The organism is Nonomuraea angiospora (assembly GCF_014873145.1).
GTDB lineage: Bacteria > Actinomycetota > Actinomycetes > Streptosporangiales > Streptosporangiaceae > Nonomuraea > Nonomuraea angiospora.
In genome coordinates, this window is record NZ_JADBEK010000001.1 from 4,494,784 (window position 1) to 4,552,169 (window position 57,386).

The window sequence follows — 57,386 nt, forward strand, 5'->3', positions numbered from 1 at the left end:
AACCGGTTGCCCACCACCCAGCTCAGCAGCACCGACGGGACGATCAGCGCCAGCGTGTACGGCACCGCGGTCGTGATCACGGAGCTGACGGGGGAAGGGAACAGCCAGATGCTGATCCCGAAGTCGCCCCTGAACAGCGCGGCCCAGAAGTTGAGGTACTGCGTGATCAGCGGCTGGTCGAAGCCGAAGAGGTTGCTGTAGTAGACCCGCATCGCCTCCGCGGCGGCGGGCTGGGTGACGTTGGCCCTGGCCACCATGCTCGCCACCGGGTCGCCGGGCATGAAACGCGGGATCAGCCAGTTGACGGTGACAGCGACGAAGAAGGTCAGCCCGTATATGAGCAGTTTTCTGCCGAAATATCGACGCACGTGATGCTTTCTCCGTGAGAGCCGTGAAAGTCCCCCGCTCCTGCGGGAGCGGGGGACGATGGGGTCAGGAGCCGGACGGCTGGAGCTGCGTGAGGGTTTCGAAACCGCCGAGTTCGAGCCAGTTGTGCCACATCACGGCCGGGGTCTTGGGTGCGCTGCCCGCCGCGGCCGGCCAGTTCTTCCAGACCTGGTTGCTCGACTGCGCCCAGAGGCCGTTGTACCAGAGCGGGATCACCGGCAGGTCGTCCAGGTGGATCTGCTGGAGCTGGGAGATGATCTTCTTCATGCCCTCGGCGTCGTCGGTCTTGACCTGGTCGAGCTGCTTGGTCAGGTCCCAGGCCCGCTTGTTCTCGTAGCGGGCGAAGTTGACGGTGTTCTGCTGCTTCTGGACCGGGAGCTGGAAGAGGTACTCGTAGTAGGTGTACGGCGAGTTGGACAGCTGCCGCTCGTTGTTGATCAGCAGGTCGAAGTCGCCCTTGGCGCGCTTCTCCACCAGGGCGTTGAAGTCGGGGAAGTCCGGGGTGACCTGGATCCCGGCGGTCTTGGCGCTGGCGGCGATGGACCTGGCCGACTCCATCCAGTCCGTCCAGCCGGACGGGACGATGATGGACAGGCTGATCTTGGAGCCGTCCTTGTTCTCCACGTACCCGTCGCCGTCGGTGTCCTTGTAACCGGCGTCGGCCAGCGTCTTCTTCGCCTTGGCCGCGTCGAAGGCGAACCCCGATCTGGCCACCACGCCCTGGTCGACGTACTGCTCCCACTGCGGCAGCAGGCCGGTCGGGCTGGCGGCCTTGACGAGGTTGCCGTACACGCCTTCGACGATCTTCTTGACGTCGATCGAGGAGGCGAGCGCCTTGCGGAAGGCGGGGTCGTCCATCGGCTTCTTGGTGGTGTTGGGCACCAGCCACGCGGTGTTGGCCGACAGCATGTACGGCGGCTCGCTGTAGTAGGTCGTCAGGCCGAAGTTGCCCTTCACCAGGTTGGCCACGCCGGGCAGGAAGTTGTTGCTCAGGTCCATGCCCTTCTGCAGCAGCAGCCCCATCGCGACCTCGTTGCTCGGGGTGGCGATGTCGACGATGTAGCGCGGCTTGGGCTCCATGTTGAGCGCGGCCTTGCCCCACCAGTCGTCGCGCCGCCGCAGCACGACGCGGTCCTGGTCCTTGGCCATGAACGTGTACGCGCCCGTGCCCACCGGGTTCTCGTTGATCCCGTCGAGCACCTCGTTCTCCGAGCGGCCCTTCCAGATGTGCTCGGGGACGATCGACCGGCTGTACAGGTTGAAGTCCCACTGCTGGTAGTTGGCCGTGGAGAAGGTGAACTTGACCGTCTGGTCGTCGACCGCCTCGACGCTCTTCAGCCAGGTCCACAGGTTGTGGTACGGGATCGTCTCCATCTTGCCGAGCTCGAAGGAGAACGCCACGTCCTTGGCCGTCAACGGCTGCCCGTCGGCCCATTTGACGCCCTGGCGGAGCTTGACCTGGTACGTCTTGTCGTCGGCCCACGAGCCGCTCTCGGCCAGCCAGGGGGTCAGCTTGCCGGCGGTCGCGTCATAGTGGAACAGCGTCTCGTACACCAGGCCCTTGGTGCCCGTGGCGTGGTCCCATTCCCTGATGGGGTTGAAGTTGACGGGCGGCCCCCACTGGGTGCCGGTCGTGTAGAGCGTCTCGTTGCGCGGCAGCGAGTCGGGGTTGGCGCTGCCCGCCGCGCCCTGGCTCTGCGGCTGGGAGGCCGGTGGGGTCGGCGTGGCTCCGCCGCCGGTGCAGGCCGCGGCGAGCAGGCCCGCCGCCGCGAGCGGAATCATGATCCGAGCCCGGTTTCGCATCGCTTCTCTCCTTCCTCCGCGCGGGGCGCGAAGGTTCGCACGTCTTCCATCGACCCCCGATGGGCCGGCTTGCTCTCGAACGGGCGGCGGGGGCTCCCACCTGGGAGCGCTCCCAGGAAGGACGCGGAACGCGCTCCCGCCCTGGAGACCGGTGAGCGATCAATTGGGAGTAGTCGCAGGCCGCAGGAGCCTGCTGAACCGGATAAGTACCGCGAACGTAAGTTCACGATGTCCGTGCCGTCAATACCCGTGACGCTTTCGAGACGCGTCCTGCAAACGCTCTCATCGGTCCGATCCGGCACTCCCGTTGACCTCGACCGCGATTGAGGTTGCACTGTGGGACGCATGGAGAGCTTCACGATCGGCGTCATCCTGCCGGGGATCGCCGTGCAGCGGCGCGACGGCCTCGACCTGCCGGCCGCCGCCCGGCACGCCGAGGACGCCGGGCTGGACGGCGTCTGGCACGGCGACCACCTGGCCATCGGCGGGCCGACGCTGGACGGGCCCATCGCCCTGGCCGCCGCGGCGGCGGGCACCCGGAGGATCAAGGTCGGGATGAGCGTGTTCGTCCCCGCCATCCGGCCTCTCGCGTGGGCCGCCAAGCAGATCGCGACCCTGCAGCACGTCACCGGCGACCGCCTCGTCCTGGGAGTGGGCTCGGGCGGCGGTCCCGGGCAGTGGGCCGCGGCGGGCGCGCCCTACCGCTCGCGCGGGCGGCGTACCGACACGGCCCTGGAGCTGCTGCCCCGGCTGCTGGCGGGCGAGGAGACCCGGCTGCGGGACGAGCCCGGCGAGCCGCCCGTGCGGCTGTCGCCCGCCGCCACGATGCCGCCGGTGTGGGTCGGCAACGCGTCCGGCGCGGCGATCCGGCGGGCGGCGCTGCTCGGCGACGGGTGGTTCCCGTCCCTGGTCCCGCCCCGGGAGGTGGCCGAGGGCCGGGCCCGGCTCGCGGAGCTGGCCGCGGGCCGGGGCCGCCCCGCACCGGTCGTCGCGATCGGCGGCACGGCGGCCCTGGGGACCGGTGACGGCGTCCCGTCACGAGAGGAGATCGCGGCGGGCGTCGCCGCCGCCTACGGCCGCCCCTTGGAGGAGGTCCTGCCGATCCCGCTCACCGGCCCGCCGGAGCAGGCCGCCGAGGCGCTCGCCGCCTACCGTGACGCCGGGGCGGGCCACGCGGTCATCGGCGTGGCGGGCGGCGACTGGCGCACCCAGGTGGACCTGCTGGCGAAGGTGCGCGACCTGCTGCGGTGAGGCCTTCGCCCGTTCAGAGCCAGCCCATGCGCTGGGCCGTGCGGATGGCCTCCAGCCGGTTCTGGGCGTTGAGCTTGGTCATCGCGCTCGACAGGTAGTTGCGTACGGTGCCCTCGGTCAGGTGCAGCTCGGCCGCGATCCGCGAGATCGTGGCCCCGTCGCCGGCCAGCCGCAGCGCGTCGCGCTCGCGCTCGGTCAGCGGGCTGTCGCCGGCGGCCATCGCGGCGGCGGCCAGCTCGGCGTCGAGGTAGCGGCCGCCCGCCTGGACCTTCCTGATCGCCATGGCCAGCTCCTCCGCCGAGGCGTCCTTGCCGAGGAAGCCGCTCACCCCCGCCGCCATGGCCCTGCGCAGGTAGCCGGGGCGGCCCAGGCTCGTCAGGATGACGATCTTGCACTGCGCGCTGATCTGCTCGGCCGCGCTGAGGCCGTCCATGCCGGGCATCTCGATGTCGAGCACGGCCACGTCGGGCCGGTGCTCGGCCACGGCGGCCACCACCTCGTCGCCCCTGCCCACCTGGGCGACGACCTCGATGCCCTCCTCCAGGTCCAGCAGGGCCGCGATGGCGCCCCGGATCAGGTGCTCGTCGTCCGCCAGCAACACCCTGGTCGTCATGCCGGCACCGCCGCCCGCAGCAGGTAGCCGCCCTCGTGCGTCGGCGCGGCCTCCAGGGTGCCGCCGGCCGCGCGTACGCGCTGGGCCAGCCCCGCCAGGCCGTTCGGCGCGTGCGCGCCCGCCGGTCCGCTCACCCCGTCGTTGGACATCTCCAGCACTCCATCCTCGATCGTGATCGTGCAGCGTTCGGCCGTGCTGTGCTTGAGCACGTTGGTGGCGCCCTCGCGCACGACCGTGGCCAGCAGCGTGCGGGTCTCCGGCGACAGCGAGCCCGTCTCGGCGCGCACGGTGCATCGTACGTCCGCCGCCTCCAGCACGGCCCGCACGCTGGCGAGCAGCTCGTCCAGGTCGACGGCCCGGTAGCCCTGCACGACGGAGCGCACCTCGCGCAGCGAGCGCCGGGCCAGGTCGCGCACCGCGAACATCTCCTCGGCCGCCGCCGCCGGGTCGGCGGGCAGCGTGCGCGACGCGCCCTCGGTGCGGGCGGCGATGTCGGTCAGGCTCTGCCCGAGCAGGGCGTTGAGGTCGCGGGCGAAGCGCAGGCGCTCCTCCGAGACCGCCAGCCTGGCCTGCGCCTCCTGCCCTTCGTAGGCCTCCTTGGCCACCCGCCAGAGCCACAGGTTGGTCAGCACGCCGCCCACGCCCATGCCGGTGAACACCGACTGCACCAGGAGTGTGCCCCAGATGGGCGCGCCCAGCAGCCCCACGTAGAGGTTGAAGAGCACGACGGACAGGACCGACAGGATCACGACGGTGCGCCTGCGGACGAAGGGCCCCAGCATGCCCAGCCACGTCGGGATGGCCCACATGAGCCCGTTGACGGCCATGACCAGGGTGATCACGCCGGTCACCGAGAGGATCGCGGTGGGCCGCCTGCCGCCCCTCATGGCCACCCGGTGCGGCCGGGTCGCCAGCACGTTGAAGATCAGCAGCAGGACGACGCCGGTCAGGACCACCGGCCACGGCACCCCGAAGTCCTGCCACCGGACGTAGAGGTCGTAGTAGCCGAAGAGGGTGAGCAGATTGACGAGGTCGATCGAGTAGACGATCACCCAGCGGATCTTGTCCAGCTTCGTCGCACGGCGGATCACGCGGGCACCGCCGCTCGCAGCAGGAACTCGCCCGCCGGGGTCGGCCGGGCGGAGAAGGAGCCGCCCGCCGTGGCCAGCCGCTCCGACAGGCCCCGCAGGCCACTGCCGGAGGCGGAGGGGCGCCCGGCCACGCCGTCGTTGACCATTTCGAGCACGCCGCCGTCGATCGTGATCGCGCAGCGGGTGGCCGCGCTGTGCTTGAGCACGTTGGTGGTGCCCTCGCGGACCGCCCAGGCCAGCAGCGTCCTGGCGGCCGGTGACAGCCCGTCGGTCCTGGCGTCGATCAGGCAGCGCGCGCCGGCCGCCTCCAACGCCACCCGCGCGCCGGCCAGCTCCTCGTCGAGGTCGAGCGCCTGGTATCCGTGCACCGCCTGCTGGACCTCGGCCAGCGACTCGCCGGCCAGGCGGTGGACCTGGGCCATCTCGGCGGACGCCCGCCCGGCGTCCTTGGTCGCCAGCTTGGCGGCCAGCTCGCTCTTCAGCGTGATCACCGACAGGCTGTGCCCGAGCAGGTCGTGCAGGTCACGGGCGAAGCGCAGCCGCTCCTCCGACACCGCCAGCCGGGCCTTGGCCTCCTTGCCGTCGTGGGCGTCCCTGATCGTCCACCAGATCCAGCGCCAGACCAGCATGGCCGCCGTCAGCAGGACGGCGCTGATCGTCTCGGGGAGGAGCACCCCGAGCCACGGCTGGCCGGTCACGGCTATGACATAGCCGCTGACCAGGGCGACCACGGCCACGCCGAGACAGAGGGTCACGGCCAGGGGCAGGTAGAGGGCGGCGATCGACAGCCACAGGATGCCGATCTCCAGCCAGCTGGGCACGCCCTCCAACGGCTGGCGCGGCACCAGCGACACCGCGACCGCCGCGGACAGCCCCGCGGCCACCAGCTTCGGCGTGGGCCGCGGCCTGGCTTCGTAGGCGTCCCTGAGCAGGGAGGGGAAGAGGCTGAAGCACCCCACCAGGCAGACGAGGACGGCCGCGGCGTTGAGCGTGGAGATCCGGCCGGCCACCAGGTAGACGACGGTGATCGCCACGAACATGACGCCCAGGAGCATGATCGCGGCGTCCATCCAGTAGAGCAGGATCTTTCGCGCCGTCTCCGGACGCGCCGCCATCACGCCATCCCCCTGCCGCTGGAAACCTCGCCCGTCGCGGAAATCCTATAGTCAGGGAGAGGTCTGCCAAAGAATCCGTGACACGTCCGGCTTGGGGGCGACTCCGCGCAGCGACAGCCAGGCCAGGCCGTGGCGGGCGGCGTAGGCGGCCAGGGTCCGGGCGTCGACCTCGTTCAGGTCGCCCTCGCCCGCCAGCACCGGGGTGAGCGCGATGTGCGGCCAGGCCTCCTCCGGGTCGTCCAGGCCCTGGGCCTGCGCGATCTGGTCCCTGGCCGCCAGCACGGCCTCGGCCACCCGGCGCAGGCGGCCGTCCGGGGCGCCGCGCGGCTCGATGTCGGCCAGCAGGTTGACGGTGCCGATCTCGGCGCCCGCCCGGCGGGTGGCCCGCAGCATCGCCACGTCGCCGGAGCCCAGCCCGTCCGGCTTCAGCGGCAGCGTGAAACTGACCTGGAGCGGCCGCTCGCGCTGCATGGCGTAGATGGCCCGCGCCCTGCGCAGCACGGCGGCGTCGTCCTCGCTGTCGCTGACCTCGAAGTCGATGGCGTCGGCGTCGAACGCCCCGACCACCCTGCGGTAGGCGGCCGCGAGCCCGCCCGGCCTGGTGCAGGTGTCGGCCAGCTCCTGCCCCTCCGGGCCGCCGAACACGGGCGCGGCGTCGCCGCCCAGCGCCCTGAGCCGGCCGATCCGGTTGGCCACGGGGTTCTTGCCCGGATCGAGCGGGTCGGACTGGGACGGGCCGTTCCACTTGGGCGCGCAGCCGTCGTCGCCCGCGACGAGGTGGCCGAGCGCGTACCGGCGCACCCCGGTGCGCCGGGTCTCCTTGGGCAGGTCGAACTCGGGCTCGCGAGCGGTGTCGACGAACTCCACGAACGCCGCCTGCGGCTCTGTCGCCACCGGTGGCGAGACGGCAGGGGTGTGCCTCACCACCGGCGGCTTCGGCGCGAGCGTGGCGCCCGCGGGAAGCAGGCGCACGATCGCCCCGGTGGCGCCGGTGAGCGCGAGAGCCGCGAGGATCGCGAGCGGGCGCGGGAGCGTGCCCGGCTCCCTCTTGTGCCGCGGCATAGGCCACCCCACGTGGTCATTCGGCTACGTACCGGCGCTGACTCGAACGGTAGCAAGCGCGCGGGCCGCCGCGCGGTCCTTTTCCGGCACGCGTCCGTTGTGTGCGGATAATGTCGTCATGAAGCTGCGGATCTTCACCGAGCCCCAGCAGGGCGCGACATATGACGACCTGCTCACCGTCGCCCAGGCCACCGAGCGACTGGGTTTTGATGCTTTCTTCCGTTCCGACCATTACATGCGCATCGGCCCCGGCGACCCGGGTGTCGGCTCGACCGACGCGTGGATCACGCTGGCCGGCCTGGCCAGGGAGACCTCGAGGATCCGGCTGGGCACCCTGGTGACGCCGGCCACGTTCCGGCTGCCCGGGCCGCTGGCGATCAGCGTCGCGCAGATCGACCAGATGAGCGGCGGCCGGGTCGAGCTGGGCTTCGGCACGGGCTGGTTCGACACCGAGCACGCGGCGTACGGCATCCCGTTCCCGCCGCAGAACGAGCGGTTCGGGCGGTTCGAGGAGCAGCTCGAGATCATCACGGGGTTGTGGACCGCGGAGAAGAGCTTCTCGTTCGAGGGCAGCTACTACCGGGTGGCCGACTCGCCCGCGCTGCCCAAGCCGGTCCAGCGGCCCAGGCCGCCGATCATCATCGGCGGGTTCGGCGCCAAGCGCACGCCGAGGCTGGCGGCCACCTACGCCGACGAGTACAACCTCCCGTTCCACACCCTGGCCGACACCGAGCAGGCGTTCGCGCGGGTGCGGGCGGCCTGCGAGACGACCGGGCGCAGCCTGACGTACTCGGTGGCGCAGACCACCGTCGTGGGCGCGGATCGGGCGGAGGTCGAGCGGCGCGCGGCCGCCATCGGCGAGAACCCCGAGACCCTGCCCGCGGGCGGCCTGTGCGGCACCCCGGCCGAGATCGTGGAGAAGATCGGCAAGTTCGCCGAGCTGGGCGCCGAGACGGTCTACCTCCAGATCATGGACCTGAACGACCTCGAGCACCTGGAGCTGATCGCCGCGGAGGTGCTCCCGCACGTGTAAGTAATCATTGGCGGCGCTTCGTGGCGGTACGGCAGACTTGGGGCGTGCTGCTGACGATCACGACCACCGCGAGGCCGGCCACCGACCTGGGCTTCCTCCTGCACAAGCATCCCGGACGGGTGCAGGAGTTCGGCCGGTCGTTCGGCACGGCCACGGTGTTCTACCCCGAGGCGGAGGAGGAGCGCTGCACGGCGGCGCTCCTGCTCGAGGTCGATCCGATCGCGCTGGTCAGGTCGCGCGGCAAGAGCTCGCCCGACTTCAGCCTGTCGCAGTACGTCAACGACCGCCCCTACGCGGCCTCCTCGCTGCTGGCCGTGGCGCTGGCCGACGTGTTCCGCACGGCGCGGGCGGGCCGGTGCGCGGCCAGGCCCGAGCTGGCGGGCACGCCGCTGCCGCTGGAGCTGCGGCTGCCCGCGCTGCCCTGCCGGGGCGGCCCCGAGCTGGCCACCAGGCTCTTCGAGCCGCTCGGGTGGGAGGTGGACGCGCAGGCCGTGCCGCTCGACGAGGGCTTCCCCGAGTGGGGTGATTCGCGCTACGTCCGGCTCACCCTGCGGGGCACGGCGCGACTCGCCGACGCGCTCAACCACCTGTACGTGCTGCTGCCCGTGCTCGACGACGGCAAGCACTACTGGATCGCGCCCGACGAGGTCGACAAGCTGATCAGGGCGGGCGAGGGCTGGCTGTCCGGCCACCCGGAGCGCGGCCTGATCACCCGGCGCTACCTGGGGCGGCGCTGGGCACTGGCCCGCACCGCGCTGGCGCGCCTGGCCGAGCTGGGCGACGAGACCGAGGAGCAGCTGGAGCCCGCGGTCGAGGAGGACGCGCCCGCCGGGGAGAGCGCCGCCGACGAGGCGGCCGCCGCAGAGGCCGCGGCCCAGGGCGACGCTCCCCAGGAGGAGGCCGCCCAGGAGGAGGCCACTCAGGAGGCGCCCAAGGCGAAGCCGCTGAACCTGCGGCGGCGCGAGGCGGTGCTGGCCAAGCTGGAGGAGCTCGGCGCGGTCAGCGTGATCGACCTGGGCTGCGGCCAGGGCGAGCTGGTCGGCGCGCTGCTGGCCAGGCCCAGGTTCGCCAGGGTCGGCGGCATGGACGTCTCGTCGATGGCGCTCACCATCGCCGCCCGCAAGCTGCGCCTGGACCGCATGCCCGACAGCAGGCGTGCCAGGCTCACCCTGTTCCAGGGCGCGCTCACGTACACCGACAAGCGGCTGTCCGGCTACGACGCCGCGGTGCTCATGGAGGTGATCGAGCACGTCGACCCGCCGCGCCTGGCCGCGCTCGAACGCGTCGTGTTCGGCCGCGCCAGGCCACAGCACGTGCTCGTCACCACCCCCAACATCGAGCACAACGTCCGCTACGAGTTCCTGACCGGCCTGCGCCACCCCGACCACCGCTTCGAGTGGACCCGCGCCGAGTTCGCCGCCTGGGCCACCAGGGTCGCCGGCGAGTACGGCTACCAGGTCGCGTTCGAGCCGGTCGGCGACGACGACCCCGAGGTCGGCCCGCCGACCCAGATGGGAGTGTTCACCCGTGATCAGCGTTCCTGAGCTCTCGCTGGTGGTGCTCGTCGGCGTCTCGGGCAGCGGCAAGTCGACGTTCGCCAGGAAGCACTTCAAGCCCACGCAGGTCATCTCCTCCGACTTCTGCCGCGGCCTGGTCTCCGACGACGAGAACGACCAGTCGGCCACGCCCGCCGCGTTCGACCTGCTGCATCACATCGTCGGCGTGCGGCTGGCCAGGGGCCTGTTCACCGTGGTCGACGCCACCAACGTCCAGTACGCGGCCCGCAGGAGCCTCCTCGACCTGGCCAAGAAGCACGACGTGCTGTGCGACGCGATCGTGCTCGACGCGCCCGAGGAGGTGGCCATCGAGCGCAACGCCGCCCGGCCCGACCGCGACTTCGGCCCCGGCGTGGTGATCCGCCAGCGCAAGGAGCTGCGGCGCTCGCTGAGCAGGATCTCCAACGACGGGTTCCGGCGGGTCCACGTGCTGCGCGGCCTCGACGAGATCGACGGCGCGGAGATCACGTACGAGAGGGCCTGGTCCGACAGGACCGAGCTGACCGGCCCCTTCGACATCATCGGCGACGTCCACGGCTGCCGCTCCGAGCTGGAGACGCTGCTGCGCCGGCTCGGCTGGGAGGGGCTCACGCACCCGGAGGGCCGCACGGCCGTGTTCGTCGGCGACCTGGTCGACCGCGGGCCCGACACCCCCGGCGTGCTGCGCCTGGTGATGGACATGGTCGAGGCCGGCACCGCGATCTGCGTGGCCGGCAACCACGAGCAGAAGCTGGTGCGCGCGCTCAACGGCCGCAAGGTCACGGTCGCGCACGGCCTGCGCGAGTCGCTCGACCAGCTCGCGGCGCAGGAGCCGGAGTTCGTGGAGCGGGCCAGGACGTTCATGGACGGCCTGCTCAGCCACTACCGCCTCGACGGCGGCCGGCTCGTGGTCGCGCACGCGGGCCTGAAGGAGGCCTACCACGGCCGCGCCTCGGGCCGGGTGCGCGCGTTCGCCCTGTACGGCGACACGACCGGCGAGACCGACGAGTACGGCCTGCCCGTCCGCTACCCGTGGGCCGACGAATACCGCGGCCGGGCGATGGTCGTCTACGGCCACACCCCCACGGTCCGCCCCGAGTGGGTGAACAACACGATCTGCCTCGACACCGGCTGCGTCTTCGGCGGCCACCTGACCGCGCTGCGCTACCCGGAGCGGCAGATCGTCCAGGTCGCGGCCGAGAAGGTGTGGTACGAGCCGGCCAAGCCCCTCGGCGCCGGCTCGGCCCGCGATCCCGGCATGCTGGACATCAACGACGTGACCGGCACCCGGCACGTCGAGACCAGGTTCGGCACCAGGGTCAAGGTCCTGGAGGAGAACGCGGCCGCGGCCCTGGAGGTCATGAGCCGGTTCGCGGTGGACCCGCGCTGGCTGGTCTACCTGCCGCCCACCATGGCGCCGCCGGAGACGTCCCGGCTGGACGGCTACCTGGAGCACCCGCACGAGGCGTTCGAGGAGTTCGCCGCCGCCGGGGTGCGCGAGGTCGTGTGCGAGGAGAAGCACATGGGCTCGCGGGCCGTCGCCGTGCTGGCCAGGACGCCGGAGGTGGCAGCGGCCACGTTCGGCGTGACGGACGGCGGCACGGGCGCCGTCTACACGCGCACCGGGCGGCCGTTCTTCGACGACACGGCGCCGCTGGTGGCGCGGCTGCGCGAGGCGTGCGAGCCGCTCTGGGCGGAGCTGCGCTCCGACTGGGTGGTGCTCGACTGCGAGCTGCTGCCCTGGTCGGCGAAGGCCGGTGAGCTGATCCGGTCGCAGTACGCCTCCGTCGGCGCGGCCGCCCGCGCCGCGCTGCCCGAGGCGGTCGCGGCTTTGGAAGCGGCGGCCGGGCGGGGAATGGACGTGGGCGGACTGCTGACCCGCACCCGGCGCCGCTCCCACAACGCTGCCCTGTTCCGCGACGCTTATGCACGCTACTGCTGGCCGGTCGACGGTCTGGAGGGCATCCGGCTGGCGCCGTTCCAGATCCTCGCCTGCGAGGGGCGGGCCACGGCGCTGGAGCCGCACGCCTGGCACCTGTCCACGCTGGCGCTGCTCGACTCGCCGCTGATCGCCCCCACCCGGCACGTCTTCGTCACCCTCGACTCGCCCGGGTCGAGGGCCTCGGCGACCGAGTGGTGGGAGTCCCTGACGGCGGCGGGCGGAGAGGGCATGGTGGTCAAGCCCGCCGCGTACGCCCCCGGCCGGGTGCAGCCCGGCGTGAAGGTGCGCGGGCGCGAATACCTGCGCATCATCTACGGCCCCGACTACACCGAGTCGCTCGACGTGCTGCGCCGGCGCTTCCTGGGCAAGAAGCGCTCGATGGCGCTGCGCGAGTACGCGCTGGGGCTGGAGGCGCTGTCGCGGCTGGCGGAGGGCGAGGCGGCCTGGCGGGTGCACGAGCCGGTCTTCGCGGTGCTGGCCCTGGAGTCGGAGCCGGTGGACCCCCGGCTCTGACTAACGCCATGACCTGCGGGTAGGTCCCCCCACCACGGGGAAGGACCTGCATGGCAACGAAGTACGCGCACCACGAGCACCTCGGCCACGTCGTCTTCATCACCGCGGCCGCGGCCATCGGGGGGTTCCTGTTCGGCTACGACAGCGCCGTGATCAACGGCGCCGTCGTCGGCATCCGGAAGTACTTCCACGTGGGGCCGGTCGAGATCGGGTTCGTGGTGGCCATCGCGCTGCTCGGGTCCGCCGTGGGGGCGTGGGCGGGCGGCGGGCTGGCCGACCGGCTGGGGCGTACCAGGACGATGCAGGTGGCGGCGCTGCTGTTCGCGGTCAGCTCGATCGGTCAGATGCTGCCGTTCGCCATCTGGGACCTCGCGTTCTGGCGCGTGATCGCGGGCTTCGCGATCGGCATGGCGTCGGTGATCGGGCCCGCGTACATCGCCGAGGTGGCCCCGCCCGCCTACCGGGGGCGGCTGGGCTCGTTCCAGCAGCTGGCGATCGTGCTCGGCATCGCGGTCTCGCAGCTCGTCGACTTCCTGATCGTCCAGCTGGCCGGCGGCAACGTGAACAACCCCCTCTGGGGCCTGCAGGCGTGGCAGTGGATGCTGGGCGCCTGCGTCGTGCCCGCCCTGTTCTACCTGACGTTCGCGCTGATCATCCCCGAGTCGCCGCGCTACCTGATCATGTCGGGGCGCACCAGGAGGGCCCGCGAGGTGCTGGCCGAGATCGAGCCCGAGGACACCGACATCGAGGCCCACATCGCGGAGATCCAGCACGTGCTGCGCACCCAGCGGGTGCCGGGGCTGAAGGACCTGCGCGGGCCCGCGCTCGGGCTGCTGCCGATCGTCTGGATCGGGATCGGCCTGTCGGTCTTCCAGCAGTTGGTGGGCATCAACGTGATCTTCTACTACTCGTCCGTGCTGTGGCAGTCGGTCGGCATCAACCAGAGCGCCTCGCTGCTGATCAGCTTCTCCAGCTCGATGATCAACATCGTGGGCACGTTCATCGCGATCTCGCTGGTGGACAGGATCGGGCGCAAGCCGCTGCTGCTGATCGGCTCCGCGGGCATGGCGGTCTCGCTGGCCACCGCGGCGTGGGCGTTCAGCGCGGCCAGGACGGTGGGCAGGACGGTCACGCTGCCGGACCCGCAGGGGCTGATCGCGCTCGTGGCGGCCAACGTGTTCGTGCTGTTCTTCGCCCTGTCCTGGGGTGTGGTGGTCTGGGTGCTCCTGGGGGAGATGTTCCCGAACCGCATCCGCGCCGCCGCCCTGGGCATCTCCGCCGGGGCCCAGTGGATCGCGAACTGGGCGATCACGGTGACGTTCCCGGCGCTGGCGGCCTGGAACCTGCCGCTCACCTACGCCATGTACACGTTCTTCGCGGTGCTGTCGTTCCTGTTCGTCGTCAGGTGGGTGCGCGAGACCAAGGGCCGCAAACTCGAAGACATGGGCTAATCTCCGGCACGTGATCGACGACGTCCTGGCCCCCAAGCTCGACGTGCTGTTCTGCGGCATCAATCCCGGCCTCATGTCCGAGGCCACCGGCCACCACTTCGCCCGGCCCGGCAACCGCTTCTGGCCGGCGCTGCACCTGTCCGGCTTCACCCCGCGCCTGCTGGCCCCCGCCGAGCAGCACCTCCTCCCCTCGTACGGGCTGGGCATCACGAACATCGTCGCCCGCCCGAGCGCCAAGGCGTCGGAGCTGACCAAGGAGGAGCTGGTCGAGAGCGGCCAGGCCCTGGCCGCGAAGGTGGCGGCCGCTGAGCCGGCGATCCTCGCGGTGCTGGGGATCTCGGCGTACCGCGCGGCCTTCGCCCGTCCCAAGGCCCGCATCGGCCCCCAGGAGGAGCTCGTCGGTGGGGCCAGGGTGTGGGTGCTGCCCAACCCGAGCGGATTGAACGCCCACTGGACCCTGGCCACCATCGCCGACGAGATGGGCCGACTGCGCGGCTACCTGGCCTCCTAGCTCGACCTACTGGCTCGACCTACTGGCTCGACCTGCTTGGCCTACTTGGCCGCGAAGTCCTGGGTCCAGTAGATCCGGCCCTGGGAGTTCTTGGCCACACCGACGCCGATCAGGTTGTACCGGCAGTTCATGATGTTGGCCCGGTGGCCCGCGCTGTTCATCCAGCCCTCGACCACGGAGGCCGGGGAGGGCTGGCCGAAGGCGATGTTCTCGGCGAAGGCGTTGCCTCCGCTGAAGCCGGCGGCCCGGATGCGGTCCATGAAGCTGCGGCCGTCCTTGGAGGTGTGGTCGAAGTAGCCCTGCTTCGCCATGTCGTCGGAGTGGCCGAACGCGGCGGCGCGCAGCTGCGGGTCGTGCTTGAGCGGCTGGCAGCCGCCCTTGGCCCGCTCGGCATTGGTCAGCCTGAGGACTTCGTTCTCCTCGGCCGTGCCGACCGCCCCTCCGGACGCCGGGGGCGGCGCGGAGGGCGTCGGGGTCGACGTGCCGGTGGGAGTGGGGGTGGTGGGGGTGGGTGTCGGCGTGCTGTCAGGGGTGCAGGTCAGCCGGATGGCCCGGGACTTGGCGGTGCCGCCGCGATAGTCGGTCGCGACCGCGTAGTAGGTGCCCGGTTTGCAGGCGAGTGTCAGGGTGATGCGGCCGTCCTTGGAGGCCCCGCTCTTGACGACGGGGTCGGGGCCAGGGACGGCGCGCTTGATACGGATGCGCAAGAGTGCGGTGTCGTCGCAGTTACGCCGGGTGGCGAACGACTTGATCTTCAATGCGTTGGTGAGGCTGGGCTTGGCCACGTTCACGCGGCACGAAGCCTTCGCCTCAGCCGAGCTCTGCGCCGCGGCCTCGGCCGCACTGATCGGCGCGCAGAGCACCGCCAGGCCGATGAGCCCGGCAAATACCCCAATGGGTCTACGCATAGGGGATTCCCTCCAGTTGCCATAGACGCTGGATGGCAAGGCATTCTGTCGGGAACGAGACCGACTTGTCACTCAATTGCGACATAAATCTCGAAACTCAGGTAAACCAGAGTGCCACCTGAGGCGTCCGTGCCCCCGCCGCCGCGGGCCCGAAACCCCTGTCCCGCCGGGCTTTGCGCACCCCTGGCCCCCGTGGGAGCCACCTGGAGATACGCGGAGGATCGCTTGGGGGTTCACGAAGAAGCCCGGCGCATCCGGCACGACCGCCCCCGCATCCGACGGCCGCGATCTTCGACGGGCTGACGCGAGCAGTGATCAGGCCGCCCGCGCCCGCACCCGCGCCTGGCCGGCTATTCGGCGTTGATGCCGCGCACCGGCGGCGCGATCTGCGCGCAGAGCGGGACATCGTTCTGGGCGCAATCCGCGAAAGAAATCGCCCAGTTTAGGGGCATATGGCACACTTTCGCGGTGACCTCAGAGACGACACCACCTACTCATCGCCACGGCGATGAACCTCACCAGGCTCGGCGCCTGGCTGACCGGAACGCCTCTGACCCGACCCTCAGCTCTCACTTCGCCGCTCTGCGTCCAGCAGCATGATGCGTGGGGGTTTCGTCTTGTCTGCTCCCGGGAGGTGAAGGCCGCACGGCAAGCGCAGTGAGGACGGCTTCACTCTGCAGGCCGGCTTGTGGATAGCGGCGGCATCTGCGGAGGGGGAACCTGTTCGAAGGCGTTCGAGACCCCGGGCATGCTTTTCGCCTTTCTGATCACTGGACTGTTGTCCGCGCCGGGCTCCATGGTGACGAGAAACGACTCGCTCATGTCTTTGATCCCTACGCCCGTCATTTGAGGAGCGAATTTACGGAATCTGGCGAGTGCGGCGGCCTGGTCCTCGAAGGTGACGCTCACGACCCCTGGTAGTTTGCCCAGCGTTCGCTCGACGTCCGCCTTTTGCTGTTCGGTGATCGCTGTAGCCCTGCCCGGCGGATCGGCCATGATGCCTCCGCACGCGGGCCATGGATCGTCCTGCTTGCACAGAAAGACCCTGATTCCCGGCCCTTTCGAGCTCATCAGAACGAACTGGTGCAGGCTCGACGCCCTGACGTCGTGATCCGTTGCGGCACTGTGATCCGGTGACGGGGTACCGCTGGATGTCAGTGCGACCGCGGCCACGATGCCGGCGAGGGCGACAGGTGCGGCCACGGCCACAAACCGCACCCGGAGGGAGAAGCCGCGACGGCGACGGGTGGAGAAGGCGCGTGCGAGGTCGGCGTCGCGGCGGCGCTGGTAAGCGTCCTCGGTGTTGGGGCGCAAGGAGGTGATCAGGCCGTTGAGGTCGTTCATGACTGCTCCAGGAACGTGGGCTGGGTGAGGTCGAGCGCGTCGGTGAGACGGCGACGGGCGCGGTGCAGCCGTACGTTGAAGGTGCGAGCCGAGCAACCGGCGATCTTCGCGGCCTCGGCCGGGGTGAGGCCGTACCAGCTGGCCAGCAGCACGGCCTCGGCATCGAGTTCGGATAGTTCTGCCAGCGCTGCAAGCGCCGCCTGCCGCGCAGCCACCTGCTCGGCCACGTCGTCGGCAGGGGCAAGTTCGGCGAGCCGCGCGACCAGGTTGTGCCTGCGCGCACTGGTGCGACGTTGCGTCCGTACCAAGTTGCGAGCCACGCCGAGCAGCCACGGCAGCGGCGGCTCCGGCAGGCGGCTGAGTTTTCGCCACGCGATCACAAAGGTCTCGCTGGCGATGTCCTCGGCCGTCTCCTGATCGGCTCGCAGCAGCACGTAGCTGAGCACGCTGCGGTAGTGCTCCTCATACAGCGCGGTGAGTCGCGCTTGTGAATCGTCCACGCCTGGTAATGACCTCAACAGCCCCTTGATTACCTGTCCGGGGAGAAATGATCTCTATGATCCACTCCCAACGTTCTTCGTATGTGTGATCTCAGCGGTGAAACCGGGCCAGGCGCACGTCCCCCGACACGTGATACGCCCCGTGGTCACAGTGGTGATCACGGGCCGCTTCCGTCTTGTCTACTTCGCCAACAAGGCCGAGGAGCGGGGCCGTTTGCCCCGTGCCTGGATCGTGGCACAGCGCGTGCCGGCAGGAAGGACCACGCGCCCTCGGTAGTCGCCGATCTTGTTGACGAGAAGGCCCTTGGTCCGGCCGTGATTGCCGAGTGCCCAGACGATCAGGTTGGACTCGATGCTGACCACGTCGTCGCCCTCCCCTCTGTAGGTGGTGGCGGATGCCGTTGTTTGTGCGTTGGCGGGGGCCGGCGCTGAGGTGAGGAACGCTCCAGCGTTGTGTGGCTCCTGGGAGTAGGGATGTGGACGGGGTGAGACGCCCAGAAGGGAGCGATGGAGTACGACGACGGCGGCGGGGCTTACTTATGCCGGGTCCTCCTATTGCTTCCGGCCGGCGAGCAGGTCCGCCAGCGCTCTGACAACGAGGGCGAACCAGAGCGCGCCGTAGTCCGCGTCGCCCATCGCCGCCTCGCCTCAAGATCCGGTGCTGCTGGCGGTCATCGAGGAGTTCGGCGACGCGAAGGCCATCAAGGGCCTCAGAGACGAGGGGAAGATCTACGCCCGGCCCGACTTCGGCTCGTTCGTGGGCCCGGAGCCGGACGACGAGAATTGATCGACCGCCCTCGACGAACACGCCCCGTCACCGGTTTCGGTGGCGGGGCGTTTCATGATCTTGGAGTCAGGGACACCCTGAGACGCATTTCAGTTGTCCCGCTGCTGGTCAGAGCCGTGATCTACGCCTTGGCCAGCAGGGCCACGCACTCCACGTGGTGGGTCATCGGGAAGGCGTCGAAGGCCCGCAGGTCGGAGAGCGGGTAACCGAGCTCCGCCAGCCAGGCCAGGTCCCGCGCCAGCGTGGCCGGGTCGCAGGAGACGTACACGATCCGCTGCGCGTCCAGCGAGGCGATCCGCTCCACCACCTCGCGCCCCAGCCCCGAACGGGGCGGGTCGACGACCACGAGGTCGGCGCGTTCGATCTGGAAGCGGTCCAGCGCCTCCTCGACCCTTCCCCGCTCCACCCGGGCCTGCGGCAGGTCGCGGAGGTTGGCGCGGGCGTCGCGGACGGCGGCCGCCTCCGACTCCAGCCCGAACACCGCTCCCTCGGCCCCCACGGCCTCCGCCAGCCCGGCGGCGAACAGCCCCACCCCGCAGTAGAGGTCGAGCGCCCACTCCCCCGGCTCCGGGGCCGCGTAGGCCAGCACCGCGTCCAGCAGCGTCTCGGCGGCGCCCGGGTGGACCTGCCAGAATCCGCTGCCCGCCACCCGGAAGCCGCGGTCGCCGACCTGCTCGTGCAGCACCCCCGAGCCGCGGCGCGGCACCGTGCGGCCCTTGCCCTGGTCGAGGAGGATCGAGGCGGGCGCTTCCAGCTCGGGCACGGTGACGCTGCGGCGCGGCCTGGGCGAGACGACCACGGCCCGGTCGCCGGAGGAGGACGCGATGACCTCGACGCCGGCCGCGCCCGGCCAGGAATGCTGCTCCGCCCCGACCGCCTCCACCTCCGGGTGGGCGATCAGGCAGGCGTCCACGACCTCGATGTCGTGCGAACGATGCCGGCGGAAGCCCAGCTCACCACCGGGCCGGGCGGCGAACTGCACGCGGGTGCGCCAGCCGAGCCCGTCCTTGGCGCCCGGCACCTCCTCCACCACGACCTCGCGCGACAGGCCCGCGAGCCGCTTGAGCTGCTCGGCCACCACCTGCCCCTTGAGCCGCCGCTGCGCCTCGAGCGTGGCGTGCTGCCAGTCGCAGCCGCCGCACCGCCCAGGGCCGGCGTACGGGCACGGCGGGACGACGCGGTCGGGCGAGGGCTCCAGGATCTCCACGGCGTCGGCACGCAGGAACCTGGTGGTCTCCTCGGTGACGTCGGCGATCACCCGCTCACCTGGCAAGGCGTGGCGTACGAACACCACGCGCCCTTCGTGGCGCGCCACGCACCAGCCGCCGTGCGCGACCGGACCTACCGTCAGCTCGAGAGATGCCTGTTCCACAGGGACACCCTATGCCCGAGCCTGCTCTCCGTCTTTGACGGTCTGGTCCCAGGGGCGGCGCACCGAGCCCGGCGCGAACGGTTCCGGCCTGCCCTTGAGGCGGTCGGAGGAGTGCAGCTGCCAGGGCACGCTCGTCACCATGACCCCCGGCTTGAACAGCAGCCTCGCCTTCAGCCTGAGCGCGCTCTGGTTGTGCAGCGCGTGCTCCCACCAGTGGCCGACCACGTACTCGGGGATGAACACGGTCACCACATCGCGCGGCGAGCGCCGCCGCAGGGTCTTGACGTAGTCGAGGATGGGCTGCGTGATCTCGCGGTACGGCGAGTCGAGCATCTTGAGCGGCACCGGGATGCCCCGCCGCTCCCACTCCTCCTGCAGCTTGCGCGCGTCCTCGCCCTCGACGCCCACCGTGATGGCCTCCAGCGTGGACGGCCTGGTGGCGCGGGCGTAGGCCAGCGCGCGCATGGTCGGCTTGTGCAGCTTGGAGACGAGCACGATCGCGTGGTTGCGCGCGGGCAGCATGGTCGGCTCGTACTCCTCGCTGATCTCCAGCTCGGCCGCCACGTTGTCGTAGTGGCGCCTGATGCCCTTCATCATGAGGAACAGGATCGGCATCGCGATGCACACGATCCACGCCCCGACCAGGAACTTCGTCAGCAGCACGACCACCAGCACGAGCCCCGTCATGATCCCGCCGAAGAAGTTGATCACGCGGGAGCGGTGCATCTGGTGGCGCACCTTGGGGTCGGTCTCGGTCTTCAGGTGGCGGGTCCAGTGGATGACCATGCCGATCTGGCTGAGCGTGAACGAGACGAAGACGCCGACGATGTAGAGGTTCAGCAGGCGGCTGACGTCGGCCTGGAACCCCCACAGCAGCAGGCACGCGCCGAGCGCGAGGATGATGATGCCGTTGGAGAAGGCCAGCCGGTCGCCGCGGGTGTGGAGCTGGCGCGGCAGGTAACGGTCCTGCGCCAGGATGGAGCCGAGCACCGGGAAGCCGTTGAAGGCCGTGTTGGCGGCCAGGAAGAGGATCAGGGCGGTCACCGCCGAGATCACCACGAACGGCAGCGACCCCCCGCCGAACACCGCGTCGGCCACCTGGGAGATGATCGGCTGCTGGTAGTAGCCGGGGCCGACGGGGTTGCCGTTGGGCAGGTGCAGGTCGGTGGCGACCACGGACGGCTCGGCGATCTTCACGCCCGACGCGAGGCCGAGCGCGATGATGCCGCCGAACATGGTGATCGCGACCAGGCCCATCATCAGCAGCGTGGTGGCGGCGTTCTTGCTCTTGGGCTTTCTGAAGGCGGGCACGCCGTTGCTGATGGCCTCGACGCCCGTCAGGGCGGCGCAGCCGGAGGAGAACGCGCGCAGGATCAGGAACGCGGCGGCGAAGGCGGTCAGGTTGGTCTGCTCGGCCTCGATGGTGAAGTGGGCGCTCGGCGCCTGGAGCTGCTCACCGAGCACCAGCAGCCGGAACCCGCCCCAGCCGATGAGGAGCAGCACGGCGATCATGAACGCGTACGTGGGGACGGCGAAGGCGGCGCCGGACTCGCGGATGCCGCGCAGGTTGATCACCGTGAGCAGGATCACGATGGCGATGGCGATGGCGGGTTTGTGCTGCCCCACGAACGGGATCGTGGCGCCGACGTAGTCGACGCCGTTGGCGACGGACACCGCGACCGTGAGCACGTAGTCGACCATGAGCGCGCTGGCGACGGTGAGCCCGGCGTTCTTGCCGAGGTTGGTGGTCGCGACCTCGTAGTCCCCGCCGCCGCTCGGATAGGCGTGCACGTTCTGCCGGTACGACGCCACGACGGTGAGCATCACGACCACGACGGCGACCGCGACCCAGGGACTGTAGGTGTAGAAGGAGACTCCGGCCAACGACAGGATGACCAGAATCTCTTGTGGCGCATACGCCACAGAAGAGAGCGCGTCACTCGCGAAAACCGGCAGTGCTATCCGTTTTGGGAGGAGTTGCTCGTGAAGCTGCCCGCTACGCAGGGCGCGCCCCACGAGCAAGCGTTTGACAAGATCCGTTACCTTCGCCACGTAACGAGATGCTAGCCCCATGCGGAGGCCTTAAACGAGGCGCTCCCCCCTCGGGCCATACTGGTGTCCAGCAATGGGCCGACCGCGAAAGTGCGGGGGGAAATGCATATAGTGATCATGGGGTGTGGCCGGGTCGGTTCGACTCTCGCTCATATCCTCGAGGACAGCGGCCATTCCGTCGCCATCATCGACCGCGACCCGCAGGCGTTCCGGCGGCTTCGCGCCGGGTTCCGAGGGCGGCGGGTGACGGGCGTGGGCTTCGATCGCGACGTGCTCACCGAGGCCGGCATCGAGTCCGCCGCCGCGTACGTCGCGGTCTCCAGCGGCGACAACTCCAACATCATCTCCGCCCGAGTGGCCCGCGAGACGTTCGGCGTGGACAATGTGGTCGCCCGCATCTACGACCCTCGCCGCGCCGAGGTCTACCAGCGGCTCGGCATCCCCACGGTGGCGACCGTACGGTGGACGGCCGACCAGATCCTGCGCCGCATCCTCCCCGAGGGCGCCGAGCCGCTCTGGCGCGACCCGACGGGCACGATCATCCTGGCCGAGGTCACCGCCAACCCCGAGTGGATCGGCACCCGCGTCGTCGACCTCGAGCACCGCGCCAGGGCGCGCGTGGCCTTCATCAACCGCATGGGCGAGGCCCTGACCATCACGGAGGACACCGTGGTGCAGGAGGGCGACGTGCTCCACGTCATCGCCGCGGAGAACGACATGGACCGGATCAACAAGGTGCTCGCCGCGGCACCGGAAGAGGACGAGTGATGCGCGTCGCCATCGCCGGAGCGGGCGCCGTGGGCCGCTCCATCGCGGCCGAGCTCCTGGAGAACGGCCACGAGGTCCTGCTCATCGACGTGGACCCCCGGGCCATCAAGATCGACAGCGTGCCGCGCGCCGAATGGCTCCTCGCCGACGCCTGCGAGATCGCCTCCCTCGACGAGGCCGGGCTCAGCAACTGCCACGTCGTGGTCGCCTCCTCCGGCGACGACAAGGTCAACCTGGTGGTCTCGCTGCTGGCCAAGACCGAGTACGGCGTTCCGCGCGTGGTGGCCCGCATCAACCACCCCAACAACGAGTGGCTCTTCAACGAGTCCTGGGGCGTCGACGTGGCCGTCTCGACCCCGCGCCTGCTGAGCGCCCTGGTGGAGGAGGCGGTCAGCGTCGGCGACCTCGTCCGCCTGATGACCTTCCGCCAGGGCCAGGCCAACCTCGTGGAGCTCACGCTGGCCGAGGACGCCCCGGTCGTGGGCCAGCGGGCCGGCTCGGTGCCGTGGCCGGTGGACTCCGCCCTGGTCGCGATCCTGCGGGAGGGCCGGGTCCTGGTGCCGACGGCGGACGATCCGCTGGAGGCGGGCGACGAGCTGCTGTTCGTCGCGAACCAGGAGGTGGAGCAGGAGCTCGCCCACCTGCTCTCCCAGCACTAGCCCGCAAGGCGAGGCCCTCGCACCCGGAGCGCTTCGCGCCATGCGGGCGCTCAGGCCCTGCCTCCCAGGGCTCCGCCCCTTCGACCCCGCGACGGCGAGGCCCTCGCCTCAAGGCGCGCCACGCGCGACGAGAGCTCGGGCAGCGCCCTGCGGGGCGCAGGCCCACACCCCAGACCGGTCCCACTCACCATGGCGCACGCCCTCGGGGAGCCAGGGCTGCCGCGGCAAGTCGCCCCCGTCTCATCGACGCCGCCGAAGTTCTGGCCCTCGGACCGTGACCCATGAGCAAGAAACACGAAGACCCCTCGCCCCAACGAGCGAGAGGTCTTTCCGAGCGGAAGCGGCGCTCAGTCGAAGGTCAGCCGGAGACGCGGGTCGGACGGGTCGACGCAGTGTGCGGTGATCTTCATGGGCAGCACGATGAAGCCTTCGTCCAGCCACTCCAGGTACCGTTCGCACAGAGCCTCTTCCGGCCCCTTCCAGTCGTCGGCCACCGCAGGCCCGGCTGACAGGAGCATGGCGGCAGCGGCCGTGGCCAGAGCGGTGACGGCGCGTATGTACATGAGAGCCCCCGATTGGCTCGAAGTGATCGTTCGCCACACTTCGTACCCGCGCGCGTGGATCGGCTTGTCAAGGAAACGATCCGGAGATCTTTACCAGGGCGGCTCGGCCGGATGGCGGCCGAGCCGGGCCGATCGTCAGGCCGGGGCCACCGGGGGCTTGATCGGGGTGCGGCCGCGGCCGAGGACCCAGAGCATGGCGCCGAGGGCGGCCACCTGGAGCGGCCAGCCCATGGCGATCTTGGCCACGCCGAGGGCGGCGACCGCCTCGTTGCCGCCGCCGAACCAGTAGACCGGCCCCTGCACGGCCACCCGGACCGCGCACGGCAGCAGGAGCAGCCAGGTCAGCCGGGTGCACAGCTTCACGATGCCCGGGTCCTTGTGCCAGGCGGTCGGGTCGCCCGTGACCGAGCCGATCAGGAAGCCCACCACCGGCCACCGGGTGACGATGGACAGCAGCATCGCCACCATGTAGCCGGCGTTCCACAGGATGCCGGGCAGGAAGTAGTCCTTCGCGTCGCCGGTGCGGCTGGCGAAGAACGCGCCGATCGCGATGCCGATCAGGCTGTTGATCACGAACTGCGGCGTGGACCGCTGCACGATCCTGACCAGCAGCAGCACCACCGCGATCGAGACGCTCACGATGAGCGACAGCTTCAGCTCCTCGGTGGTGACCCAGCACACCGTGAAGGCGATCGTGGGGATCGCCGCCTCGATGATGCCGCGCACCCCGCCGAACGCCTTGGCGAGCTGGGCTCGCACCGCCGCCTCAACGGTGTCGTGGGCGACCTCTTCCGCCTCAGCACTCACGTGTCAACTCCCTGGGCGCAGCTCGTAACGCGGATTGAACATCACCTTGCGTCCGTCCTGCATGCTGACCAGGCCCTCGGCTTTGACCGTGCGGCCGGGCTCGATGCCCGCGATCTTGCGGCGGCCGAGCCAGACCAGGTCGATCACGTCGGACCCGTCGTAGAGCTCGGCCTCGAGGGCGGGGGCGCCGCCTCTCGGACGGAGTGTCACCGTACGTAGCGTACCCGCCACGCAGAAGCGCCGGCGGCCGCCACACGACACGATGGGGGTGGCACCCACCTCGTCGGCGTCTTCTCGCAGTTCCTGGGCCTCGATCTCGGACTGGGGTGAGGCCAGCCGACTGAAGAAGCCGCGCAATCCCCCGCGTTTCGGAGGCTCTGCCGTACTCATGATGAATCAGCCTATGTGATGTCGGCGCGATGTCAGCCCTCAGCGAATCTCGCTGATTTCGGGCCCCCGTTTGAACGGGTTGAGGCCGGGCCGCTCGTCCGCCTGCTCGCCTGGTTGTTCGTTGGGGCGGCGCAGCGGGATGGGCTCCTCGCGGGCCATCGGATCGCCGCCCCGGACCACCACGACGTCCTTGACGAAGTCGATGTACGCCGCCGCCACGGCCTCGTCGAGCGCCGCCTTGCCGGAGATCACCGCGAGCAGGAACCAGCGGGGCCCGTCGATGCCGAGATATCGGGCGGGACGGGAGCCGTCCTCGACCTTCATCTCGCCCCTCAGCTCACTGCCGAACGGGCCCTCCCGCTCCTCCAGATGCTGCGCCTGGGCCAGGATCTTGGTCTTGACCTCGTCCCACAGGCCCGAGCTGCGCGGTGCGGCCAGGGCCTGGAGCTGCAGCGAGCTCTCCTCGTAGAGCACGACGACACCGACGTGCTGGTCTCCGACGGAGGCCAGCCGCACGTCGAAGTCGGGGTTGTGCGGCAGCCGCAGGCCGCCCAGGTCGATCCTGTCGGTCTCCGGGTGGGGCTCGTCGGCGTCCCACGGGCCGGAATCTCGCGCAGGGGCGGCAGCATCCTGCTCGACGACCTGCTCCGACTGCTCACGACGACGACGTCGGAACACGTTCCTCACTCTCCTCGCTCGCGGGCCGTCAGCGCGGCCCGATGATCATCGTCCTGTCGATCCGAACCCGTTGGCGCCGCGCACCGAACCCGGCAGGCGCTCCACCTCGTGGAACGCCGCGCGCTCGACCCGCTGGACCACGAGCTGGGCCACCCGGTCGCCCCGCTGGAGGCGGAACGGCTCCTTGGCATCGGTGTTGATCAGCGTCACCCTGATCTCGCCGCGGTAGCCCGCGTCCACCGTGCCCGGCGCGTTGACCAGCGTGACGCCGTGCTTGGCGGCCAGCCCGGACCTCGGGTGGACGAACGCGGCATAGCCGTCGGGCAGCGCGATCGCGACGCCCGTCCCGACCACGGCCCGCTCGCCGGGCAGCAGCTCGACGTCCTCGGCCGCGTAGAGGTCGGCGCCCGCGTCTCCCGCGTGGGCGTAGGACGGCGTCGGCAGCCCGGCGTCGAGCCGCTGGATGAGGACCTCTACGTTGCTCAAGGGTTCACCTCGTAGTCCCGGTGTTCTGTACGGTGGCGTGCTTGGCGAAGTGTCCCATGCTCACCTCGACGAACAGCGCCGCCGCGCGGACGCCGGCCGGACCGTCGGGGGCCGTTTCGCCCCTCAGCCTCAAGGTACGCCTTCCCGCCCGCGATGCCGTCGCACCCGGCACGCAAGTGGAGTGTCGTGCCCACGGGAGCGGAGAGGAGACAGGGAGTCACGGCTGACGAGGTTACTCGGTGTCCACCCGCCGGCCGTTGTCGCCCTTGCTCCCGGGCTCGGCGCCTTCGCCGCCGGGCTCCGCGCCGCGCGGTCCGGGCGCGTCGTCGCGCGGAGCGGCAGCGTCGCCGCGCGGGCGGGGAACCTCGCCGGGCCCCGTGTCCTCATCAGGACTGTGGCTGGGCGGTGGCAGGGCGGGTGGTTGGTGTCTGAGCTCGGGCAGCGCCCGGTAGATCACCGCCGCCACCGGCACGGCGACGGCGGCCCCCGCGATGCCGGCCAGGATGCCGCCGATGGCCAGCACCAGGATGATCGCCAGCGGATGGAAGTTGAGCGCCCGGCCCACGATCAGCGGCTGGAGCACGTGGTTTTCCAGCTGCTGCTCGACGATGAGGATGCCGAGGAAGATCAGCGCGTAGACGAGCCCCTTGGCGCCCAGCGTGACGAGGGTGGCGATCGTGCCGGCGAAGAAGATGCCGACGATGGGGATGAAGCTGGCGAAGAAGATCAGCACGGCCAGCGGCGCCCACAGCGGCACGCCCATGCCCGCCAGCACGATGCCCATGATCAGTCCGTGCACGGCGGCCACGGCCACGGTGCCCTGCACGTAGTGGGAGAGCGTGGCCCAGGCGGCCCGCCCGGCCCGGTCCACGCGCGGCGCGACGTTGCCGAACCCCCGCAGGACCCACGCCCAGATGCGATCGCCGTCCTTGAGCAGGAAGAACGTCACGAACAGCAGCAGCACGATGGACGCGAGCACCTCGAAGGCGACCGCGCCGGCCGACAGCACGGTGCCGGTGATGGCCGTGCGCTGCGCGTTGACCATGGTGGCGATCTCGTCGACGTAGCTCGTGATCTGCGCCTCTTTGAGGTGCAGAGGGCCGGTGATCAGCCAGTCCTGCACCGATCGGGCCGTCGCCTGCACCTGCTGGACGAGGTTGGGGAACTCGTCGCTGGCCCGCGCCCCCACCAGCCACCCGGTGCCGGTGAGCACGGCCAGGGCCACCAGCATGGTGATCCAGGTGGCGTAGATGGGCCGCATCCCCGCCTGGCGCAGGCTGTTGGTCAGCGGGAACAGCAGCGCGGTCAGCAGCAGCGCGATCGCCACGGGCAGCGCCACGAACGTGAGCCGGGCGATGACGAGGGCGAAGAAGTAGACCACCACGCCGACGAGGATCAGGCACGCGCACCACGCGGCCATCTTGGCCAGCACGGGCGGCACGAGCTTGGTTGGGCGGTCGGGCAGCACGTGTTCTAGACTGGCACGTCCGCGGCCCGGATGCGCGCCCATAAACCATGGGGCGGCTCACACTAGAGCAACGCGAAGGCCTCGCGACCAGCACAAGCCCACCTCGCCGAGATCGGGCCTGTGCAAGGGATGGACGGCGTGTCACCGTCGTGGTCATGAAGGCTGTGGTGGTCCTCGCCGTGCTCGTGTCGCGAGGGGCCTGTACGGCTCCTGGCACCCGACCGAGGAGGAGCGGGGCCAGGCTGAAGCAGATCTTCCCTACCGGAGTGTGTGACTGCTGACGGGCAGCTCGCGCATCGAGCGCAGGGGCGAGGTGACCAGTGGCAGGAACGCCAGGCAGGCCCCGGCCGCCGCGACCAGGAGCGTGTGCCGCACCCCGATGGCCCCGCCCAGCGCGCCGCCGAGCAGCCCGCCCAGCGGCAGCGTGCCCCAGACGAGGAAGCGCATGGTGGCGTTCACCCGCCCGAGCAGCGGATCGGGCGTGATGGCCTGGCGGAAGCTGAGCTGGGTGACGTTGTAGATCACCACCCCCGCCCCGACGCAGAACTCGTAGATCACGAACAGCCCCAGCCGCCAGTCGGCCGCCATCCATGGCAGCACGAACGTCAGCGGCGCGGGCACGGCTATGCCCAGCCACATCGCCGGCCCCTGTCCGAGCCACCTGACGACCCGGGCGTTGACCAGCGCGCCGACGATCCCGCCGAGGCCGCCCGAGGCCATGAGCAGGCCGATGGCGCCCGCGTCCAGGCCGAGCTCCCTGGCCAGGAGGAGCAGGACCATGGGCTGCGCCACGGAGACGAAGAAGTTCGCGGTGGCGGTGCAGGCGGCGATGCGGCGCAGCAGCCGGTGCCCGAGCACGAGGCGCACGCCTTCGGCGATCTCCCGGCCCAGGCCGGCCCGGCTGGGCTCCTGGCGGGGCTCGTGCCGGCGGATCGTGCCCAGGCACAGCGCCGACCAGGCGAACCCGGCCGCCGTGGCGGCCAGCGCGAACGGCGCGGTGAGCAGGTGGATCAGGTAGCCGCCCCCGCTCGGCCCGCCGACCTGGGCCACCGTACGCACGATCTCCAGCGTGGAGTTGCCCTCCACGAGCCGCTCGCGCTCGACCAGGCTGGGCAGGTAGCTCTGGTACGCGACGTCGAAGAAGACGGTGAACACGCCCAGCGCCAGCGCCACCGCGTACAGCTGGTGGATCGTCAGCACGTCCAGCCACCACGCGACCGGCACGGACGCAAGCGCCAGCGCCCTCGCCCAATCACTGACCACCATGACCACGCGCTTGCGCAGCCGGTCGACGAGGGCGCCGGCGGGGAGCCCGATCACCACGAACGCCAGCGTCTGGCACGCCGCCAGCAGGCCCACCTCGAACGCGGAGGCCCGCAGCGCCGACACGGCCACCAGCGGCAGCGCCAGCACCAGGAGCTGGCTGCCCGCCTGGCTGGCGACGTCGGCGAGGAACAACCGGCGGAAGTCGTGATCGCGTAACAGGCTCACCCGTCAGAGGATCCCCGACCGATTGAGAAAAATCAACCGGTTATAGGGTGACGGTCCATGGGCACCCAACGCCGCCCCGCCACCGAGGCCGAGGCCCGCGCGCTCGCCTCGGCCGTACGGCTGCGCATCCTGCGGCTCTGTCTCGACCAGGCGCTCACCAACAAGGAGATCGCCGGCCGCCTCGACGCCAACCCGGCCACCACCCTCCACCACGTGCGCAAACTCGTGGAGACGGGCTTCCTGGCCGCCGAGCCCAGCCGGCCGGGGCCGCGCGGCTCCACGGAGATCCCCTACCGGGCCACCGGCAAGTCGTGGGAGATGGACGTCCGCGAGAGCGGCGTGAGCGGGGGCAGCGCGGCGATGCTCGACGCGTTCCTGGAGGAGAGCAGGCTCATCGACCTCGAGCGGGCCGACCTCGTCAGGCTGGGGCTCAGGCTCACCCCCGAGGGGCACGCGGAGCTGCGCGGGCGGCTGGAGGAGCTGTTGGAGGAGTTTCGCGGGCGGCAGCCGCCGGACGGGCAGGCGTACTCGATCTTCCTGGCCGTGCACCGCGACGTCACCCGGGACCCCTGAACGCACGGACGCCGGGCGCCCCGCGAAGGGGCGGCCCGGCGTCCTGCCATCCGGACGTCAGCCCAGGTGGACCTCGACTTTCAGCTCGTCACCATACTCCAAGACGAACTCCTCCACAGTGCCTGCGGCACAAAGGTCGTCCTGAGCTTGGCGGACAAGCCCGACTTCGGGCGCCCAAACGGTCAGCCTGGAGACCTCGGCCCGCATCGACAGCTTGGCCTCGGACTTGGCCTTGCGCACCTGACCGAGCACCTCGGACGCCACGGCCAGCACGGCCGGGTCGCCGGCCCCGCGCGGCAGAGCGGGCCACGGGGCCCGGTGGACCGACCCCTCGCGCCACCACGACCACACCTCTTCGGTCACGAAGGGCAGGAACGGCGCGAACAGCCGCAGCAGCACGTCGAGCGCCTGCCGCAGCGCCGCGTGGGCGGAGGCGGCGCCCGGACCGGACTCGTAGGCCCTGGCCTTGACCAGCTCCAGGTAGTCGTCGCAGAACGCCCAGAAGAAGCGCTCCACGGCCTCCAGCGCCCTGGTGTGGTCGTAGCCCTCGAACGCCTCCGTGGCCTCGCGCACGACGTCGGCCAGACCGGCGAGCATCGACAGGTCGAGCGGCTCCGTGACCGTGTTCGATCCTGGCCCGTCGCTCTCGGCCAGGCCGAGGACGAACTTGGACGCGTTGAGGATCTTGATCGCGAGCCGCCGCCCGATCTTGAGCTACCCGGCGTCGAACGCGGTGTCCACGCCGTAGCGGCCGTTGGCCGCCCAGTAGCGCACCGCGTCGGAGCCGTGCTGCTTGAGCAGGTCGAGCGGGGTGACCACGTTGCCCTTGGACTTGGACATCTTCTTGCGGTCGGGGTCGAGGATCCAGCCCGAGATCGCGACGTCGCTCCACGGCAACTGGCCGAACTCGTAGTGCGATCTGACCACGGTCGAGAACAGCCAGGTGCGGATGATCTCGTGGGCCTGCGGCCGCAGGTCGGCCGGGAAGACGCGCTTGAACAGGTCGTCGTCGCTCTCCCAGCGGCCCGCGATCTGCGGCGTCAGCGACGAGGTGGCCCAGGTGTCCATCACGTCGGGGTCGGCCATGAACCCGCCGGGCACGCCGCGCTGGTCCTCGGTGTAGCCGGGCGGCACGTCGGAGGACGGGTCGACCGGCAGCATGTCCTCCGTGGGCACGATCGGCGCGTCGTGGACGGGCTGCCCCGACTCGTCGATCGGATACCACACCGGGAACGGCACGCCGAAGAAGCGCTGGCGGGAGATCAGCCAGTCGCTGGTCAGCCCCTCGACCCAGTTGTCGTAGCGCACGCGCATGTGCGGCGGGTGCCACGTCAGCTCGCGCCCGCGCCCCAGCAGCCGCTCGCGCAGCTCCTCGTCGCGCCCGCCGTTGCGGATGTACCACTGGCGGGTGGTGACGATCTCGAGCGGCCGGTCGCCCTTCTCGTAGAACTTGACCGCGCGCGAGACGGGCCTCGGCTCGCCCTCCAGGTCGCCGGACTCCCGCAGCAGCTCCACGATCCGCTCGCGGGCGCTGTGCACGGTCTTGCCGGCCAGCTCCTTGTACGGCTCCCCCTCCACGCCCTCCGGCGCCTCGGCCAGCAGCCGCCCGTCCCAGCCGATGACCGGCCGGGTCGGCAGGTGCAGCTCCCGCCACCAGGTGACGTCGGTGATGTCGCCGAACGTGCAGATCATGGCGATGCCGGTGCCCTTGTCGGGCTCGGCCAGCCGGTGGGCCAGCACCGGCACCTCCACGCCGAACAGCGGCGTCAGCACCGACGTGCCGAACAGCGGCTGGTAGCGCTCGTCGTCGGGGTGGGCGACCAGCGCCACGCAGGCCGGGATCAGCTCGGGCCTGGTCGTCTCGATGAAGACCGGGCCCTTCTCGCCGTAGAACGAGATCTTGTGGAACGCGCCCGGCCACTCCCGGTCCTCAAGCTCGGCCTGGGCGACGGCGGTGCGGAAGGTGACGTCCCACAGCGTCGGCGCCTCGGCGAGGTAGGCCTCGCCGCGCAGCAGGTTGCGCAGGAAGGCGCGCTGGGAGACCGCCTGGGCCTCGTCGCTGATCGTGGTGTAGAGCAGCGACCAGTCGACCGACAGGCCGACCCGCCGCCAGACCTCCTCGAACGCCTGCTCGTCGAGGGCGGTCAACTGGTGGCACAGCTCCACGAAATTGCGTCGCGAGATGGCGATCTCACGTTTGCCGGGCTTGTCCGGTGGCACGAAGTCAGGGTCGTAGGGCAGCGACGGGTCGCAGCGCACGCCGTAGACGTTCTGCACCCGCCGCTCGGTGGGCAGCCCGTTGTCGTCCCAGCCGATCGGGTAGAACACCGACTTGCCGATCATCCGCTGGTAGCGGGCCATGATGTCGGTGTGGGTGAAGGAGAAGACATGACCGACGTGCAGGGAGCCGGACACGGTCGGCGGCGGCGTGTCGATGGTGTAGACCTGCTCGCGCGAGGCGGACCGGTCGAAACGGTAGGTGCCCTCGTCCTCCCAGCGAGCTACCCATACCTGCTCCAAGCCGTCGAGGGTCGGCTTTTCCGGCATGGATGCATGGCGTAGTCGCTGTTGAGTCATGCCTCCATATGGTACGGCTTCGCAGGCCCGGCAAGCGGTACAGACTAGTGTTCGTTACAGAGGGGAAGGGAGATCGACATGGCGGAGGACAAGCCCGATGTCGCCTGGCGTCTGATCGGCGGTCTGGTCGGTCTGGCGACCGGCTGGGCGGCGAGGAAGGTCCTCGGGTTCGTCTGGGTGAAGGCGACCGGGAAGGAGCCGCCGCTCGACACAGACTCGCCCGAGGTCAGCATGGGGGAGGCGATCGGCTACGCCGTGCTCATGGGTGTCGGCATGTCGGTGGCGCAGATCGTGGTCAACCGGACCGCCAAGAAGCGTTACGACGCGTGGAAGTCTGTGAAGCAGGTGACTCAAGGGCAGTGAGAAACTCGTTGGCCCAGCGGTCCACGTCGTAGGTGGCGACCCGGCGGCGCATCGTGCGCATCCGCCGGGCCAGCTCGTGCGGCGTGGCCCGCATCGCGGCCAGCATCTGCCGCTTGACGTCCTCCACGTCGTACGGATTGACCAGGTAGGCCTGGCGCAGCTCGTCGGCCGCCCCGGCGAACTCGCTGAGCACCAGCGCGCCGTGCAGGTCGTGGTGGCAGGAGACGTACTCCTTGGCGACCAGGTTCATCCCGTCGCGCAGCGGGGTCACGACCATGACGTCGGCGGCCAGGTAGAGGGCGGCCAGCTCCGCGTGGTCGTACGACTGGTGGAAATACTGGATCGGCTGGTAGCCGAGCTGGGCGTGCTCGCCGTTGATCCGGCCGACCTGCAGCTCGATATCGTCGCGCAGCCGCTTGTACTCCTCCACCCGCTCCCTGCTGGGCGTGGCGATCTGCACGAACACGGCCTCGTTCGTCTTCAGCCGCCCGTCCTTGAGCAGCTCGCCGAACGCCTCCAGCCGCTGCCCGATGCCCTTGGTGTAGTCGAGCCGGTCGACGCCGAGCAGCACGTGCTCGGGATCGCCCAGCTCAGCCCTGACCTCCTTGGCCCGCGCCATGATCTGCGGGTCGCGCACCAGCGAGTCGAGCTGCCCGAAGTCCACCGAGATCGGGAACGCCTGCGTCGTCACCACCCGGTCGTCGAGGAAGATCTCGTTCCCCTTGTACGGCAGCCCGAGCAGCCTGCGGCACAACCGCCGGAAGTTGGAGGCCCCGCCGGGCAGCTGGAAGCCCACCAGGTCGGCCCCGAGCAGCCCTTCGACGAGGTCCTTGCGCCACGGCAGCCGCCAGAACAGCTCGGTCGGCGGGAACGGGATGTGCAGGAAGAACCCGATCCGCAGGTCCGGCCTGAGCCTGCGCAGCATGGCCGGGACGAGCTGGAGCTGGTAGTCCTGCACCCAGACCACCGCGCCCTTCTCGGCGGCGTCGGCGGCGGCGTTGGCGAAGCGCTCGTTGACGGCGCGGTAGGTGTCCCACATCGCCCGGTCGAACACGGGCGGCGCCACCACGTCGTGATAGAGCGGCCAGAGCGTGGCGTTGGAGAAGCCCTCGTAGTACAGCTCCACCTCACCGGCCGACAGCGGGACCGGGATGAGGTTCATGCCGTCCTGCTCGAACGGCTCCAGCTTCTCGTCGGGGGCTCCGTGCCAGCCGAGCCAGGCTCCGTGGCGGCGCTTCATCACCGGTGCGATCGCGGTCACGAGCCCGCCAGGGCTCCTGCGCCACGAGGCCGTCCCGTCAGGCTCGAGCGTCCGATCCACCGGCAACCGGTTGGCGACGATCAGAAACGAGCTCCGGCCAGTCACGCAGTTCCTCCTATTGTTCACCGAGCACGCGGCGGACGGCGGCCGCCACCGAGTCGGGACCCGCATGGGGGATGATCGCGGCGATGTGGGAATCGGGCCGGATGAGCCATGCCTCATCCGGTCCGGCGCCGAGCCTTTCAGCGAGCGAGCCGGTCCCATCGATCTCCGCGAGCCCGCGCACGGCGAGCGGCGCCGTAATGACCTTGCCCAAGACCTGCGCAAACAAACTCGAATCGCACATATCACCCAACAACACGAGAAATCCGTCACGACAGAACTCCCGCAATCTGCCGCCCGGAACTCCCACGTCCGGAAGGATCACCCCGGGCGCCGGAACGCACAGCGCTCCCTTGGGCGGCCTGCCCCCGAACGGCCGCGTCGGCTCGGGGGTCGTCAGCGGCGAGTCCACGTACCAGAACGGCTCGGCGAACCGGCCCGAGTCCACCTCCGCCACCAGCCCGCCCTCCAGCACGGCCCGCCTGCGCATGCGCTCCGCCACGGTCCTGGGCGCGAGGAAGCGCATCGTGGCGGCGGTGACCTCGAGGTTCTCCCGCGCGGCCGCGTGCCGCTCGGCGTGGTACGACTCCAGCAGCCCCTCCCCCGCCCAGCCGTTGAGCACGAAGGCCAGCTTCCAGGCCGCGTTCTCGGCGTCGGGCACGCCGGAGTTGAGCCCTCTGGCGCCGAACGGGGCCACCAGGTGGGCGCTGTCGCCGGCCAGCAGGACCCGGCCGACGCGCATGCGGGAGGCGATGCGGGAGTGAAAGCGGTACGTGCTGTGCCAGAGCAGGTCATAGGGGCGGTCGCCGATGATCTGCCCGACTTTTCCCAAAATATCGGCTTTTGTTGGGATGAAGTCGGGCGCGATCTGCCAGTCGATCCGGAACGTGCCGCCCGGGCAGGGGTGGATCAGGACCTGGCGGCCCGGGTTCCACGGCGGGTCGAAGTAGAAGCGGCGCTCGTTCTCCCAGCCGGGCAGGTCGGCCTTGATGTCGCAGATGAGGAACTGGTCGTCGAACGTCTCCCCGTCGAACGAGACGCCGAGCGCCTGGCGTACCCGCTGGGCCCTGGCACCCGCGCAGACCAGCGCGTAGGAGGCACGCAGCGACCGCTGGCCGCAGCGGACCGTCACCCCCGAGGGGTCCTGGTCGAGGCCGGTGACCTCGTGGTCCCAGCGCACCTCGATGAGCGGCTGCGCCGCGATCGCCTCGTCCAGGATCTGCTCGGTGCGGGTCTGGGAGATGTTCACGCACGCCGGCAGCGGGCCCTCGCGCTCGAACGACCAGGACAGCAGCTCGCGGTCGCGGTAGTAGGTGCGGGCGGTGGTCCAGGCCAGGCCCTCCTCGGCGATCCGGCCCGCGCCGGCGGCGGCCCAGATGTCGAGCACGTCGCGCTGCTGGCAGATGGACTTCGACCCGGTGGAGTCGCGCCCGGCCCGCCGGTCGAGCACCAGCACCTGGATGCCCCAGCGGGCCAGCAGCAGCGCGGCGCTCTGCCCGACCGGCCCCGCCCCGACCACGATGACCTGCGCTTCGGCCGGGGCGTTCATGACTGGAGCTGGTCCCAGACTTCGCGGTCGCGCTCGGCGGTCCAGATGCGCGGGCGCTCGACGCCGTGCAGCTCGTCCCAGAGCCTGGAGACGTTGAACGGCAGGCAGTGCTCGAAGATCGGCCAGGACCCGTACTGGGGCTCCAGCGCCCGGTGCGTGCGCTCGAACGCCTCCTTGAGCGAGCCCGCCGCGCCGACCTCGCGCAGCATCACGGTGAGGAAGTCGCGCGTCTGCGCGATGGCCGCGTCCACCCCCTGCCGGCCGCGCGCCACCGCGCCCCGGCCCCCGACCAGCGTCTCCGCCCCGAACGACGCGATCTTGTCGAGCGTCGCGGCGGACCAGTCGAGGTGGAAGGCGTCGCCGGTGTAGAGGGCGGCCTGGGACTCGACGAGGTCGCCGGCGAACATGATCCGTCGCTTCGGCAGCCAGGCCACCAGGTCGCCCTCGGTGTGGCCGCGCCCGCAGTAGGCCAGCACCAGGTCGCCCCGGGCGCCGCCCAGGTCGATGGTGAACGTGTCGCTGAACGTCGCCGTCGGCCACGTCAGGCCCGGGATCGACCCGGGCTCCTTGAACAGTCGGGGCATCCTGGCGTACTCGCTGGCCCAGTCCTGCTCGCCGCGCTCGGCGATCAGCTCGCGGGTCTTGTCGTGCGTCACGATCACGTCCGCGCCGAACGCCGACGCGCCCAGCACCCGGACGGCGTGGTAGTGCGACAGCACCAGGTACCTGATCGGCTTGTCGGTGTGCTCCCGCAGCCTGGCCAGCCACTCGCGGGCGGCCACGGGTGTGGCGAGCGCCTCGAAGCAGACGAGGAAGTCCTCGGCCTCGATGGCGCCCACGTTCGGATCGCCTTCTGCCGTGAGCGCGTACACGCCCTCGGCCAGGACCTCCATGGACTGCTTCTTCTCGCCGAGATCGGCCGACGAGGCGAACGGCTTGGCCATCACCACTCCTCCCGCAACGCGGTCAGCACCCGCCACAACCCCTTCCCGCTCTCACGGCCCCTCTCCCCCCACCCGGGGGTCACGCCGGGCGGCGGGTCTGGACGATGTGGAAGCGGCCCGCCACGTAGCCCGGGTCCGTGAGGGAGGCCGTGGCGGCCGGGTTGGCGCCCGTGCCGTGGTAGTCGCTGAACGCCGCCGACTGGTTGACGAAGACGCCGCCCGTCAGGTTGCACGACAGGTTCACCCCCGCGTCGAGGGCGGCGCGTTCGGCCTGGTCGAGCACCTCGGCGGAGGTCGAGTAGACGGCGGCCGTGAGCGCCCCGCGGGCCTGGGGCGTGCGGCGCAGCACCTCCAGGCTCTCCTGCGCCGACCCCATCGGGATGACGAACGCGATCGGCCCGAAATGCTCCCGCCCGTAGACCTCGGAATCGTCAGGCGAGACCTTCACGATCACCGGCGTCCGCACCACCGCGTCCGGGAAGGCCGGGTGCTTCACCGCGCGCGACTCCAGCACCACCTCGCCCAGCGATGGCGCCGCCTCCACCCGGGCCAGCACGTCGGGGTTGACGATGGCCCCGGTCAGCTCCACCGCGCGGGCGTCGTCCCCGAGCAGCCTGCCGACGGCGCCGGCCAGCCCGGCGCAGACCTCCTCGAAGCTCTTGTGCCCCTCGTCGGTCTCGATCCCGCCGGCCGGCACGAGGAGGTTCTGCGGCGCCGTGCACATCTGGCCGCTGTAGAGCGACAGCGAGAACGCCAGGTTGCCCAGCATGCCGCGCCAGGAGTCGGTCGAGTCGACGACGATGGTGTTGACCCCCGCCTTCTCGGTGTGCACGAGCGCCTGCCGGGCGTTGCGCTCCAGCCAGTCGCCGAACTCCGTGGAGCCGGTGAAGTCGACGACGCGGACGGCGGGGTGGGTGGCGAGGGTCCTGGCCAGCCCCTGCCCCTCCTCCACCGCGAGCGAGACCAGCCCGGGGTCGAAGCCCGCCTCGGCCAGCACCTCGCGGGCGATCAGCACGGTGATGGCGAGCGGCAGCACGGCCCGCGGATGGGGCTTGACGATCACCGGGTTGCCGGTGACGAGCGAGGCGAACAGCCCCGGGTAGGCGTTCCAGGTCGGGAACGTGTTGCAGCCGATCACCAGCGCGACGCCCCGGGGCACGACCGTGAAGCGCTTGTCCATGACCAGCGGCTCGCCCTTGGCCGGCTTCTCCCAGCGGGCGCTCGCGGCCGAGGAGGTCATGGCCGCGTAGCCGTACGCGACGGCCTCGAGCGCGCGGTCCTGCGCGTGCGGCCCGCCCGCCTGGAAGGCCATCACGAACGCCTGCCCGGTCGTGTGCTGCACCGCGTTGGCCAGCTCGAAGCTGCGCCGGTTGATCCGGTCGACGATCTCGACGCAGGCCAGCGCGCGGGCCTCGGGCCCAGCGTCGCGCCAGGCGGGCAGCGCCGCCTCGGCCGCGGCGATCAGGTCGTCCACGAGCGGCTGCGGATAGGTGACGCCGAGATCGATGCCGTACGGGGAGCGCTCGGCGCCGATCCAGGACCCGGTGCCTGGCTGGTCGAGGGGGAACGGCTTGCCGAGGTAGGACTCGAACGCCTCCTTGCCCCGCTCGGCCGCCCCCTCGCCGTAGACGCGCGGGCTCGGCGACTCGGGATAGGCGCTCCAGTATCCCCGTTCGGCGATGGCCGACAGCGCCTTCTCGAGAGTCTCGCGGTGCTGCTCGAACATGGTGTTCACCCTCTTGACAGGGATGGACCGGACGGTGAAGTGTTTACCGAACATTCGGTCAGTTGACAAGGGAGACCTGCGTTGGAGACCGCGCGTCGCATGATGGACGCCGACACCGCCTCCGCCGCCCTGGGCATCGAGCTGACGGAGCTGGGCGAGGGCCGGGCGGTGTGCCGGATGACCGTGACCGGCCAGATGATCAACGGGCACGACCTGTGCCACGGCGGCTACGTGTTCCTGCTGGCCGACACCGCGTTCGCCTGCGCCTGCAACAGCCACGGCCCGGTGACGGTGGCGGCGGGCGCGGAGATCACGTTCGTCTCCCCGGCCCACGCGGGCGACGTGCTGGTGGCCGAGGCCGCCGAGCGCACCCGCTACGGCCGCAGCGGCATCTACGACATCACGGTGCGCGGGGCGGACGGCCGGGTGGTCGCCGAGTTCCGCGGCCGAAGCAGAGAGCTGAGACAGGTGGAGGGCTGATGAGACTCGGCGATCCCCCCGCGCCGGAAGATCTCGACCCCGTCGAACGGGTGTCCCGCGACGAACTCATGTCGATCCAGCTGGAACGGCTCCAGCAGACACTCACCCACGCTTACCAACATGTCCCGATTTATCGGCAAAAATTCGACCAGGCGGGGGTGCATCCGAGCGACTGCAAGGAGCTCGCGGACCTGGCCGCGTTCCCCTTCACCACCAAGCAGGACCTGCGCGACACCTACCCGTTCGGCATGTTCGCCGTCCCGCGCGAGCGGGTGGCCAGGATCCACGCCTCCAGCGGCACCACGGGCACGCCCACCGTGGTCGGCTACACCAGGCACGACCTCGACGTCTGGGCGGAGGTCGTGGCCCGCTCGATCCGCGCCTCCGGCGGCCGGCCCGGCGACCTCGTACACGTGGCCTACGGGTACGGCCTGTTCACCGGCGGGCTGGGCGCCCACTACGGGGCCGAGCGGCTGGGCTGCACGGTGGTGCCGGTCTCCGGCGGCATGACGCCCCGGCAGGTCCGGCTCATCACCGACCTGCGGCCCGACATCGTCATGGTCACGCCGTCGTACATGCTGGCCCTGCTGGACGAGTTCGAGCGGCAGGGCCTGGACCCCCGCGCGTCCTCCCTGCGGATCGGGATCTTCGGCGCCGAGCCCTGGACCGAGCGCATGCGCGCGGAGCTCGAGGACCGCTTCGACCTGCACGCCGTGGACATCTACGGCCTGTCGGAGGTGATCGGCCCCGGCGTCGCGAACGAGTGCGTCGAGACCAAGGACGGCCTGCACGTCTGGGAGGACCACTTCTACCCCGAGACCGTCGATCCCTTCACGGGAGAGCCCGCGCAGGCGGGCGAGCTGGTCTTCACCAGCCTCACCAAGGAGGCCATGCCGGTCATCCGCTACCGCACCGGCGACCTGACCAGGCTGCTGCCGGGCACCGCCAGGCCCGCGTTCCGGCGCATGGAGAAGGTGACGGGCCGCACCGACGACATGATCGTCCTGCGCGGCGTGAACGTGTTCCCGACCCAGATCGAGGAGCAGGTGCTGCGCGTGGAGGGCCTGTCACCGCACTTCCAGCTCCACCTGACCCGCCCGGGGCGGCTCGACGTGATGACGGTCAGGGTGGAGGCCCGCCCGGGCCTCGCTGCTCGTGGGGAGGCCGGGGAGGCGCTGCGCCGGGCCGTCAAGGACACCGTCGGCGTGAGCGTGGAGGTCGAGGTGGTGGATCCGGAGACGCTGGAGCGCTCGGTCGGCAAGCTCAAACGAGTCATCGACAAGCGGGATAATTAAGACATGGCCCCTCCGACCCCCACCCGTCAGCGCAGGCGCGGACACGATCCGGAGTCCGTGCTGTCCACCGCCGTCGGCGTCTTCAACGAGCGGGGCTACGACGGGACGAGCATGGAGGACCTGGCCAGGGCGCTCGGCGTGACCAAGTCGGCCATCTACTACCACGTGCCGGGCAAGGAGCAGCTGCTCGCGCGGGCGCTGGACCGGGCGCTCGACGGGCTGTTCGCGGTGGTGGCCGACGAGCGCGCCGCCTCGGGGCCGGCGATCGACCGCCTGGAGTGGGCGGTACGGCAGAGCGTGCGCATCCTCGTGGACCGGCTGCCGTACGTGACGCTGCTGCTGAGGGTGCGCGGCAACAGCGGCACCGAGCAGGCGGCGCTGGAGCGGCGGAGGGAGTTCGACAGGTTCATCAGCCGCCTGGTCAAGGAGGCGGCGGCGGAGGGCAGCATCCGGCCGGACGTGGATCCGGCGCTGGTGACGCGGCTGCTGTTCGGCGCGGTCAACTCGATCACCGAGTGGTACAAACCGGCGCGCGGGGCCTCGGCGGACGACCTGGCCGACGCGTTGCTCAAGATGACCTTCACCGGCCTACGGGTCTAACTCGTCCCGCCGCCGGGGGTCGACCTCGGGTGTCCCGCTCCCCGGGGGCAGCTTGACGCGCAGGTCGTTGCGTACGGCCTCGCCGAGTTTCTTGGTGGCGAGGCGGTTGAGCGCGCCGCCGGCGATGGCTCCCGTGAGGAACGGGCCGAGCGTGGTCAGGTGGCGGCCGAGCGTCCGCAGGAGACGGTTGCGCAGGGCGGTCTTGGTGGCCGCGCCGAGCGCCAGCGAGACGGACGTGGGCGTGAGGGGGTCGATGCCACGTTGTTTGGCCCATGCGGCCGTGAACGCGACCGCGCGCTGGGTGCCCGAGCCCTCGACGCGTACGCCGTAGACCTCGTGCAGCTCGGCCAGGAGCTTGACCTCGATGGCGGCGACGACGATGGTCTCGGCGACGAGCTGCGCGGGGGCGGAGAGCAGAAGGGGCGGTGCGGCGAACTCTGCCGCCGCGAGCGCTCCGCCGATGGCGCCGACCGTCATCGTGGCCTTCTGGGCGGTGCGCACCAGGTCGTCGGCGAGCTGCTCGCCGGTCAGGCCGTGATGGTGCTCGGACAGGGTGTGCAGATCCCGGATCGGGATGCGAGGCGCGATGTTGAGAAAGACGTCCGCCAGCCAGCGCCCCCGGCCCGCGCCCGTGGCGCGCGCCTTCTTGGCCCCGTCGGACAGTGCGCGGGCTAGTCGGCCGAGCAGCCTGCGCCGCTCGGCCGGCTCAAGCTCGCCGGGCGCGGTGAGCTTGCCCACGAGCTCGCCGACCTCGCGTTCGGGGTCGGCGACCTCGTTGTCTGGTTGCTTGTCCTGCTCAGGTACGGCCACGCGTTGCCTCCGTCCTCATGGTCGCGATCGCTCAAGGCCGGGCTTGGTCTCCCTACCCCGAGCATTTCGCTCCAGTCGATTAGGCGGCGCACTCCCGGCAGACCTGCTGGCCGTTCTTCTCGGAGGCCAGCTGGCTACGGTGGTGCACCAGGAAGCAGCGCGAGCAGGTGAACTCGTCGGCCTGGCGGGGGATCACCCGCAGGGAGAGCTCTTCGTTCGACAGATCCGCACCGGGCAGCTCCAGCGACTCGGCCAGGTCGGTCTCGTCGATGTCGATGCTGCCAGACGACTTGTCGGTACGCCGCGCCTGCAACTCCTGGAGGCTGTCCTCCCCCAGGTCGTCGTCTGTCTTGCGTGGGCTGTCGTAGTCGGTAGCCATTGTGGTTACTCCATCCCCCTCATCTATATGTCCTCGCGCTCATCGCGCGTCTTCTAACGTCCAGGAAGCCCATCTTGTGCCCGTTCCGCCGGGGAGATTTCCCATCGGTACCCCGCGGGAACGGACGACGAACCTCCCAACACGTCAGGGCCTGCTGCCGTCGGCAATGGTTAGCCAAATATGGCGAAACCCACAGCCTTGGCGCCATGCACCACCGTGTTCGACGGCACATCCAACCACATGTGCGGCGTGAATGAGACGCCCCCCACGCCTCAACACACGGACGAAGGCGCCAGAGCAACACGACCTCAGCGCCTCGGGAGCCGAATGGTCACGACGAGCCCTCCACCATCGCGTGGCACCGCGGCCACATTTCCACCGTGAGCCTGAACCACCGCACGAACGATGGACAGCCCGAGCCCCGATCCCTTGGCCGAATCCACGCGGTCCGCGTGGAGCCTCCTGAAGGGCTCGAACAGGCTGTTCACCTCGTACGCCGGGACATGCTGCCCTGTGTTGGCCACCTGAACAACCAAGGCACCGTCCGCCATTCCCGTCTGGATCCATACTTTTCCGTTTTCGGGAATGTTGTACTTGACCGCGTTCTCCAGGAGGTTGCTGACCGACCGCTCCAGGAGCACCGGGTCGCCTATGGTAGGCGCGCTGACCAGTTCGGCCGTCACGGTTACCCCGTGCTCCTCGGCGAAGGCCGTCACCTGTTCCACGGCCGTCTGAGCGACTTCCCGGACATCGAGCGGTTTGCGTACGGCGAGTTCGCGCTCGCTCCTCGCCAGCAACAGCAGTCCCTCGATGAGCTTCTCGTTACGCGCGTTGACTTCGAGAAGGGTGCGGCCGAGCGCTTTGAGATCCTCGGACGCCTCGGGATCGGACAGGGCGATCTCCAGGACGGTCCGGTTAATCGTGAGGGGAGTTCGCAATTCGTGGGAGGCGTTGGCCACGAATCTGCGCTGGGTGTCGAAGGCGACGTTGAGCCGGGTGAGCATGGCGTCGAACGTGTCGGCCAGCTCCTTCAGCTCGTCGTTGGGGCCCTGCAGGTCGATGCGCTGGTGGGCCAGGGTGCTCTCCGACAGCTTGCGCGCCGTCGCCGTCATCTGGGCCACCGGTCGCAGCGCCCGGTCGGCCACGAAGTAGCCGATGATCAGCGCCAGGATGCCGACGCCCAGCAGCGCGAGCAGGGAGTTGCCGAACAGCGCGTCCCGCGCGCGCTGGATCGCCAGCGTCTGCCAGTTGTGCCAGGCGCTCTGGAGTGCGGCGTCCTGGGCCGGAGGCAGCCCCAGGTCGATGGTGGGCCACGCCCAGGTGATCGCCGAGCCGACGATCATGTAGACCGACGCCAGCAGCACGGCGGCCGCCACGAAGACGAGCGCGCCGTACGTGAGTGTCAGCCGCCACCGGATGCTGACCTTGGCGGGCAGCTCCTTCATCCGCTCCATCGGCGTGCGCTGCACCGGCGACTGCCCGGCGGGCGGCGGCGGGCCGTCCCAGGCGGGCGGCCCGCTGGGGGGTGGCGCCTGCTGCACGCGCGTCGCCTTCCTGGCCGAATGGGGGCTGATCATCGGATGCGTCGGCCCCGCCTGGAGCTCCTCAGACCTCTCCGTCACAATTTGTACCCAACCCCGGGCACAGTCTCGATCACCTGAGGCTCGCCCAGCTTCTTCCGCAGCGTCATCATGGTCACGCGGACCACGTTCGTGAAGGGATCGATGTTCTCGTCCCAGGCCTTGTCCAGCAGGTCCTCCTGGCTGACCACGGCGCCCTCGGCCCGCATCAGCTCCTCGAGCACCGCGAACTCCTTCTTGGTCAGCACGACCTCCTTGCCGTCGCGCTCCACCAGCCGCTTGCCCGGGTCGAGCCGGATGCCGGCGCGCTCCAGGACGGGCGGCAGGGCGGGCGCGGAGCGGCGGCCGAGCGCGCGCACCCTGGCGACCAGCTCGATGAACACGAACGGCTTGGCCAGGTAGTCGTCGGCCCCCAGGCCGAGACCCTCCACCTTGTCGTCCACGTCGCCCGACGCGGTCAGCATCAGGATCCGCGAGGCGCTGCGCTGCTCCACCAGGCGACGGCACACCTCGTCGCCGTGGACGACCGGCAGGTCGCGGTCCAGCACGATCACGTCGTAGTCGATGTAGGAGGTCCGCTCGAGGGCGCCGCCCCCGTCGTAGGCGACGTCGACCGCCATGGCCTCGCGCCGCAGCCCGGTCGCGATCGCGTCGGCGAGCACCCGCTCATCCTCAACCACCAGCACCCGCACGCCTGATGCACCTCTCTCCGATTCTGGTCACTCATTCTGTCCACAGCCTCGATAAGCGCACGGTAAGGCATGTTCAGAGGTGGGTGACCCCCCGGTCAGGGAGAGCAGCACAAAATTCATGTTTCGGAGTGCGACGGGCCGGGGTATGCCTGCGGGACACCCATTGCCCGGCCATCACCCGGCATTGGGCGTACTTCGCCCAAGAGCATGGATCGGACCCCAGAGAGTAGGTGAGATGGGCGAGTTCACGACCACGATCGAACACCGCCTCGACCAGGCTTATAAGGGCCTTCGGGAGGCCCGTAGCGTCGGCGACGAATATCTCGCTGACACGCTCACCGCCGAGATCGAGGACCTGCGCAGGCTGGCCGACGATCACGGCATCCCGTTGCCCCGCTGACCAAGCGCGGACGGCCGGAGCCCCCGAGGGCTCCGGCCGTTCGCTTTCAGGCGTCCCGTTCCGGGTTCTGCGCCGCCAGCAGCTCGTGCAGCTCCTCGAAGAGCCCCGGCGCCGCGCAGATCGCGAACTCCGGGCTCACCGGCCTGCCGTGCAGCCCTTCGAGCCTGGCCCCCGACTCGGTCGCCACCAGGCCGGCCGCGCCGTAGTCCCACGGGTTGATGCCGCGCTCGTAGTAGGCGTCCACGCGGCCCGCCGCGAGCGAGCAGAGGTCGATCGCGCACGAGCCGCCGCGCCTGATGTCCCGCACCCGGGGCAGCACCGCCGCGACCACCTGGCCCTGGATCGCGCGCCTGCTCACCCCGTAGCCGAACCCGGTCGCCACCAGCGCCTGCGCGAGCGGCACGCCCGTGTTGCAGCGCAGCCGCTCCGCGCCGAGCCAGGCGCCCTCGCCGAGCGCCGCCGTGTAGACCTCGCCGCGCGCCGGCAGGTTGACGACCCCGGCCACGACCTGGCCGTCGACCTCGACGGCGATCGACACCGCCCAGTCCGGCAGGCCGTACAGGAAGTTGACGGTGCCGTCGATCGGGTCGACGACCCAGCGCACGTCCGAATCGCCGGGCTCCTCCCCGCCCTCCTCGCCGAGGATCCTGTCGCCGGGCCTGGCGGCCAGGATGCGCTCGCGGATCAGCTCCTCCGACGCCTTGTCCAGCGCGGTGACCACGTCGGTGGGGCTGGACTTGGTCTCGATCTCCTCGGACATCGTGGGCCGCTTGGCGAGCAGCATGTCGCCCGCCTCGCGCGCGATGTCCTCGGCCAGTCTCAGGAACTCCGTCATCAGGCCACCGAGTCCGGACGCTTCCACTCCTCGCCGAGCACGTGCTGGGCGAGGAAGGCGAACACGGTCTCGTACCAGGCGACGATGTTGCCCGGCTTGAGGATCCAGTGGTTCTCGTCGGGGAAGTACAGGAACTTCGACTCGACCTCGCTGCGCCGCAGGTCCCACCAGAGCCGCAGGCCCTCGCCGATCGGCACGCGGTAGTCCTTGTCGCCGTGGATGACGAGGAGCGGGGTGGTGATCTTGTCGAGGGAGTTGTGCGGCGACAGGAGCTGGTACCGCTCGGAGCCGGGCTCGCCGAACTCGCGCTGCCAGTACATGGAGGCGTCGGTGGTGCCGGCGAACTGGTCGAGGTTCCACAGCGACGCGTGGGTGACGATGGCCTTGTAGCGGTCGCTGTGGCCGGCGAGCCAGTTGGCCATGTAGCCGCCGTACGAGCCGCCCATCGCGCCGATGCGCTCGCTGTCGATGTCGTCCCTGGCCAGGGCCACGTCGACGATCGCGTCGAGGTCGGCCTGGGTGCGCGGGCCCCAGTTGCCCCAGCCGCGGTCGATCATCTCCTGCCCGTAGCCGGTGGACAGGCACGGGTCCGGCATGAGCACGGCGTACCCGCGCTGGGTCATGAGCCACACCTGCCAGCGCCACTGCCAGTCGTTCCACGAGGCGACCGGGCCGCCGTGGATCCACAGCACGAACGGCGCCGGCTCGTCGGCCGAGGCGCCCTCGGGCAGCGCGAGCCAGCCGCGGACCGTGGCGCCGTCGTCGGCGGTGGCGGAGATCTCGGTCAGCGTGCCCGGCACCTCGGGGCGCGGCGCGGGCGAGGGCAGGTCGACGATCTCGCCGCCGGCCACGTCGATCCTGGCCGGGCCGGGGGCGAGGGCGAGGCCGCTGCGCAGCGCGTAGACGGAGCCGCCGTCGGAGGAGACGTTGAGCCCGGCGTACGCGGCGTCGTCCAGGGTGAGCCTGGTGCTCTCCCCGTCCAGCGGGACGCGGAAGACCGGCCGGCGGCCCTGGTGGTCGGCCACGATGTAGACGGCCGCGGAGTCCGGCGCCCACTCGACGCCCGAGGGGAACAGGTCGGGCGCGTACGCTCGGCCCTCGCCGGTGGCCACGTCGGCGATCCACAGCTCGCTGCGCGCCGAGACCTCCAGCCCGGTGAACCGCTCGCGGGCGCAGGCCACCTTGGAGCCGTCGGGCGAGATCGCGAGCGGGCCCGTGAAGTCGAAGCCGTCCTCGGTGAGCACCGTGCGCCGCTCGCCCGAGGCCACGTCGATGGCCACCAGGTCGGTACGGCTCTCGCCCTTCGGCAGGTACGTGCGCCAGGTCGTGATCACCGTGGCGCCGTCCGGGCTCAGCTCGAACGAGGCGTCCCGCAGCGCCTCCCCCGCGTCGGGCGTCAGTTCTCGCACGTCCTCCAGGCGGTCGGCGCCGAGCCTGGCGGTGAACAGCCTGGTGCGGCCCGGCCCGAGGTCGTGGTCCCAGAAGCGGATCGGGTAGCCCTCGTGCAGGATGGCGCTGATCCCGGCGTCCTTGCGGGCCTTGCGCCTGGCCTCGTCGGCCGCCTCCTCGCCGTCGAGCACGTCGGAGGAGAACACCACGACGTCGGCCGCCGTACGCACGGCGCCGATGCCGCCGGGGCGGGTGGCCACCTGGCGGGCCTCACCGCCCGCGCGGGGCAGCAGCCAGAGCGCGGGCACCTCGTCGGAGGAGTCCTTGACGGTGGGGTCGGGGCGGGCGGAGGTGAACAGCACGTCGCCCGCGGCCGTGAAGACCGCGGCCGACTCGCCCTTGGCCGAGCGGGTCAGCCGGTAGGGCTCGCCGTCGACCGGAATCGCCCAGAGCGCGGTGCCGTAGGACTTGCCGTCGGGGTTGAGTGACTGGACTGTGGAGATCAACCTGGAGCCGTCGGGGGAGAGCTTCAGCGAGAGAACCCGGGGGATGGCCACGTAGTCGCGTATGTCATTGAATGCGCTCACTCAATCGAACCTACCTGTTCATGGCCTCACTCCGTGAGGCTGTGCCCGGTCGCTCGGGAGCCGTTGCCTTCCCTCGCTGCGGAGACCGCCCGCATACCCCAATACTGTGGTCACGTGGGAACTTACGACGCGTTGCTGGTTCTGTCGTTCGGCGGGCCCGAGGGTCCCGACGACGTGCTGCCGTTCCTGGAGAACGTCGTGCGCGGCAGGGGGGTGCCGCGCGAGCGGCTGCTCGAGGTGGCCGAGCACTACCAGGGCTTCGGCGGGGTCAGCCCGATCAACCAGCAGAACCGCGACCTGGTCGAGGCGCTGCGCCCGATCGCCGGCGTGCCCGTCTACTGGGGCAACCGCAACTGGCACCCGTTCGGCGAGGACACCGTCCGCCGGATGAAGGCCGACGGGATCAGGAAGGCGGCCGTGTTCGCCACCTCCGCGTTCGCGGGCTACTCAAGTTGCCGCCAGTACTACGAGGACATCGCCAGGATCTCCGTCGAGGACGGCCCCGAGCTGGTCAAGATGCGCCACTTCGGCGACCACCCCGGGTTCGTGGAGGCGATGGCCGACCACACCCGGGCGGCGCTCGAACGGCTCGGCCGCGACGACGCCAGGCTGGTGTTCACCGCCCACAGTATCCCCGTCTCCATGGCCGAGACCGCGGGCCCCTCCGGCGGCCTGTACGAGGCGCAGCTGCGCAGGTGCGCCGAGCTGGTCAGCCGGGCGCTCGGCCGCACGCAGCCGTGGGACCTGGTGTGGCAGTCGCGCAGCGGCCCGCCGCAGGTGCCGTGGCTGGAGCCGGACGTCTGCGACTTCCTGCGCAAGACGGACGCCCGTTCGGTCGTGCTGGTGCCGATCGGGTTCGTCTCCGACCACATGGAGGTCGTCTACGACCTCGACACCGAGGCCAGGCAGGTGGCCGCCGAGCTGGGGCTGCCCATGGAGCGGGCGGCGACCGCCGGCACGCACCCGCGCTTCGTCCAGATGGTCCGCGAGCTGATGGACGAGCCCGAGCCCGTCCCCTGCGCGCTCACCTGCTGCCCCCCGCCCCGCAGGCGCACTCAGGCGTAAGTACGGGCGTAAGCCTCGGCGATGCCCATGACCTTGTTCACGTAGTCCCACGAGTGGTTGTAGAACCAGATCGCCTTGCGCAGCTTCTCGCCGCCCTGGCCGGCGCCGTTGGCACACAGGTAGTTGGCGGCGCCGGGCACCGCGTCGTACGGGCTCCAGATGTCGGCCTTGCCGTCCCCGTCGCCGTCCACGCCGTAGTGCTTCCAGGTGGCGGGCATGAACTGCATGGGCCCGAGCGCGCCCGCGCTGGACGGGCCGTTGTTGCGGCCGTGGCTGCTCTCCACCTGCCCGATCGCCGCCAGCACCGTCCACGACAGCCCAGGGCAGCGGGTGGCCGACGCCCTGTAGAGGTCCAGGTAGCTGCCCGGGCGGCCCACGTTCACCGTCGCCTGCGGCTTCTGCTGCTGCTTCGGCGTACGGTGCGCCGCGTCCAGCATGACGACCTGCGAACCCTTGCCGAGCACCTTGCGCACGCCCGACTCGCTGATCTTGCCGGCCTTGCCGTGCAGCAGTACCGCGACCCCCGGCGCGAACCCCAGCGACCTGCCCAGGTCCGCGCTCACCAGCCCGTCCACGCCCACGAGCCCGAGCGTGGCCGAGGCCGCCACGCGCAGCCGGGGCCCGCCGTCCACCTGGTACATCGCGCCCAGGATCATCCCGAACTTGCGCATCGCGCCCGCGTCGGCCACCAGTTCGCCCCTGGCCAGCGCGCTCCACACGGCGGGCTGGTCGGCGACGGGCTGCGGCGTCCAGGAGCGGAAGTCGGCGGGGTCGACGGCCAGCAGGTTCAGGGGGGTGCCGGCCACCTTGACCGCGCCCGCGTCCACCACGATCACCTTCTGCACGTGCTTCAGCCCGCTGAGCGCGAACCTCGTGCTCTTCGGCACCGCGCCCGCCGCGATGGCCAGCACGCGCGGCGGCGTCGCGGTGATCCCGGGGCCGCCATGGCCGAACTCCTTGACCGGCTCCTTGACCGGCGCCGCCGTGGGCACGAGCCGGTCGAGGCGCGGCGAGGGCTGCTGCGGCCGCTGCGTGGGCTTCCTGCGCACCGGCTCGCTCGCCGTTTTGACCAGGTCGTCGCCCAGGATCACGACGACTCCGCCGGCCGCGGCCGTGACCACGAGCACGGCGGCGACCATGAGGATGACCGCGCGCAACGAGGGAAGACCGGACACTCGGGACACGTTAACCCACGCAGCCGCTAAATCACTTGCCATCCGGACATACGGTGCGCCATGGTTACTTGGCTCAAGTAAGGGGGAAACGGCGTGGTCGGGCCTTACCGGGGATTGTTCGACGGGCCCGGCGTCAAGGGATTCGTCCTGGCGGGATTCATCGGCCGCATGCCGATGTCCATGCTCGGCATCGGGGTCGTGCTGCTGGTCTCCGCGCTCACCTCGTCGTACGCCACCGCCGGCGGCGTCGCCGCCATGACCAACCTGGCCTTCGCCGTGGCCGCCCCCATGTCGGGCCGGCTCGTGGACAGGTTCGGGCAGGGCCGGGTGATCCCGCCGTTCGCCGTCGTCAACGCGCTCGCGCTGGTCGCGCTGATGCTGTGCGCCGGGTTCGACCTGCCCGACTGGACGCTGTACGCCTCGGGCCTGCTCGTGGGCGCCACCTCGCTGTCGCTGGGCTCGATGGTGCGGGCCCGCTGGTCGGTCATCCACGGCGGGTCGGGCAAGCTGCACACCGCGTTCGCCTTCGAGTCGGTGGTGGACGAGGTCATCTTCGTCACCGGGCCCGCGCTGGTCACGGTGCTGGCCACCGCCGTGAACCCGTACGCGGGGCTGGTCGTGGCCCTGGTCTGCATGCTCCTGGGCGCCCTCGCGCTGGCGGCCCAGCGGCGCACCCAGCCGCCCGTGCAGCCGGTCAAGTCGGCGGCGGGCACGCCCATCCTGATCCCCGGCATCGCCCTGCTGGCGTGCGTCTACCTGGCGCTGGGCGCCGTGTTCGGCTCGGTCGACCTGATCACGGTGGCCTTCGCCGAGGAGCACGGCGCGAAGAGCGCCTCCGGGTTCCTGCTGGCGGCGTTCGCGGGCGGGTCGATGGTGTCGGGGCTGTGGTTCGGGTCGCGGGAGTGGAAGATCTCGCTGCGCGGGCGGTTCGTGCGGACGCTCGCGCTGTTCGTGGTGGGGCTCATCCCGATCATGTTCATCGGTGACGCGTGGATCATGGCGGCGGCGCTGTTCCTGGCCGGTTTCGCCATCTCGCCGACGCTCATCACGGGCTTCTCGCTCACCGAGCGGCTGGTGCCGCCGTCCCTGCTCACCGAGGGCATGGCGTGGATCTCGACCTCGATCGGGTTCGGCGTGGCGGTCGGCGCGTGGGCCGGCGGGCGGCTCACCGAGCTGTTCGGCGCGTCCAACGCGTACGCCTTCTCCTGGGGGGCGGCGATCCTCGCCGCGGTCGTGGGCATCGGAGGTTCGGGTTTGCTGAGACTTCCCGAGGCTCCTTCACCCGCCAAGAGTTGATCCGCTACGGTCGGGACATCCCTCGCAACACCCACCTCATTGGAAGCATTACCTATGTCCCGACAAATCAGTTCACTTCTAGCTATCGCGGCAGTTTGCGTCACCCTGGCCCCGGCGCCTGCCTTCGCACAGGCCCCGAAGAAGGCCGCGCCCGTCGACTGCGAGCAGGTCAAGTGCCTCGCGCTGACGTTCGACGACGGGCCCGGCAAGTACGCGGGAACGCTGCTCGACACGCTGAAGAAGTACGACGCGAAGGCGACGTTCTTCCTCGAGGGCCAGTACGTGAAGAGCCGTCCCGCGTTCGTCAAGCGCATGGCCGCCGAGGGCCACGAGCTCGGCAACCACAGCTACAGCCACCCCGACTTCACCAAGTCGGACGCGGGCACCATCAGGAACGAGATCAAGAAGACCCAGGACGCGGTCAAGAAGGCGGCGGGCGTCGAGCCCAAGCTGCTGCGTCCGCCGTACGGGCTGGCCGACCTGCAGGTCGCCGACGTCGCCACGGAGTTCGGCATGCCGATGATCCTGTGGACCGCCGGCTCCGAGGACTGGTCCAGCAAGAACGTCGACGCCATCAAGAAGAAGACCATGGAGGTCGCGCAGCCCAACGGCATCATCCTGATGCACGACTGGGTGAAGCAGACCGTGGACGCGATGCCGGCCCTCATCAAGTCGCTCCAGAAGAAGGGCTACCACCTCGTGACGGTGTCCGAGATCGTCAAGGGGCAGAACCTGCAGCCCGGCGACATCTTCCCGGTTCCCGCCGGCTGGGAGAAGTGAGTATCGTTCGCGTTTAACCGAACGATGCTCTGGAGGGGTGCTCGTGACGTTCGCGAATTGGGCGCGTAACCAGTCGGGCACCCCTGCCGAGGTGCGTACGCCGGCCTCGGTCGAGGACGTCGTACGCGCCGTGCGCGACGCCGCCGCCTCCGGGCGGCGGGTCCGCATGGTGGGCACGGGCCACTCCTTCACGGGGGTGGCCCTCACCGACGGCGTCATGCTGCGCCCCGGCGCGCTCACCGGGATCAGGTCATGGGGCGACGACCGCGTGACCGTGCTGGCGGGCACCCCGCTCCGCGTGCTGAACGAGCTGCTCGACGAGCGCGGCCTGGCCCTGGCCAACATGGGCGACATCACCGAGCAGACCGTCGCGGGCGCGATCCAGACCGGCACGCACGGCACCGGCCGCGACAGCGGCGGCCTCGCCGACCAGGTCGCCGAGCTGGAGCTGGTGCTGGCCGACGGCTCGGTGACGACGGCCGGGCCGGGCGAGGACCTGTTCGACGCGGCCAGGGTCGGGCTGGGGGCGCTCGGGGTGCTGACGGCCGTGACACTCCGGGTGGAGCCCGCGTTCCTCCTGCACAACCGGCGGCGCAAGCTGGCGCTCAGCGAGGTGCTCGACTCGCTCGACGAGCTGACCTCGGCGAACGAGCACCTCGACTTCTTCTGGCTGCCGCACACCGACGCCTGCCTGGTCAAGACCAACAACCGCAGCCCTGGACCGGCCCGGCCGCCAGGCACGTTGCGGCACTGGCTGGACAACGTCTTCCTGGAGAACACCCTTTTCGGCGCGGCGTGCGCGCTCGGGGGCCGCCTCCCCGGCCTGATCCCGCGGATCAACGCCGTCAGCGCGGCGGCGCTCGGCGACTCGGAGTCGGTCGACACGTCGTACAAGATCTTCACGGCGCGGCGGGACGTGCGCTTCCTCGAGATGGAGTACGCGGTGCCGCGCGAACGCCTCGGCCAGGCGCTGCGCGAGACCAGGGACCTGATCGACCGGATGGACTGGAAGATCACGTTCCCGGTGGAGGTGCGGGTCACGCCGCCCAGCGACGCGTGGCTGTCGACCGCGTACGGGCGGTCGTCGGCATACATCGCCTGCCACATCTACCGGCCGACGCCGAACCCCGCCTACTTCGAGGGCGTGGAGGAGATCATGACGCGGCTGGACGGGCGGCCGCACTGGGGCAAGCTGCACACCAGGGACGCCTCCTACCTGAACAAGGTCTATCCCCGCTTCGCGGACTTCACGGCCCTGCGCGACCGGCTCGACCCGGGGCGCCTGTTCGGTAACGACTACCTGGATCTAGTGCTCGGCTAACGCATCGCCAGTTGACCTGCACCTCGCCGCGAACGTCGAGGATTCCCGTCCCGCCCTCGGCGGGAACCAGCGGCGCGGACGCCGCGAGTTGTGAAACGGGATGCTTGGCGTTTCATAGACCCGACCACCGCCTGGAGGTCTCCGCGCCCTGAGACGACCGGCCCGGCCGCCTTGTCATTGCAGTGCGTGCGAACTTGGTCACTGTCCGCATCCTCAAGGTAGCAAAGGTTCTGGGCTAACGCCCCCTTCAGTAAAAGAAGCGTCCTCTGAAACGTGTCACGGCTCCGCGCGGGCCGCGTGGCGGGCATCCTCGTAACTCGTGCCCCGACGACTCGGCCTGCCCTCCGTGTACCTCGCCGCGGCCGTGGCCACCGCCGCCACGACCGCCGTTCCTCTCGCCATGACGCCCGCGTCAGGACTCGCCCTGCGGCCCGCCCCCACCGAGCCGACCCGGCCCTTCATCGTCACGGCACGCAGCCGCGGCGCCGCCCGCGATCTCGTCGGCGAGGTGCGGTGGCGGGTACGGCGCTATTACACCGCCGCGCTGCCCGGCTTCGCCACCTTCCTCACCGCCGCCGAGCTGGCCGAGCTCCGGTCGGACCCGCGGGTGCTCGCGGTGGAGCCCGACCGCGAGATCCGCCCCATGGCGCTCGGGAAACCCCGCCCGCGCTCCCGCTGGGCCGGCGGCGCCGGCGCCACCGTGTACGTCGTGGACAGCGGCCTGGACGCGGCCCGGGCCGAGCTCGGCGACCGGGCCTGGCGCGCCTTCGACGCCACCGGCGGCACCGGGCACGACTGCGCCGGCCACGGCACCGAGGCCGCCCGGCGTGTCAACCTCATGGCGCCCAAGGCCCGGATCGCCTCCGTGCGGGTGCTCTCCTGCGCTGGCTACGGCACCCTGGCCGACCTGCTCGCCGGGCTGGACTGGATCGGCAGGCACGCCCACGGCCCGTCCGTCGCGAACGTGGCCGTCGACGGGTCCGACTCCCCCGCGCTCGACACCGCCACGCGGTCGCTGGTGCGATCGGGCGTCTTCGTCGTCGGCGCCGCGTCCTCCGGCGCCTGCCGGACCGCGCCCGGCGGTCAGGCGTTCTCCGCTCACGCCCCGTATCTGGCCGGGGTCGCCGCCCAATACCTGGAGCGCCATCCTGGCGCCGCGCCTTCCGTTCTGGCTTCTTGGCTCAAGTGCACGACACCACGCGCCGCGATTCGTCAGAATCCGTCAGGGGCCTCTAACCTCCACTTGCACAACGGCGGGCTCTAGAGGGATGGATTCGACAAATGTGACCGGCGTCACACCGTCCCGGGAGTATCCCAGGAAGGCGATGTTCGGACATGCCGGGTACGGTGCTGGCAGGCAACCGGCACACGCGAGAGACTCAAGGGTCCGGGGGAAGAATGGCGACGCTGACGAAGGGACTCGCATGCAGGAGCTCCGACTCGTCGCGGTGAGTGAGGACGGCACCTATCTCGTGCTGGCTACTGCCGGGCGAGGTACGCGCTTCACGCTTCCCGTGGACGACCGGCTCCGTGCTGCCGTCCGCGGCAACTTCTCCCGTCTCGGCCAGTACGAGATCGAAGTGGAGAGTCCGTTGCGCCCCAAGGAGATCCAGGCTCGCATCCGCGCCGGAGAGACGGCGGAGGAGATAGCCGCGACCGCCGGGATCCCGGTCGAGCGTGTCCGCTGGTTCGAGGGTCCGGTGCTGCAGGAGCGGGAGTATGTCGCCCAGCAGGCGCAACGCGTGGCCGTGCGGATGCCCGGCGAGTCGGCGCCCGGACCCACCCTGGGCGACCTCGTCGCCGAGCGGCTGACCAGGCGCGGCGTGCCCACCGACGAGATCGACTGGGACTCCGCCAAGCGCGACGACGGGCTGTGGCGCGTCAAGCTCGGCTACGTGTGGAACGGTCACACGCGCCACGCCGAATGGCTGTTCGACCCGCGCAAGCGGCATGTGACGCCGCACGACGACGAGGCCCTGCGGCTGTCGTCGGCCGACTTCGACCCGGATCCCGTCGTGGTGGAGGACACGACGGTGACGCCGTTCACGCCGCGGGTGGCCAAGCTGCAGCCGGTGCCGCCGCTCGCCTCCGACCCGCTGCCGTTCCCCTCGGTGGTGCGCCGGGAGCCGGAGGAGCCTGCGGTCGGCTACAACCCGCCGCCCAGGTCGCCGGAGACGGCGTACGGCCGCGCTCCGGAGGCGGCGCCCCCGTTCGAGCGGGGCGGGCCTCCACGTGAGCCTGATGCCGCCAGAGAGACGTCCTTCGACACGCCCGACCAGGGCGAGCCCTACCGGCACGAGCCGCCCGCCCGCGAGACCGGCTACGCCCGCCCCGGCGACACCTCCTCCCGCCGCGGCGGGTCTTCGACGTGGCTGCCCGACTTCGGCTCCGGCCGTCCTGCCGGGCGCGACGCCGACTCCTCCATCTACGCTCCCGCCGCCACGCCCTCGGACTCCCGCACCTCACCGCCGCCGGCCGTCGAGGAGCCCCCCGCCCAGGAGCGCCCTGTGGCCGGCCGCGACCAGACCCCTGCCCCGCAGGCCCCCGCGCCGTCCCAGCCCGCCACGGCCGCGACGCCCACTCCCCGCTCCACCACCGAGCCTCACCACCAGCCCGCCACCCCGGCCCAGCCCCCTTCCCAGGACTGGCCCACTCCCCAGGACCGGCCCACCGCCGCAAACCAGCCCACCACCTACGACCGGCCCGCCACTGAGGCCCAGCCAGCCGCCGAAGCCGAGCGTGTCGGCCAAGGCCAGGCGACTGCTGCCGTGGAGTCGCCCACGCACCCCGAGGCCACGCAGTCCGAGGTCACGCAGTCCGAGGTCACGCAGTCCGAGGCCGCGACGCCCGAGGTCACGCAGCCCGAGGCCGCGACGCCCGAGGTCAGGCAGCCCGAGGCCGCGCAGTCCGAGGCCACGCAGCCCAGGGCCGCGACGCCCGCTGCGGTGGGGTCGACTGCCGCGCCGGAGCCCTCCACGGAGCCCGTTCAGGGTGCCCGCTCCGACGCGACCAGCCAGCCGAGCACGACCCCGGCCTCGATCGCGACCTCCGAGCCGGCCGCAACCTCCGAGCCGGCCGCAGCCCGCGAGCCGGTCGTGGCCCCTGAGGCGACGGCGGCCGCACAGCCCGCAGTGTCCGCAGACCCCGTGGCGCCCGCCGAGGCCGTAACGACCACCGATCCGACGACGGCCACCGAGCCGGCGGCAACCGCGGATCCGACCACGGTCAGCGAGCCCGCAACATCTGCGGAGCCGACCGCAGCCGTCGAGCCCGCAACATCTGCGGAATCGACCGCAACCGCCCAGCCCGCAGCCACCTCGGAGCCGACCGCGGTCAGCGAGCCCGCGGCGACCTCGAAGGCGACGGCAGTTACCGAGCCGGCAGCGACCTCCGAGCCGACGGCAGTCAGCGAGCGCGCAACATCCGCGGAGCCGACCGCAGCCGCCGAGCCGGTGGCCGCCTCGGAGTCGGCCTCAGTCACCGACTCGGCGGCGTCTGCGACGCCAGCGGCGTCCGCGGACGCGACTACGGCCGCCGAGTCGACGCCAGTCACGGAGCAGGTCGGATCGTCGGCCACCGAGCCGGTCGCGTCCTCGGCCGGCGAACCGGTCACATCGTCGCCCAGCGACGCCGACCCCGCTGCTGAGCCCGCTCCCGCGCCGGCCTCCGAGGCCGTCACCGAGGCCGTCACTGAGGCCGTCTCCGCGCCTGCCGACGCGCCCGCCGATGGGGACACCACGCCCACCGCGGACGCACAAGCCGCCGACGCCGCGAAGGCCGAGACGTCCGAGCCGGCAGCCGACGCGCCCACCGCCGAGCCGACCGCCACCAAGCCCGAGCAGGCGGCCCAGCCCGTACCGGACGCCAAGCCGCAGCCTGAGGCGACCCCTGAGGTCACCGCACCGGAGGCCGCGCCCACCGCCACAGCGGAGCCTGCCAGCACCGCCACATCGGAAGCCGCCAGCACCACCACAACGGAGGCCACCGGCACCACCGCATCGGAGGCCGCGACCACCGGCACGACGGAGCCCACCAGCGCCGCCACAACGGAAGCCGCCAGCACCACTGCGCCGGAGGCCGCGAGCACCGCCGTGGCGGAGACTGCCGACGCCGCCGTGGCGGAGGCCGCGCCCGCGGCTCAGTCCGCTGCGCCGCCGGAGCCTCAGAGCGCGGCCGAGCCCGAGCAGCCCACGCAGGAGAAGAAGCCGTCGGCACCCGCTCAGGAGGCCAAGCCGCCGGCGCCCGCTCCCAAGCCCAAGCCCACGGAGCCCAAGCCCGCCCCGGCGGTCCCGGCGGCGCGGTCCGGCAAGGACGCGCCCAAGGAGGAGCCGCCCGTGCCGGTGCCGTCTCCCCCGCCCGCTCCGGCCGCCCGCCAGGCGCGCAAGGGCTCGCGGGGCCGCCGTGCCTCGGTCCCGACCTGGGACGAGATCATGTTCGGCGCCCGCCGCCAGGACTGACCCACCCCAGGCGCGCAGACCTGCCTCGGCGGCCCACCGCCGAGCCACGGCAGCACACGAAAGACCGGGGCCTCTCGGTCCACCATCGAGGGAGCGGGGATCGGTGCCTCGGCACGGATCCCCACGTCCACCGCCGCAGCAAAGGCCAACGGCCGTGACGAGGGACGGGGCCTCCCCGTCCACCGCCGTGGCGAAAGGGCACGGGCCGTGACGAATCCCGGTCCCCCGCCACAGCGAGGGAGAAGGGGGCGTCCCCGTCCACCGCCCAGAGGTCAGAGGCCGGTGAACCGGGTAGCGCTGGGGTCAGGCCGTGGGCGGTGTGCCGGGGGAGTCGAGGAAGGGCGCGAGCCACTCCGGCGTCACCTCGGCGGGAAACGCCGCCCCCTGGGCCACCGAAACGTCGATCGCCGAGTAGCCCCCCTTGCCCGCCCCGACCCCGGCGATCAGGGTGAGCACTCCGGCCCGCCGCTGGAACCACGTCTGCCGCAGCCGCCACCCCACCACGGCCCGGCGTTCGATCACGGCGTGGGAGCGCCGCAGCGACCCCGACCGCACCGCCACGCGCGCCCC

Annotated in this window: 53 protein-coding genes and 1 pseudogene (2 of these 54 only partly in view); 21 read left to right on the top strand and 33 right to left on the bottom strand. The window is 70.9% G+C overall.

Annotation, left to right across the window (positions count from 1 at the left end; all coding sequences use genetic code 11):
* Window positions 1–368: the start of an ABC transporter permease gene (locus H4W80_RS20315; protein WP_192786538.1), read on the bottom strand. 628 nt of this gene lie to the left of the window's left edge; the window shows 368 of its 996 coding nt (coding positions 1–368); its start codon is at window positions 366–368; the stop codon falls past the left edge of the window.
* A gap of 64 nt (window positions 369–432) precedes the next feature.
* A complete protein-coding gene (locus tag H4W80_RS20320; protein WP_192786539.1) occupies window positions 433–2,190 on the bottom strand; it encodes an ABC transporter substrate-binding protein in 1,758 nt (585 codons plus the stop codon).
* 345 nt (window positions 2,191–2,535) lie between these two features.
* Here H4W80_RS20320 and H4W80_RS20325 point away from each other — a divergent pair, with 345 nt between their 5' ends.
* A complete protein-coding gene (locus H4W80_RS20325; protein WP_192786540.1) occupies window positions 2,536–3,441 on the top strand; it encodes an LLM class flavin-dependent oxidoreductase in 906 nt (301 codons plus the stop codon).
* A 13-nt stretch (window positions 3,442–3,454) separates the two neighbouring features.
* Here the strand turns inward: H4W80_RS20325 and H4W80_RS20330 are convergent, their stop codons facing one another.
* From H4W80_RS20330 to H4W80_RS20345, 4 genes are read right to left on the bottom strand one after another with little or no spacing between them, the layout of a single operon-like run.
* A complete protein-coding gene (locus H4W80_RS20330) occupies window positions 3,455–4,054 on the bottom strand; it encodes a response regulator transcription factor (RefSeq protein ID WP_192786541.1) in 600 nt (199 codons plus the stop codon).
* Window positions 4,051–5,145: a sensor histidine kinase gene (locus H4W80_RS63665; protein WP_192786542.1), complete on the bottom strand. Its 1,095-nt coding sequence runs from the start codon at window positions 5,143–5,145 to the stop codon at window positions 4,051–4,053. Before H4W80_RS63665 ends, H4W80_RS20330 begins: the two co-directional genes overlap by 4 nt.
* Window positions 5,142–6,260, bottom strand: coding sequence for a sensor histidine kinase (locus H4W80_RS20340; RefSeq protein WP_192786543.1), 1,119 nt, complete (start codon window positions 6,258–6,260; stop codon window positions 5,142–5,144). The genes H4W80_RS63665 and H4W80_RS20340 overlap by 4 nt, the downstream gene beginning before the upstream one ends.
* Before the next feature lie 51 nt (window positions 6,261–6,311).
* Window positions 6,312–7,322 (bottom strand): glycoside hydrolase family 18 protein, encoded by a 1,011-nt coding sequence (locus tag H4W80_RS20345; RefSeq protein ID WP_192786544.1) that lies wholly within the window; start codon window positions 7,320–7,322, stop codon window positions 6,312–6,314.
* A gap of 118 nt (window positions 7,323–7,440) precedes the next feature.
* On the opposite strand from H4W80_RS20345, the gene H4W80_RS20350 reads away from it, so the two are divergent.
* The 5 genes from H4W80_RS20350 to mug are packed head-to-tail and all read left to right on the top strand — an operon-like array spanning window position 7,441 to window position 14,307.
* The gene (locus H4W80_RS20350; protein ID WP_185077834.1) at window positions 7,441–8,355 is read left to right on the top strand and encodes an LLM class F420-dependent oxidoreductase; all 915 of its coding nucleotides are present in this window, start codon (window positions 7,441–7,443) and stop codon (window positions 8,353–8,355) included.
* 44 nt (window positions 8,356–8,399) lie between these two features.
* Window positions 8,400–9,899 carry a 3' terminal RNA ribose 2'-O-methyltransferase Hen1 gene (locus H4W80_RS20355; protein ID WP_192786545.1) on the top strand — a complete coding sequence of 500 codons (1,500 nt, stop codon included), beginning with the start codon at window positions 8,400–8,402 and terminating at the stop codon, window positions 9,897–9,899.
* Window positions 9,883–12,345, top strand: coding sequence for a polynucleotide kinase-phosphatase (locus H4W80_RS20360; RefSeq protein ID WP_192786546.1), 2,463 nt, complete (start codon window positions 9,883–9,885; stop codon window positions 12,343–12,345). Before H4W80_RS20355 ends, H4W80_RS20360 begins: the two co-directional genes overlap by 17 nt.
* A 50-nt stretch (window positions 12,346–12,395) precedes the next feature.
* Window positions 12,396–13,796 (top strand): sugar porter family MFS transporter, encoded by a 1,401-nt coding sequence (locus tag H4W80_RS20365; protein WP_192786547.1) that lies wholly within the window; start codon window positions 12,396–12,398, stop codon window positions 13,794–13,796.
* 10 nt (window positions 13,797–13,806) lie between these two features.
* Window positions 13,807–14,307, top strand: a complete 501-nt coding sequence (gene mug, locus H4W80_RS20370) for a G/U mismatch-specific DNA glycosylase (protein ID WP_318786961.1) — start codon at window positions 13,807–13,809, stop codon at window positions 14,305–14,307.
* Between the two features lie 41 nt (window positions 14,308–14,348).
* On the opposite strand, the gene H4W80_RS20375 is transcribed toward mug, so the two are convergent.
* The 4 genes from H4W80_RS20375 to H4W80_RS20390 all read right to left on the bottom strand — a co-directional run bounded on the left by H4W80_RS20375 (window position 14,349) and on the right by H4W80_RS20390 (window position 17,422).
* A complete protein-coding gene (locus H4W80_RS20375; RefSeq protein ID WP_192786548.1) occupies window positions 14,349–15,215 on the bottom strand; it encodes a CAP domain-containing protein in 867 nt (288 codons plus the stop codon).
* A gap of 669 nt (window positions 15,216–15,884) precedes the next feature.
* The gene (locus H4W80_RS20380) at window positions 15,885–16,559 is read right to left on the bottom strand and encodes a permease-like cell division protein FtsX (protein WP_192786549.1); all 675 of its coding nucleotides are present in this window, start codon (window positions 16,557–16,559) and stop codon (window positions 15,885–15,887) included.
* Window positions 16,556–17,059 carry an RNA polymerase sigma factor gene (locus H4W80_RS20385; RefSeq protein ID WP_192786550.1) on the bottom strand — a complete coding sequence of 168 codons (504 nt, stop codon included), beginning with the start codon at window positions 17,057–17,059 and terminating at the stop codon, window positions 16,556–16,558. Before H4W80_RS20385 ends, H4W80_RS20380 begins: the two co-directional genes overlap by 4 nt.
* Window positions 17,060–17,239: 180 nt before the next feature.
* A complete protein-coding gene (locus H4W80_RS20390; protein WP_192786551.1) occupies window positions 17,240–17,422 on the bottom strand; it encodes a hypothetical protein in 183 nt (60 codons plus the stop codon).
* A gap of 295 nt (window positions 17,423–17,717) precedes the next feature.
* On the opposite strand from H4W80_RS20390, the gene H4W80_RS62785 reads away from it, so the two are divergent.
* On the top strand, window positions 17,718–17,846 hold the full coding sequence (locus tag H4W80_RS62785) for a hypothetical protein (RefSeq protein ID WP_264085993.1): 129 nt from the start codon (window positions 17,718–17,720) through the stop codon (window positions 17,844–17,846).
* Between the two features lie 121 nt (window positions 17,847–17,967).
* Here H4W80_RS62785 and H4W80_RS20395 read toward each other — a convergent pair whose 3' ends face one another.
* A complete protein-coding gene (locus H4W80_RS20395) occupies window positions 17,968–19,218 on the bottom strand; it encodes a class I SAM-dependent RNA methyltransferase (protein WP_318786962.1) in 1,251 nt (416 codons plus the stop codon).
* 9 nt (window positions 19,219–19,227) lie between these two features.
* Window positions 19,228–21,270, bottom strand: coding sequence for an APC family permease (locus H4W80_RS20400; protein ID WP_192786552.1), 2,043 nt, complete (start codon window positions 21,268–21,270; stop codon window positions 19,228–19,230).
* A gap of 102 nt (window positions 21,271–21,372) precedes the next feature.
* Between H4W80_RS20400 and H4W80_RS20405 the strand changes: the two genes are divergently transcribed.
* Together H4W80_RS20405 and H4W80_RS20410 are read left to right on the top strand one after the other, a co-directional pair.
* Entirely contained in the window at window positions 21,373–22,038 is a 666-nt protein-coding gene (locus H4W80_RS20405; protein ID WP_192786553.1) for a potassium channel family protein, read from the top strand.
* Window positions 22,038–22,697, top strand: coding sequence for a potassium channel family protein (locus H4W80_RS20410; RefSeq protein ID WP_185077843.1), 660 nt, complete (start codon window positions 22,038–22,040; stop codon window positions 22,695–22,697). The genes H4W80_RS20405 and H4W80_RS20410 overlap by 1 nt, the downstream gene beginning before the upstream one ends.
* 347 nt (window positions 22,698–23,044) lie before the next feature.
* Here the strand turns inward: H4W80_RS20410 and H4W80_RS20415 are convergent, their stop codons facing one another.
* From H4W80_RS20415 to H4W80_RS20445, 8 genes are all read right to left on the bottom strand, one after another.
* Window positions 23,045–23,260: a hypothetical protein gene (locus tag H4W80_RS20415; RefSeq protein ID WP_192786554.1), complete on the bottom strand. Its 216-nt coding sequence runs from the start codon at window positions 23,258–23,260 to the stop codon at window positions 23,045–23,047.
* Between the two features lie 135 nt (window positions 23,261–23,395).
* Window positions 23,396–24,067 (bottom strand): DUF3159 domain-containing protein, encoded by a 672-nt coding sequence (locus H4W80_RS20420; protein WP_318786963.1) that lies wholly within the window; start codon window positions 24,065–24,067, stop codon window positions 23,396–23,398.
* Between the two features lie 3 nt (window positions 24,068–24,070).
* Complete coding sequence (locus H4W80_RS64920; protein WP_225289212.1) at window positions 24,071–24,277, bottom strand: OB-fold nucleic acid binding domain-containing protein; 207 nt, start codon at window positions 24,275–24,277, stop codon at window positions 24,071–24,073.
* A gap of 219 nt (window positions 24,278–24,496) precedes the next feature.
* Window positions 24,497–25,135, bottom strand: coding sequence for a DUF3710 domain-containing protein (locus H4W80_RS20430; protein ID WP_192786555.1), 639 nt, complete (start codon window positions 25,133–25,135; stop codon window positions 24,497–24,499).
* A 45-nt stretch (window positions 25,136–25,180) separates the two neighbouring features.
* Entirely contained in the window at window positions 25,181–25,621 is a 441-nt protein-coding gene (dut, locus tag H4W80_RS20435) for a dUTP diphosphatase (RefSeq protein ID WP_192786556.1), read from the bottom strand.
* Between the two features lie 4 nt (window positions 25,622–25,625).
* Entirely contained in the window at window positions 25,626–25,754 is a 129-nt protein-coding gene (locus tag H4W80_RS62790) for a hypothetical protein (RefSeq protein WP_264085994.1), read from the bottom strand.
* Window positions 25,755–25,853: 99 nt separating this feature from the next.
* Window positions 25,854–27,089: an AI-2E family transporter gene (locus tag H4W80_RS20440; protein ID WP_318786964.1), complete on the bottom strand. Its 1,236-nt coding sequence runs from the start codon at window positions 27,087–27,089 to the stop codon at window positions 25,854–25,856.
* Between the two features lie 258 nt (window positions 27,090–27,347).
* On the bottom strand, window positions 27,348–28,580 hold the full coding sequence (locus tag H4W80_RS20445) for an MFS transporter (RefSeq protein ID WP_192786557.1): 1,233 nt from the start codon (window positions 28,578–28,580) through the stop codon (window positions 27,348–27,350).
* Window positions 28,581–28,637: 57 nt separating this feature from the next.
* On the opposite strand from H4W80_RS20445, the gene H4W80_RS20450 reads away from it, so the two are divergent.
* Window positions 28,638–29,153, top strand: coding sequence for an ArsR/SmtB family transcription factor (locus tag H4W80_RS20450; RefSeq protein ID WP_192786558.1), 516 nt, complete (start codon window positions 28,638–28,640; stop codon window positions 29,151–29,153).
* Between the two features lie 57 nt (window positions 29,154–29,210).
* Here H4W80_RS20450 and valS read toward each other — a convergent pair.
* A pseudogene (gene valS, locus H4W80_RS20455) lies at window positions 29,211–31,700 on the bottom strand (valine--tRNA ligase).
* A gap of 108 nt (window positions 31,701–31,808) precedes the next feature.
* Here valS and H4W80_RS20460 point away from each other — a divergent pair.
* A complete protein-coding gene (locus H4W80_RS20460) occupies window positions 31,809–32,093 on the top strand; it encodes a DUF4235 domain-containing protein (RefSeq protein WP_192786559.1) in 285 nt (94 codons plus the stop codon).
* Here the strand turns inward: H4W80_RS20460 and H4W80_RS20465 are convergent.
* From H4W80_RS20465 to paaN, 4 genes are all read right to left on the bottom strand, one after another.
* Complete coding sequence (locus H4W80_RS20465) at window positions 32,026–33,459, bottom strand: alpha,alpha-trehalose-phosphate synthase (UDP-forming) (RefSeq protein WP_192786560.1); 1,434 nt, start codon at window positions 33,457–33,459, stop codon at window positions 32,026–32,028. The genes H4W80_RS20460 and H4W80_RS20465 overlap by 68 nt on opposite strands.
* A gap of 10 nt (window positions 33,460–33,469) precedes the next feature.
* Window positions 33,470–35,005 (bottom strand): FAD-dependent monooxygenase, encoded by a 1,536-nt coding sequence (locus H4W80_RS20470; protein WP_192786561.1) that lies wholly within the window; start codon window positions 35,003–35,005, stop codon window positions 33,470–33,472.
* On the bottom strand, window positions 35,002–35,949 hold the full coding sequence (locus H4W80_RS20475) for an MBL fold metallo-hydrolase (protein WP_192786562.1): 948 nt from the start codon (window positions 35,947–35,949) through the stop codon (window positions 35,002–35,004). The genes H4W80_RS20470 and H4W80_RS20475 overlap by 4 nt, the downstream gene beginning before the upstream one ends.
* A 79-nt stretch (window positions 35,950–36,028) precedes the next feature.
* Window positions 36,029–37,675 (bottom strand): phenylacetic acid degradation protein PaaN, encoded by a 1,647-nt coding sequence (paaN, locus tag H4W80_RS20480; RefSeq protein WP_192786563.1) that lies wholly within the window; start codon window positions 37,673–37,675, stop codon window positions 36,029–36,031.
* Between the two features lie 99 nt (window positions 37,676–37,774).
* Here paaN and paaI point away from each other — a divergent pair, with 99 nt between their 5' ends.
* From paaI to H4W80_RS20495, 3 genes are read left to right on the top strand one after another with little or no spacing between them, the layout of a single operon-like run.
* Window positions 37,775–38,155, top strand: coding sequence for a hydroxyphenylacetyl-CoA thioesterase PaaI (gene paaI, locus H4W80_RS20485; protein WP_192793629.1), 381 nt, complete (start codon window positions 37,775–37,777; stop codon window positions 38,153–38,155).
* The gene (gene paaK, locus H4W80_RS20490) at window positions 38,155–39,450 is read left to right on the top strand and encodes a phenylacetate--CoA ligase PaaK (protein ID WP_192786564.1); all 1,296 of its coding nucleotides are present in this window, start codon (window positions 38,155–38,157) and stop codon (window positions 39,448–39,450) included. The genes paaI and paaK overlap by 1 nt, the downstream gene beginning before the upstream one ends.
* A gap of 3 nt (window positions 39,451–39,453) precedes the next feature.
* A complete protein-coding gene (locus H4W80_RS20495; protein ID WP_192786565.1) occupies window positions 39,454–40,050 on the top strand; it encodes a TetR/AcrR family transcriptional regulator in 597 nt (198 codons plus the stop codon).
* Here H4W80_RS20495 and H4W80_RS20500 read toward each other — a convergent pair.
* The 4 genes from H4W80_RS20500 to H4W80_RS20515 form a co-directional block, all read right to left on the bottom strand.
* Window positions 40,039–40,860 (bottom strand): hypothetical protein, encoded by an 822-nt coding sequence (locus tag H4W80_RS20500; RefSeq protein WP_318786965.1) that lies wholly within the window; start codon window positions 40,858–40,860, stop codon window positions 40,039–40,041. The two genes, H4W80_RS20495 and H4W80_RS20500, sit on opposite strands and share 12 nt — an antisense overlap.
* 79 nt (window positions 40,861–40,939) lie before the next feature.
* Complete coding sequence (locus H4W80_RS20505) at window positions 40,940–41,239, bottom strand: DUF4193 domain-containing protein (protein ID WP_020542847.1); 300 nt, start codon at window positions 41,237–41,239, stop codon at window positions 40,940–40,942.
* A gap of 308 nt (window positions 41,240–41,547) precedes the next feature.
* Window positions 41,548–42,816: a sensor histidine kinase gene (locus H4W80_RS20510; RefSeq protein ID WP_192793631.1), complete on the bottom strand. Its 1,269-nt coding sequence runs from the start codon at window positions 42,814–42,816 to the stop codon at window positions 41,548–41,550.
* Window positions 42,817–42,857: 41 nt separating this feature from the next.
* Entirely contained in the window at window positions 42,858–43,511 is a 654-nt protein-coding gene (locus H4W80_RS20515) for a response regulator transcription factor (protein ID WP_125646423.1), read from the bottom strand.
* A gap of 235 nt (window positions 43,512–43,746) precedes the next feature.
* Between H4W80_RS20515 and H4W80_RS20520 the strand changes: the two genes are divergently transcribed.
* Window positions 43,747–43,911, top strand: a complete 165-nt coding sequence (locus H4W80_RS20520; RefSeq protein ID WP_165959788.1) for a hypothetical protein — start codon at window positions 43,747–43,749, stop codon at window positions 43,909–43,911.
* A 46-nt stretch (window positions 43,912–43,957) separates the two neighbouring features.
* Here H4W80_RS20520 and H4W80_RS20525 read toward each other — a convergent pair whose 3' ends face one another.
* Together H4W80_RS20525 and H4W80_RS20530 are read right to left on the bottom strand one after the other, a co-directional pair.
* On the bottom strand, window positions 43,958–44,746 hold the full coding sequence (locus H4W80_RS20525; RefSeq protein ID WP_192786566.1) for an inositol monophosphatase family protein: 789 nt from the start codon (window positions 44,744–44,746) through the stop codon (window positions 43,958–43,960).
* Window positions 44,746–46,722, bottom strand: coding sequence for a S9 family peptidase (locus H4W80_RS20530; RefSeq protein WP_318786967.1), 1,977 nt, complete (start codon window positions 46,720–46,722; stop codon window positions 44,746–44,748). The genes H4W80_RS20525 and H4W80_RS20530 overlap by 1 nt, the downstream gene beginning before the upstream one ends.
* A 114-nt stretch (window positions 46,723–46,836) precedes the next feature.
* Here H4W80_RS20530 and H4W80_RS20535 point away from each other — a divergent pair, with 114 nt between their 5' ends.
* A complete protein-coding gene (locus H4W80_RS20535; RefSeq protein WP_192786567.1) occupies window positions 46,837–47,787 on the top strand; it encodes a ferrochelatase in 951 nt (316 codons plus the stop codon).
* Here the strand turns inward: H4W80_RS20535 and H4W80_RS20540 are convergent.
* Entirely contained in the window at window positions 47,778–48,962 is a 1,185-nt protein-coding gene (locus tag H4W80_RS20540) for a lytic transglycosylase domain-containing protein (RefSeq protein WP_192786568.1), read from the bottom strand. The two genes, H4W80_RS20535 and H4W80_RS20540, sit on opposite strands and share 10 nt — an antisense overlap.
* Window positions 48,963–49,055: 93 nt before the next feature.
* On the opposite strand from H4W80_RS20540, the gene H4W80_RS20545 reads away from it, so the two are divergent.
* The 5 genes from H4W80_RS20545 (at window position 49,056) to sepH (ending at window position 56,816) form a co-directional block, all read left to right on the top strand.
* Window positions 49,056–50,258 carry an MFS transporter gene (locus H4W80_RS20545; protein WP_192786569.1) on the top strand — a complete coding sequence of 401 codons (1,203 nt, stop codon included), beginning with the start codon at window positions 49,056–49,058 and terminating at the stop codon, window positions 50,256–50,258.
* A 54-nt stretch (window positions 50,259–50,312) separates the two neighbouring features.
* A complete protein-coding gene (locus H4W80_RS20550; protein ID WP_192786570.1) occupies window positions 50,313–51,038 on the top strand; it encodes a polysaccharide deacetylase family protein in 726 nt (241 codons plus the stop codon).
* Between the two features lie 43 nt (window positions 51,039–51,081).
* A complete protein-coding gene (locus tag H4W80_RS20555; RefSeq protein WP_192786571.1) occupies window positions 51,082–52,359 on the top strand; it encodes a D-arabinono-1,4-lactone oxidase in 1,278 nt (425 codons plus the stop codon).
* Window positions 52,360–52,678: 319 nt separating this feature from the next.
* On the top strand, window positions 52,679–53,623 hold the full coding sequence (locus H4W80_RS20560) for a S8 family serine peptidase (RefSeq protein ID WP_192786572.1): 945 nt from the start codon (window positions 52,679–52,681) through the stop codon (window positions 53,621–53,623).
* A gap of 160 nt (window positions 53,624–53,783) precedes the next feature.
* Window positions 53,784–56,816, top strand: coding sequence for a septation protein SepH (gene sepH / locus H4W80_RS60880; protein ID WP_225963567.1), 3,033 nt, complete (start codon window positions 53,784–53,786; stop codon window positions 56,814–56,816).
* Between the two features lie 303 nt (window positions 56,817–57,119).
* Here sepH and H4W80_RS20570 read toward each other — a convergent pair whose 3' ends face one another.
* Window positions 57,120–57,386, bottom strand: the final stretch of a protein-coding gene (locus H4W80_RS20570) for a PH domain-containing protein (RefSeq protein ID WP_318786968.1). Its footprint extends 1,206 nt past the window's final position; the window shows 267 of its 1,473 coding nt (coding positions 1,207–1,473); its start codon lies off the right edge, out of view; it ends in the stop codon at window positions 57,120–57,122.

Coding starts and splice junctions, on each gene's coding strand:
- H4W80_RS20450 (WP_192786558.1), top strand. CDS start 28,638: ATGGGCACCCAACGCCGCCCCGCCACCGAGGCCGAGGCCCGCGCGCTC.
- H4W80_RS20375 (WP_192786548.1), bottom strand. CDS start 15,215: ATGCGTAGACCCATTGGGGTATTTGCCGGGCTCATCGGCCTGGCGGTG.
- paaI (WP_192793629.1), top strand. CDS start 37,775: ATGATGGACGCCGACACCGCCTCCGCCGCCCTGGGCATCGAGCTGACG.
- H4W80_RS20525 (WP_192786566.1), bottom strand. CDS start 44,746: ATGACGGAGTTCCTGAGACTGGCCGAGGACATCGCGCGCGAGGCGGGC.
- H4W80_RS20495 (WP_192786565.1), top strand. CDS start 39,454: ATGGCCCCTCCGACCCCCACCCGTCAGCGCAGGCGCGGACACGATCCG.
- H4W80_RS20410 (WP_185077843.1), top strand. CDS start 22,038: ATGCGCGTCGCCATCGCCGGAGCGGGCGCCGTGGGCCGCTCCATCGCG.
- H4W80_RS20320 (WP_192786539.1), bottom strand. CDS start 2,190: ATGCGAAACCGGGCTCGGATCATGATTCCGCTCGCGGCGGCGGGCCTG.
- H4W80_RS20340 (WP_192786543.1), bottom strand. CDS start 6,260: ATGGCGGCGCGTCCGGAGACGGCGCGAAAGATCCTGCTCTACTGGATG.
- H4W80_RS20405 (WP_192786553.1), top strand. CDS start 21,373: ATGCATATAGTGATCATGGGGTGTGGCCGGGTCGGTTCGACTCTCGCT.
- sepH (WP_225963567.1), top strand. CDS start 53,784: ATGCAGGAGCTCCGACTCGTCGCGGTGAGTGAGGACGGCACCTATCTC.
- H4W80_RS20415 (WP_192786554.1), bottom strand. CDS start 23,260: ATGTACATACGCGCCGTCACCGCTCTGGCCACGGCCGCTGCCGCCATG.
- H4W80_RS20460 (WP_192786559.1), top strand. CDS start 31,809: ATGGCGGAGGACAAGCCCGATGTCGCCTGGCGTCTGATCGGCGGTCTG.
- H4W80_RS20350 (WP_185077834.1), top strand. CDS start 7,441: ATGAAGCTGCGGATCTTCACCGAGCCCCAGCAGGGCGCGACATATGAC.
- paaN (WP_192786563.1), bottom strand. CDS start 37,675: ATGTTCGAGCAGCACCGCGAGACTCTCGAGAAGGCGCTGTCGGCCATC.
- H4W80_RS20470 (WP_192786561.1), bottom strand. CDS start 35,005: ATGAACGCCCCGGCCGAAGCGCAGGTCATCGTGGTCGGGGCGGGGCCG.
- H4W80_RS20475 (WP_192786562.1), bottom strand. CDS start 35,949: ATGGCCAAGCCGTTCGCCTCGTCGGCCGATCTCGGCGAGAAGAAGCAG.
- H4W80_RS20520 (WP_165959788.1), top strand. CDS start 43,747: ATGGGCGAGTTCACGACCACGATCGAACACCGCCTCGACCAGGCTTAT.
- H4W80_RS20330 (WP_192786541.1), bottom strand. CDS start 4,054: ATGACGACCAGGGTGTTGCTGGCGGACGACGAGCACCTGATCCGGGGC.
- H4W80_RS20505 (WP_020542847.1), bottom strand. CDS start 41,239: ATGGCTACCGACTACGACAGCCCACGCAAGACAGACGACGACCTGGGG.
- H4W80_RS20345 (WP_192786544.1), bottom strand. CDS start 7,322: ATGCCGCGGCACAAGAGGGAGCCGGGCACGCTCCCGCGCCCGCTCGCG.
- H4W80_RS20510 (WP_192793631.1), bottom strand. CDS start 42,816: ATGATCAGCCCCCATTCGGCCAGGAAGGCGACGCGCGTGCAGCAGGCG.
- H4W80_RS20550 (WP_192786570.1), top strand. CDS start 50,313: ATGTCCCGACAAATCAGTTCACTTCTAGCTATCGCGGCAGTTTGCGTC.
- H4W80_RS20365 (WP_192786547.1), top strand. CDS start 12,396: ATGGCAACGAAGTACGCGCACCACGAGCACCTCGGCCACGTCGTCTTC.
- H4W80_RS20325 (WP_192786540.1), top strand. CDS start 2,536: ATGGAGAGCTTCACGATCGGCGTCATCCTGCCGGGGATCGCCGTGCAG.
- paaK (WP_192786564.1), top strand. CDS start 38,155: ATGAGACTCGGCGATCCCCCCGCGCCGGAAGATCTCGACCCCGTCGAA.
- H4W80_RS20380 (WP_192786549.1), bottom strand. CDS start 16,559: ATGAACGACCTCAACGGCCTGATCACCTCCTTGCGCCCCAACACCGAG.